The sequence below is a fragment of the Pseudoalteromonas sp. SWXJZ94C genome, from assembly GCF_015864385.1.
Lineage (GTDB): Bacteria > Pseudomonadota > Gammaproteobacteria > Enterobacterales > Alteromonadaceae > Pseudoalteromonas.
Genome location: NZ_JADYXF010000006.1, coordinates 57,672 through 115,342, shown reverse-complemented (window position 1 = coordinate 115,342; position 57,671 = coordinate 57,672). Strand labels below are relative to the sequence as shown.

The following is a 57,671-nucleotide window of genomic DNA, read 5'->3' as shown; positions in this document are numbered from 1 at the left end:
GTATTATTGCTGGCGCAGCACTGGTATTTTTAGAATCAATGCGCGAATTAGAAGCCACTTTGCTACTTGGTCCTACTGGGTTTGAAACCCTTTCGACTTATTTATGGCGTGTATACGAAGCGGGATATTTTGGTCGTGCTGCTATTCCTGGATTACTTTTAGTAGTGATTTCTGCCTGCGCGTTAGCTATTATGCTTTCTGGCGAAAAACGCAACCAGTTTGAACACTAAGGATTTAAAAATAAATGCTATCTGTAAGTAAGTTGTCTATAGATTATGGAAGTAACCGTGTAGTAAGCGATTTAAACTTATCACTGGGTGAAAACGAAATCCTTATGCTTGTAGGACCTACAGGTTGTGGTAAAAGTACTATTTTACAAGCACTCGCTGGTCTTATACCTATTAGCGAAGGTGAAATAAACGTTGATAAATGGCGTGCAACACCAAAATTAACGGTACCTCCCGAAAAGCGTAGTGTAGGCATGGTATTTCAAGATTTTGCGTTATTTCCGCACTTAACCGTACAGCAAAACATTTGCTTTAGATTAAAAGATACAGCCCCTGCCGAGTATTGGATAAACCTACTTGGACTGAGCGATTTTAGAGAAAAAAAACCAGCAACGCTTTCTGGCGGACAAAAACAACGTGTAGCACTTGCGCGCACCCTTGCCCATCAGCCAGACTTTGTATTGCTTGATGAGCCGCTTTCTAACTTAGATGCTGCCCTTAAAGACATGCTTCGTTGGGATATTAGAAACGCACTTAAAGCCGCTGGCGTACCTGCTATTTGGGTAACACACGATCAAGAAGAAGCTCTTTCGGTTGGTGATCGTGTTGGCGTTTTAAAAGGTGGTAAAATTCAGCAAATCGATACACCCGAGCGCTGCTTTAGCACGCCAAACAATCGTTTTGTGGCACGTTTTTTAGGTGAAGCAAGCTTTATTGCAGGCAGCTTTGAGAACGGACAAGTCACTACCTCGATTGGTAATGCGCCGGCTCATGGCGTTGACTGTGAAAGTGGTGATGTTGATGTACTGCTACGCCCTGACGATGTATTGCTTGTACAAAGCAGTGTTGGTAATAACGGCGAAGTCATTTGGGTACGTTTTGAAGGTGGCAGCCGCTTGTGTGCAATAAAATTAGCGTGCTCTACCGTTGTAACTAGCCGAGTAAACCATGAAGTTGTGGTAAACCCAGGCGATGAAGTACATGTTTCATTAAGCACATCACACCCACTAGCGGCTTATAAAACTATAGACTGATTAAAAGATTGATGTAGGTATTAATTTAAACATTAATACCTACATCAATACTTGCTATTTAGAGCCAAAATTCAATTTTAAATACGTTCCCCGTTAAAACCCTATTGCGCTTAAAACTAATACTTTCTACCTTTAAAAAATTCACTATAGTCAATAAAAAACAATAATATGCAGGTTAAATTATGAACCTGTTGCTATTAATCGGCTGTTACTGTTTACTGAACAAAGATTAATGTTCAAACAGTTCCCCTCAGGTATCGTTTATCAGGTTACGCCTTTTATATTAGTTAAAACCACACACATACATTAAAACACATTATTAAGCATTGCTTTTAGCTAACGTATTATAAAAATAAAATTATATTCACAGCGTTAATGAACCTAAATTATTCTTTATAAGTTTAAGATAATGTTCAGCCCTTAATGGTACAAAGGATTTAGAAAGTGGATAAAATAAGTACCAAAAAAGAACTATTAGAATACTCTGAAAGTATTGTAAATACAGTTCGAGAACCACTCATTGTTTTAGATCAGAACTTAAGAGTAGTAACAGCGAGTCGCTCATTTTATGAGTTTTTTCGCGCTAATCACAAAGACACCGTTGGAAAGTTAATATACAACCTTGGTAATAATCAATGGAACATTCCCAAGCTTCGTGAATTATTAGAAACCATATTGCCTCAAAAAACGAGCTTTGATGATTACAAAGTTGAGCATAATTTTAAAACAATTGGCTGGCGTACAATGTTGCTCAACGCAAGGCAAATTAAACGTACTCAGTCAAAAGATCGAATTATTTTATTATCTATCGAAGACATTACCGAACGTAATGCGATTCAAGAAGGGTTAGTAAAAGCAAACAAAGAATTAGAAGTGCTTACAAATGATTTAGAAAGTGCAGCTCGAGTTAAGTCAGAGTTTTTAGCAAATATGTCGCATGAACTGAGAACCCCGCTTAATTCTATTAATGGTTTTTCTGAGGTACTTTACGATGAGACATTTGGCACTTTAAACGACAAACAAAAACAGTATGTTAAAAATGTACTGGTAAGTGGCAAACACTTACTGTTACTTATTAACGAAATACTGGATATGGCAAAAATTGAAGCGGGCAAAATGACTCTGACCATTTCTCATTTGCCAATTCGCCAAGTACTGCACGAAATTACGGGGCTTACAGCAGATACAGCTAATCAAAAAAAACTGAACATGTGCCTTGAAATTGCTGATGATTTACCCTCTATTGAAGCTGATTCTCTTAAAGTTAAACAGATACTTTATAATTTGCTTTCAAATGCAGTTAAATTTACGCCTGATACTGGTCAAATTGGTGTTAAAACACGCCATACTGATACAGAAATAGAGATAACAATTTGGGATACGGGTATTGGTATTGCGGCTGAAAATATGGAAAAAATATTTGAAGGCTTTTTTCGCATAGAAACCCCCTACTCTAGATTAACAGAAGGTACAGGACTTGGACTGCCTATTGCAAAAAGTCTAGTAAAGTTGCATGGAGGCGAATTTGTTATTGAATCTGAAGGTGTTAATAAAGGCACTTCGGTTCGTATAACTTTGCCAATTAAACAAAAGCCTATGGTAAAGCATAATGAAAACCAAAATAGTAGTAGTTGACGATAACGCTAATAATCTATTGCTAGAGGAGGATCTTTTACTCATGGCAAATTTTGAAGTATTCACTGCCATGAATGCAAAAGATGCCCTTTTGGCAATAAGACGTGAACACCCAAAAATTATTATTTTAGATGTTCAACTACCAGATATGTCTGGAACAGAAGTTGCCAAAATTTTGCGTGATGAAAAAGAAACTGCAAATATCCCTATTGTATTTGTTACGGCTTCTGTTTTACCCGCTGATATAGACCAATTACTGTGTATACCTAACAGTGCGTATATTTCTAAGCCTATAGACACACGCATGTTCGCTAAACAAATAAGTTTATATATAAAGTAATAACCACCTTGGTTCAAACCTTAATACACAGGAAAAGTTGATGAAAGATAGCCCTTTAATTTTGGTTGTTGATGACAATCTTCAAAATATAGAACTCATGCAAGCTTACCTTGAACCTAAGGGATATAAAACAGTAACCGCTACTGGTGGTCAACAAGCATTAGACTTGTTAGCCGAGCAACCAATTGACATTATTTTACTTGATATAATGATGCCAGGCATGAACGGTTTTGAAGTAACACGCCGTGTTAGAGAAAATGCTGTATTAAAACTTTTACCTATCATACTTATTACTGCTTTAAGAGAGACAAAAGAACGAGTAGAAGGAATTGATGCTGGTTGTGATGACTTTATTACAAAGCCTGTAGATAAAAACGAGTTGTTATCGCGTGTTAAGTCCCTTCTTAAAATTAAAGACTATAACGATTTAAGAACTAATTATCAGAAGCAATTAGAAACTGAAGTTGCCCAAAGAACTGAGTCATTAAAACAAGCAATGCAAGCTATTAAAGATGCATCGCTTGAAACAATTAATAGATTAACTAAAGCTGCTGAATATAAAGATGAAGAAACTGGCGCGCACATACAACGAATGAGTTTATATTCTGAAGCCGTTGCACGCAGCTTTGGATTAGATGAAACGACAGTTGAAAACATTTTGTTTTCAGCGTCAATGCATGACCTAGGAAAGATTTCTACACCTGATCATATTTTGCTAAAGCCGGGTCAACTAGACGCCGCAGAATGGGAAATAATGAAACAGCATACCGTTGTAGGCGCGAGTATACTTTCAGGTTCTGATTCTGAAGTTATTAAACTAGGTGAAGTTATTGCTCGCTCACATCATGAAAAATGGGACGGCTCTGGTTATCCTGATGGCTTAAAAGGTAATGAAATTCCAATTGCAGCACGCGTAGTTGCTATTGCTGATGTATTTGATGCCCTGTCGTCAAAGCGTCCTTATAAAAAATCATTCTCACAAGAGAAAACATTTGCCATTATTAAAGACGGTAGCGGAAGTCACTTTGATCCAGAAATAGTAGATGCTTTTTTTGCAGTTCAAGAAGATATTTTAGCGATTAAACAAAAGTATGCTGAAAAGTAACACGTCCATAATTAATTAAAGAAAACGCTATAAACGACCATACCCCAATAAGCCTTCACCAATGCAAGGCTTTACTCAAATGTTTTTTTTAAATACTTTAAACCTCTGCCAATATTGAAATAAGTGACTATATTTATTAAAACAATCCAGATGGACCTGAGAATTTTGAAGCAAATGTGCTTTACCACTTTGGTTTTATTGGTGATAAAACAGGGTCTGTTTATCTTTCTAGATTAAGCCAGTAAAGTAGTAGTAGCAAACGATGTGTTTGCTTGTACGACTGCAAGCAGTAATCCGGAAATTTATAAAAAGCCGTTTTGATAGCGCAACTATTAATAAACTTTGAGATATTTCATGGCGAGATTGGAGCAGCAATAAAATTACTGCTCATTTAGATGCTATTACAAAATGAGATATTAACGCTTTAACTAAAATCTAGTTAATAGATTTAAAAACTACCACTCAAACATGTACGCCATTTTGCTTATTGTTTTAAGCGGAATATGGTGAGAGTTACGCTTAGCGTATAAATGTTGCATAGATTTGTCTTTAACTTCACCCACTATCACTTCTTTAACCTGATAACCTAAAGCGGTAGCCGCTTGTGAGTACGCTACAAATTCCCACTTTTTGATATTAGTATTATCAACAATCACCAAGGGTATTCCTTGAGCAAGTGAATTTATAAAGCGCGCTAAATTTAAATTATGAAATTGCGGTAATTTAAATTTATCAAAGTGGTATTCCCCCTGATCATCAATAAAATAATCATCAGTCGAACAAATTAGATATTGGCTTTCGTCAGCCCCGCCTAATTCATCAGCTAGGTTTTGTGCATAGTAAGACTTACCGCTTCCTGGTAGTCCTCGTAAAATAAAAACTTGTTTCATAGCATCGATTTTTTTAAGAGTGAATAAATATAAATTTGATTTGTTGTTAATAATGCCACAAAACCATTAAATTTAAGAGCACCAAATAACAATTGTGGCAATTAAACCCTAAAAACTGTTTAAAAATAAACCGTATGCATAAAAAGTTTTAAAGAGTTGCCTACAATAGTTTTTTTATTTAACTTTACTAGGTAAGATACAGGGTTCAAGTGCAGCGCCGTTTATGAGCAATTAAAGCCAGAGTGCTGCGCACAGTTAAATAAAAATAGTTAGGCAACTTATTATCATTGGAGTGAAGATGAGCCATTTAGCGATTTCAGAGCTATTAAAAGGCAATGTTGCGGTAGACAGCCAAGTAACAATTAAGGGCTGGATCCGTACTCGCCGCGATTCAAAAGCAGGAATTTCATTTTTAGCCGTTCATGACGGTTCGTGTTTTGATCCTATTCAAGCGGTAGTTCCTAATTCACTTAATAATTATGATGAAGTTACTAGCTTAACAGCCGGTTGTTCTGTGTCGGTTACAGGTGTTTTAGTTCAATCTGCTGGTCAAGGTCAATCTTTCGAAATACAAGCTAATACAGTGACTGTATTAGGTTGGGTAGAAAACCCTGATTCTTATCCAATGTCGGCAAAGCGCCACAGCATTGAGTACTTACGTGAGCACGCTCACCTTCGCCCTCGTACAAATATGATTGGCGCAGTAACTCGTGTACGTAACTGTTTAGCACAAGCTATTCACCGTTTTTACCACGAGCAAGGTTTTTACTGGATCAGCACGCCAATCATTACGGCAAGTGACTGTGAAGGTGCTGGCGAAATGTTCCGTGTATCAACGCTTGATATGCAAAACTTACCGCTTACAGACAAAGGCGAAGTTGATTACAGCGAAGATTTCTTCGGTAAAGAAGCATTCCTTACTGTATCAGGTCAGTTAAACGGTGAAACTTACGCGTCTGCAATGTCAAAAATTTACACATTTGGCCCAACATTCCGTGCAGAAAACTCAAACACATCTCGCCACCTTGCAGAATTTTGGATGGTTGAACCTGAGGTTGCGTTTGCTGATTTAGAAGACATAGCAAAACTTGCTGAAAACATGCTTAAGTATGTATTTAAAGCAGTACTTGAAGAACGCCGTGATGACATGGAATTTTTTGCACAACGTGTAGAAAAAACAGCAATTACGCGCTTAGAAGAATTTGTAGAAAAAGACTTCGCACAGGTAAATTACACTGAAGCAGTAGAGATTCTTAAAAACTGTGGTAAAAAGTTTGAGTACGCTGTTGAATGGGGTGTAGATTTACAGTCTGAGCACGAGCGTTACCTTGCTGAAGAACACTTTAAAGCACCAGTAGTTATTAAAAACTACCCACGTGACATTAAAGCATTTTACATGCGCCAAAACGAAGACGGTAAAACCGTTGCCGCGATGGACATTGTAGCGCCTGGTATTGGCGAGATCATTGGTGGTTCACAACGTGAAGAACGCCTTGATGTGCTTGATGCGCGTTTAGAAGAAATGGGCTTAAACAAAGAAGATTACAGCTGGTACCGCGATTTACGCAAATACGGTAGCGTGCCACATTCAGGCTTTGGTTTAGGCTTTGAGCGCTTAGTTGCTTATGTAACAGGTATGGGCAACGTACGTGACGTTATTGCCTTCCCTCGTACTAAAGGCAGCGCAACTTACTAAATTGGTAAGTAAACTGTTTTAAAATATTGAAAAACCAGCTTAGTAGCTGGTTTTTTTATTCAATGAAAGTATATTTGGGCTCGTCATTTAACAACAAAAAAATCTCTCATACCGGTCTAAAAATAGTAGATCGTCATAAATTTACAAATTAAAACCCACAACAATTAATACTTATCAGTCGCGTAATTAACTGTAATAAACTTGCTACAAACTACCCTCCTATTTCACCTATATGGTCTATAGTTTAATAAAAGAACTTAAGGCTATTTATATGATTAAAAACTTTATTTTAGCAGTATCGGTACTTGCTTCTACATATTCTATGGGGGTATCAAACAATAATAATCAATTTAATAAACCTCTACTCATAGGCGGCTCATCCTCGGTATCTCACTTACTTGAACTGGTTAAACCGGGCTATCAAAAGAAAACAAATACTCCAATGCAAATTAGATCAATGGGTAGTGAAAAAGGCATAAGAGCAATTGCAGAAAGCTTTATTGATTTAGGGTCAAGCTCTCGTTATTTAACAAATGAAGAACAAGAGAAATATCCACATATAACGCAAATTATAATAGCTCAAGATGCGCTTGTCTTTTTTACTAATATTGAAAATAAAATAGATAATATATCGGTTGAAGAGTTAAGAAATGTTTACTCAGGAAAATATGAAAACTGGCAGCAAATAAACCCAGACTACTTGCCTAAACGTACAAGTGATAAGAAGGTTTTACTGTTTAGTAAAGCAACTAATCATGGGACATTTGATATATTACTTGAGTTTTTAGACCTCAATTATATGCAAATACCAAACAGCAACACTATAAAATTGAAAAAATCAGGTAATCGTGGTCTTTTCTCAAAACAAGATGTGCAATTATATGATGAATTTAATCAAGCATTAGGTATCGTGCAAAGAATGCCAAATGCTATTGCATACGAGTCCTACGGTGCAATATCTCAATTACTGGGTAGCAAACAAATAAACAAGGTTAATATTTTAGGAATAGATGGCGTTAAAGTAAATCATGAGAACATTCAAAATGGTAATTACACATTTGTAAGACCATTAATATTATTAGTAAACAGCCAATCGGAGCGCTCTGTTGCGCAAGCTAAACTGGTTTTAGATATATTAAAAACTAAAAAGGTAAAAACAGCATTATTAGATCATCATTATTCAATGGCAGAATTTTAATTACTCTATAAACTACATAACTAAAAAAAGCCGTAATACCCAAAGAGTATCACAGCTTTCAACCAGAATAAGTTTGTTTATTTAAAGACTATAAAGCACTTTCGAGCTGTGGCAGTACTTCAAATAAATCTGCGACTAACCCGTAATCTGCAACTTGAAAAATAGGTGCGTCTGGGTCTTTATTAATCGCGACAATTACTTTTGAGTCTTTCATACCCGCTAAATGCTGAATAGCACCGCTAATACCTACTGCAATGTATAAATTAGGCGCTACAATTTTACCTGTTTGACCAACTTGCATGTCGTTAGGTACAAAGCCTGCATCAACCGCTGCGCGCGACGCACCAATCGCAGCACCGAGTTTATCGGCAATACCATTAAGCAAGGCAAAGTTTTCGCCGTTTTGCATACCACGACCACCCGATATAACCACCGTGGCAGCCGTAAGCTCTGGACGTTCTGACTCTGTTTGTTCAACACTTACAAAGCTACTTAATTGTGAATCTGACACAGTATCAATATTAGTAACAACCGCTGCTGATTGCTCACCTTGTAAATCAAAGCTACTTGCACGTACGGTAATTACTTTTTTACTATCGAGTGACTTAACCGTTGCGATTGCATTTCCTGCATAAATAGGACGTTTAAATGTATCGGCGTCCACTACTGCAATAATTTCAGAAATTTGCGCAACATCTAATAACGCAGCAACACGTGGCATAAAGTTTTTGCCTGTTGTCGTCGCACTTGCAACAATGTGACTGTAGGTATCGCTAAGTGATAAAACTAAATCGGTCATACTCTCAGCTAACTGATGTTCATAAACGCTATTGTCAGCAACTAAAACATTAGCTACGCCTTCAATGCTAGCAACTTGTGAGCTCATTGCGCTTAGGCTGTTACCTGCAATAAGTACATCAACAGGAAAACCCATTTTTACTGCGGCGTTAATAGTTTTTGAGGTTTCTGGTTTTAAGGCACCGTTGTCGTGCTCTGCAATTACGAGTGTTTTCATTTAAATCACCTTTGCCTCTGTTTTTAATTTTTCTACAAGCTGTGCAACGTCTTCAACAATTATTCCTGCTGTACGTTTAGCTGGTTCTTCTACACTTATTAATTGAATACGCGGTGTTAAATCGACACCTAACGAATCAGCTGCTATTACTTCAAGCGGCTTACGTTTGGCTTTCATAATATTTGGCAGTGATGCATAACGAGGCTCGTTTAAGCGTAAATCAGTTGTAACAACTGCAGGTAGATTAAGTGCCACCGTTTGCAGGCCGCCATCCACTTCGCGGGTTACGTTTACTTTGCCATCGTTAATAACCACTTTTGATGCAAATGTACCTTGCCCACGATTAGTAAGCGCAGCAAGCATCTGACCTGTTTGATTATTATCTGAGTCGATTGACTGTTTACCTAAAATTACAAGCTCAGGAGATTCTTGTTCAACAATCTTAGCCAAGAGCTTTGCAATATGAAGTGACTCGAGCTTTTCATCGGTTTCGATGTGAATGGCTTTGTCGGCGCCCAATGCTAATGCTGTTCGTAATTGCTCTTGCGACGCTTTTGGACCAATAGTTACTGCAACAACTTCACTGGCTGTACCAGCTTCTTTAAGGCGTATTGCTTCTTCTATCGCTATTTCACAAAACGGGTTCATTGCCATTTTTACGTTAGTTAAATCAACGTCGCTGTTATCACTTTTAACACGAGCTTTTACGTTGTAATCAATCACTCTTTTTATTGGTACGAGAACTTTCATAGGAACTCCATAATAATTTAAACCTACAAGCTGACGTGCACGTCAACTTATTTATTTTATGAAATTAGACTACTTCCTGTTGACGTAAACGTCAACCTAAAATAACCTTTAACTATTCACAGTCTGTAACGTTTAATTTGCAAGGTTAAAAGTAGGCTGTACACCTTATTTAAATGTGTAGTAAACATTCGAATAAGTCCGTCATAGATAAAGAGGTTATTATGGTCGAACGTGAAACCATGGAATTTGATGTAGTTATTGTTGGTGCTGGCCCTGCGGGGCTTTCAAGTGCAATTAAACTCGCGCAATTAGCACAAGAAAAACAACAAGAGTGCATGATTTGCGTAGTCGAAAAAGGGTCTGAAGTGGGTGCACATGTACTCTCTGGTGCCGTTTTTGAAACCAAAGCTTTAGACGAACTGCTACCAAATTGGCAGGAGCTTGGTGCCCCTGTTACGACCAAAGTAACCAACGATGAAATTTATTGGTTTAATAACGAGCAAAAAGCGACATCAATCCCCCACTTTGCTACGCCAAAAACATTTCATAATAATGGTAACTACATTGTGTCTATGGGTAACGTATGTCGATGGCTTGCAGAGCAAGCTGAAACGTTAGGCGTAGAGATATTCCCAGGGTTTAGTGCTCACTCTTTAATAATTGAAGATAAAGCAGTAAAAGGGATTATTACTGGCGATATGGGTGTCGACAAAGACGGTAATGAAAAAGACGGTTACATGCCTGGCATGGAACTTAGAGCAAAATACACGATTTTTGCTGAAGGTTGCCGTGGTCATTTAGGTAAGCAACTAATCAATGAGTTTGCACTTGATGCAGATTCATCACCGCAGCATTACGGTTTAGGCTTTAAAGAAATTTGGCAAATAGATGAAAGTAAGCATGAGCTTGGTAAAGTTGTTCATGGTACAGGTTGGCCACTTAGCGGCGATACTAACGGTGGTGCATTTATGTATCACAGTGAAAACAACCAAGTTGTTGTTGGATTGATTATTGATTTAAATTACTCAAACCCACATTTAAGCCCGTTCGATGAATTTCAGCGAATGAAGCACCATCCAGTATTTAAAAACATACTAGAAGGTGGCGAACGTATTGCTTACGGCGCACGTGCTATTGCTAAAGGTGGCTTGCATTCATTACCAAAAATGCATTTTGCGGGTGGCTTAATTGTTGGTTGTGATGCAGGCACACTTAACTTTGCAAAAATCAAAGGTAATCACACCGCAATGAAATCGGGAATGATTGCCGCTGAGGTTATTTTTGAAGCATTGCAAAATGAGTTGGCAAATACCGATTTAACTCATTATCAAACTGCGTTTGAGAAATCGTGGGCATATAAAGAGTTATATCAATCTCGTAACTTTGGCCCTGCTATGCACAAATTAGGTAAGTTTATAGGGGGTGCGTATAACACGCTTGATCAAAACATTTTTAATGGCGGTTTACCGTTTACATTTAAAGATAATACACCCGATCACTCTACCCTTGTTGATGCTAACGCCGCTAATAAAATTTCGTACCCAAAACCAGATGGGCAGCTTAGCTTTGATAAACTCTCAAGTGTGTTTTTATCAAATACTAATCACGAAGAGTCACAGCCGTGTCATTTAAAGCTCAAAGATGCGTTAATTCCTATTAACGTAAACTTAGTTAAATTTGATGAACCCGCACAGCGTTATTGCCCTGCGGGTGTTTACGAAGTACAAGAAATAGCAGGTAATAAAGAGTTTGTTATTAACGCTCAAAACTGTGTGCACTGTAAAACCTGCGACATTAAAGACCCGAGCCAAAATATTACATGGGTAACACCGGAAGGCGCTGGTGGACCAAACTACCCAAATATGTAACTAAATTATGCGCTATATAGATATATAATTGCGTTTTTTACATATAAATTATAAACATATCCTAAATTGCAGGGGCTTCGGCCCCTTTTTTACGTTATGCTAATAGTAGTTTTAATAAATATGAGTGTTATCTATGCCGTCGTCAAAAGTTGTTTTTCGTTTTTTAGCAGAGCCTACCGATGTAAATTTTGGTGGTAAAGTTCATGGTGGGGCCGTCATGAAATGGATTGACCAAGCAGGCTATGCATGTGCTGCTGGTTGGAGTGGTCATTACTGTGTAACAGTTTCGGTTGCGGGTGTTAAATTTAGACGCCCTATATTAGTAGGTCAAATTGTAGAAGTAGAAGCTAAAATAGCGCATACCGGTAAAACAAGTATGCAAATTTTTATTCAAGTTCGTTGTGGCGATCCAAAAACACAAAATATGGTTGAAACAAATCATTGCGTTATCAGCTTTATTGCTATGGATGAAACGGGCTACCCAATTGAAGTACCTTCATTTTCGGCTGTAACAGATGAAGATATTAAATTAGAAAACTACGCTATAAAAATGAAAGAAATAGCAATTGAAACAGAAAACTTACTTCATACCGTTTAGTTTCTGACTTTGAGTACTGCTGTGTAAAAAACTCATTATGCTTTGTAAAACATACAACTTATTTTAGAGTACTTAATTAAATAAAAGTTCACCTTGATTATAAAACACGCTAAAAGCTGTAAAAACCAATACAAAAGTAGGTTTTTAGCCGTGTTTTTAATCAACTTTGTAATTGGCATGCTCACTGCAAGTAAATAATTGAAGTTTGATTAACTAAATCAAGCATTTGATTATTTTTCTAAAGGAGCTATTCAATGATTAAAACACTTTCTCTTTCAGCTATTGCACTAGCAACACTGGGTTTTAACTCTGCAGCACACGCTGACATTTCTGATTTCGATTCTCCACGTATTTATACTGGTATCGGTTACGGTCAATATTCTTTTGAATTTGAAGACAGTGACAACGACACCGATTTTGACGACGATGCACAAATGCTAAAAGGCTACGTTGGTACTCAATTTAACGAGTACTTAAGCTTAGAGCTTGCTTATCAAAATTTTGATGAAGTTAGCGATATAGACCAAAAAGCTGAAATTGATGGCGTATCGCTTGCCGCACGCCTAGGTCTTCCAATATCTGACAGCTTTACCGTGTATGCAAAAGGCGGTTGGTTTGAATGGGATGCAGATTACACACAAGAATTACCGGTAGGTAGTGTATCAGCGTCTAAAGATGGCGGTGATGCGTTTTACGGTGCGGGTGTTGAATACGCACTTACTACAAATGTTCAATTTCGTTTAGAATATGAACGCTACAAACTTGATGACGACATTGACCCAGATATGGATGTAGCATCTGTATCAGTTCAATACATGTTTTAATTAAACCTTAAAACGCATATAAGAGGTAAGCTTAGGCTTACCTCTTTGCTTTTAGTTACTCTAAATACAAGCTTATAGACCGCACAGTCTAATAATCATCATTTAAACCAGTCAGTCTTTAAGTAATAAACTCACTTACATTAATGCCATAAACGCTAAATACAGGTAGAATAGCGCTCTATTTTATTTGTACCCGAGTACTATGAGCGATTATAACATTTCGGCTATTGGCCATATTCAATCTCCATATAAACAAAAGTTTGCAATACCTAGGCAGCCTCGTTTAGTACCACAAGCCAAAGCTAAACTTATTTTTGCTCCTGATTTTAATCGTGAAGAGTTTGTACGTGGATTAGATGAATTTACTCATATATGGCTGCTATTTCGTTTTCATGAAACAGCTGATAAAGGCTACTCCGCCATGGTACGCCCTCCTCGTTTGGGCGGAAATGAGCGAAAAGGTGTATTTGCTACTCGTGCTACATTCAGACCAAACGCGATTGGCATGAGCGCTGTAAAACTTGAAGGTATTGAGTATAAAAATGGGCAACTTAGCTTATTATTAGCTGGTATTGATTTACTTGATGGCACACCTATCATTGATATAAAACCGTATTTGCCGTATTCAGACTCAATGCCCGATGCAAGCGCAGGCTTTGCCGATACTCGCCCAGAAACAGAAATGACGGTTGAATTTAGCCCTCAAGCAATTGAGTTTATTAATGCGCAAACTCAATACCCAGAGTTACATGACTTTATATCAAATGTGTTAAAACAAGATCCACGCCCTGCTTATAAAAAACAAAAAGAAGAAATGCAAAGCTATGGAATGACCTTATATAACTTTAATATTCGTTGGCAAGTAAATGACTCCCATAACTTGGTAACAAACATAGAAAAAAACTAAATAACTCACTTAGCGCTTTAGTGTAAAAGCATCCGCTGGTAAACTTAAGCTCTATTAAAAGAACATAATTACTCTATTTCGGAAAAAACATGCGTACAAGCCAATATATACTCGCAACACTTAAAGAAACGCCATCAGATGCTGAAATCGTATCGCATCAGTTAATGCTTAGAGCCGGTATGATCCGTCGCGTCGCTTCGGGTTTATACACTTGGTTACCCTCTGGTTTACGCGTGCTACGTAAAGTAGAAAACATTGTACGTGAAGAAATGGATAAAGCTGGTGCAATTGAAATGCTAATGCCAGTTATTCAACCTGCTGATTTATGGGAAGAGTCTGGTCGTTGGAATGAATTTGGTCCTGAGCTTATGCGCTTTACAGACCGCCATAATCGTACATTTGCACTTGGTCCAACGCACGAAGAAGTAATTACTGATTTCGTACGTAAAGAAATAAACAGCTACAAGCAGTTACCTGTAACGTTATACCAAATACAAACTAAAGTACGCGACGAACGTCGTCCTCGCTTTGGTGTAATGCGTGCTCGTGAATTTACAATGAAAGATGCCTACTCTTTTCACTTAAGTGAAGAGTGTCTAGATGCAACTTATAAAGCAATGCACAAAGCTTACTGTAATATTTTTGAGCGTTTAAACCTTGATTACCGCCCTGTTATAGCCGATACAGGCTCTATTGGCGGTAGTGTATCGCACGAGTTTCATGTACTTGCTGAGTCGGGTGAAGATGCAATTGCATTTAGTGATGGCAGCGACTACGCAGCTAATATTGAAAAAGCAGAAGCGCTAGCACCAAGCGAGCCTCGCCCTGAAGCATCAAAAGAGCTAAAGGCATTTCCAACGCCTGATGCTAAAACTATTGACGAGCTTAAAAAAAGCTACGGTGTTAAGCCACATCGCTGTGTTAAAACGCTAATAGTTTACGGTACGCCTGATGAAAACGAAGTACGTGGTTTAGTTGCCTTAGTACTGCGTGGCGATCACGAATTAAACGAACTAAAAGCTGAAAAGCACCCATTAGTAGACTCTCCGCTTGAAATGGCAACAGAGGCAGATATTGTTGCTGCTATTGGTGCAAAACCTGGTTCATTAGGTCCTGTTGGCTTATCAATGCCAATTATTGTTGATCGAACAGCTAACATACTTGCTGATTTTGTTGCCGGTGCTAATAAAGACGACGAACATTACAGCGGTATTAACTGGGATCGTGACGTAACTGATTACGAAGTTGCAGATATTCGTAATATTGTTGAAGGCGATATGAGCCCATGTGGTCAAGGCGTTTTACAAATTAAACGCGGTATTGAAGTAGGTCATATTTTTCAACTTGGCACTAAGTACTCAGAAGCGATGAAGGCGGGTGTATTAAACGAAGGTGGTAAAAACCAAACAATGACTATGGGTTGTTACGGTATTGGCGTATCACGTATTGTTGCCGCTGCCATTGAGCAAAACAACGATCAATACGGGATCATTTGGCCTGCACCTATCGCACCATTTGATTTAGCAATTGTGCCTATGAATATGCACAAATCACATCGTATTCCTGATATTGCTAATAACCTTTATCAAGGTTTAAAAGATGCAGGGCTTGATGTGTTGTTTGATGACCGTAAAGAACGCCCTGGCGTTATGTTTAACGATATGGAGCTAATTGGTGTGCCATTTACCCTCGTAATTGGTGAGCGTAACCTTGACGAAAACAAAGTTGAGCTTAAAAACCGTCGTACGGGTGAAAAGCTAATGGTTGATATCGACACAGCAATCGATGTAATTAAAGCAGCCGTTAAAGGTTAAGCAAAAATAGCTTAAATATAATTTAAAAACCGCTTTTTTAAAGCGGTTTTTTTATATCTAAATTTTATATGTGCTATTTAGCCGCACAAACAGTAAAAATAACACCACCCTGCTATTTAAATATTTGATGTTCATTTAAGCTATAAAGACTGTAGAGCCGATTACTTACTCAATTTTTTAAACTCAGTAGAATCTAACACACTTTATTTAGTGGGTGTTATTATTGATTTATGGTCAATGAAACGACATTTTTATTTGCACTTTTCGCATTATCAATGCATTAAGCTCTATACAACAAAAAGCAGCTAGCGGTACACGCATCATTTATATTCCCGGTAATCATGACTAAACATTCAGAAGCTATATAAATCAAACTTTATTTGGGTTCGAAGTTTACCTGCAGTTTATTTACACCACTAAAACTAATAAATATTTTTACTCGTACACGGCGATGACTTTGATTCCGCTACTCGTCATAGCAAACTGATTAGTATTGCTGATTATGCAGGATACGATTTATTATTTCTGAATCGGTGGTCCAATCGCATACGTAAATTATATGGTGGTAATTACTACTCACTTGAACCATTAATAAAAACTCGGGTACACAAAGCACGTGATGCTATTAAACATTTGAAGATGCTGCTATTCATGAAGCTAAAAAACAAAACATAGATGGAATTATTTGTGGGCATATTCATCATCCTAAAATAAAAGTTGATAACGAAATTATGTATTTAATTAAGGTTGGATTGAGAGCTGTACGGCGCTTGTAGAGCAGCAAGATGGGGAAATTGAGTTACTACATTACCCATATACAGAGCGTGCTCGATACTGCCGATATAACAAAATTAGATATATTAAGTTAGATATATTAAGTTAGATATATTAACTAATACAAAACCTAAAAAATCAGCTGCGTAAGCAGCTGAATAATTTAATTGGAATTAACTTAGCCAGGTGATGAGTTTATCTTTTAACGTTTGTGGTTTTATCGGCTTAGTGATGTAGTCGTTCATTCCTGCGGCTAAGCAGCGCTCTCTATCACCTTCCATTGCACTTGCCGTCATCGCTATGATAGGTATGTGCGTGTAATCTACCCCAGCTCTACTATTTCTTATTTCACTTGTTGTATCGTAGCCATTTAAGTTAGGCATTTGGCAATCCATTAAAATAACATCGAAGGCTTGCTCTGTATTTTCTTTTAAAGCTTCTAATGCTTCTATACCATCTGATGCACAAGTGATTTTAACTTTAGTACGTTTTAAAATCGCTTTGGCTACTTCAATGTTTATCATATTATCGTCTACTAATAAAATATGATAAGCCGACAAATCAGGCTCTACTTGTTCTTCGGTTAAGCCTTTAGGTGGTGTAATTATAAACTCACTGCTAGCCCCAAACAAACTAGCCAGTTTATAGCTAAATTGATCTTGAGTAAGTGGTTTATTCAGAATATGGCTGCCCTCAGGTAGTACTGTTTTAATTGGCTTGTCTGTAACCATATCCCGTAAAATTAATACATATTTTTTATTTTGCTGTTTACAATGATCAATTAATGCATTTATTTGAGGATGCTCATCATCAATAATTAATAAATCAGCATCAAACTCTTTATGCTCACTAAAGTAATCAAGCCTTGTAACATTAGACGTATCTACTTTGCACGTAAGCTGCAGTAAATCACACACATTTTTATAAACATTATCACGTGCGATTAGCGCTGCCACATCAATAGCGGTTGATAGTTCAATACCAGAGTTTAGCTTTTTTTGTTGTGCTACATGTAACTCAACTGTTGCAGTAAATGTACTACCAGCACCCTTTTCACTTGTTACAGTAATATTCCCACCCATTAACTGAGCGAGTTTTTTGCATATGGATAAGCCTAAACCGGTTCCTCCAAAGTGGCGGGTTGTACTTGAGTCTTCTTGTGTAAATACTTCAAATAGTTTGTCTATGTTCTCTGGCGCAATACCAATACCCGTATCTTTTATTGTAAAGCTCATTAATAGCTTTGAGTCGGTAATGTACTTAGAGCCAACAGTTAAGCTTACTTCACCCCGGTGGGTAAATTTAAATGCATTATTAACTAAATTAATTAAAATTTGTTTAAGTCGATGGCTATCGCCTATTACCATTCGGTCTATTACATCTTTTGTATCTAAAAATACTTCAAGTCCTTTACGCTGACCGTGTAGTGCTAAAGAGCTAATCATATCGCTACACACTGTAACTACATCAAACGTATGGTTATCTATATCAAGTTTTCCTGCTTCTATTTTAGAAAAATCGAGAATATCGTTAATCAAGTTCATCAGTGAGTTAGCACTGCTATTTGCAAGTTTTAAATAATGGTATTGTTGTTCAGATAAGCCATCTTCTTTGAGCATTTCAAGCATACCCAACACACCATTCATTGGGGTGCGTATTTCATGCGATATATTGGCTACAAAGTCACTCTTCGCTTGGCTAGCTGCTAGTGCTTGATCTATAGCATGTTCTAGCTCAATTGTTCTTTGTGATACTTTAAGCTCTAAAGTGCTATTTAGACCTTCGAGTTCTGATTGAATATTTTTTAATGAACTTATATTTCTTAAAATTGCACCCACTTGGTAACGCTCGTTATACACATCAAAAATACTAGTTAAGGTAATTGAATAGTATTGTGTATTACCATCGTTATCTATGTACATGGCTTCAAATGGCATTTTTGTGCCATCTGTTATTGTGTCTTTAATACAGTTTTTATCTTCTTCACTTAAAGTAAATAATGATATGAACTGAGTATTTTCGTTTTCAAGTGAAGTACCAAACACTTCTTTTGCAGTATTATTAAAATGTATTATTTCACCTGTTTCTTCAATTGTAAAAATGGCATCAAGTGAGTTTTCTATTACCCTATTATTTTGCTCTTTTAATGAGTGTATAAGTAATTTTCTGTTTATAAATCGCTGATATAAAAATGTTATAATCAAAAACACACTAAAAAAGACTAACAACATTACTATAAAATTTTGACGTCTTTCGCTTACTTTTTCTAATAAAATATCAGTACTAATACTCACCGCAATCTCAAGAGGCAACATAGTAATATCGTCATCAAAATAAATACGCTTTTTAATAAAATAATGTTCGGGATAATTATTTAATGGGATCGTACTTTCAGATAGCATATTTTCTGTATTAGTAAATTCTTGGTTCCACGTTTTACTTTTATTAAATTCAAAACCAAACCTAAAATCAGGATTAGGGTGATACAAAAATTCACCCTCGTTATTCATTAGGTAAATTTCGGTACCATGTGGCAATTCAACCGTTAAGCTATTAATTAATTGATTAGCAAAGTAATTTGTGACTAATACAGCAAAAACCTGTTTGTCTTCATCAAAAACAGGTTTTGCAACTCTAAAAGTACTAGTGTAAGGTTTTTGAATCTCACCATTTTCTCGGTTGTAGTTAATTGGTGAAATATAAACACTATGCTCATCTAACATGCTTGTTTTAATTATGTAGTCTCTTTGCCCTTTCTTTTGTAATTGCTGACCTTCAAGCCTTACAAGTTTGCCTTGGTGATTACGGTCAACTCTAACAACTTCTTGTCCGCCATCGGCAAGCATAATATATCGTGCTTGCAGTATGCTTTCGTCAGTGCGCATAAAACCAGAAAAAATACTGCCCAATCGTTCTTGCCAAACGCCAATAGGAGTACCTAATAAGGGATCGATTAATTTGTTTTCTGTTGCTCGCGTAATACCTTGAATAGGAGGAGTCGCGTCTAAAAATCGAATAGCGGTTACGCTATCTTGAAAGTGTTTTTTTAATGAAAGGCTTTTAGTTTCAAGCTCACGCTTAAGCTCTACTTGAGAAGAGTTGTAGATATCACTTCTGACTTTTTGTTCAAATATATACAGAGATGGTAAAGCTATAAGAACAAAAATTAATGCAGCAACAAGTATTAGCTTATTACTTTTTGTTACGCTCAAAAAAGTATTTCTTTTTAACATTTACCTTCACCATAAATTCTCATTATTGTTATTATAGAGCATTAGGGAATAAAAAGGACCCTATAACTAATCGGTTATCGCTATAAATTTCATTCTAAAAAAACTAAATCATTAGTTTTTTTATAAAACTCATAATTACTATGAACAATAAGCAATCAAAAACATATCGACTTACCTATTTTATAATAAAGGTAAATACGTATTAGTAATTTATTGAGTCAGATAATTTAAGAATTCGTTATTGCTAGTTTTTATTAGCTGGTTAATTTAGTGGTAATACTTAACCTCAACGCTTACCTAAATCAATGAAGTAAACTTGTCTTAACGGTAAGATTTATCACCATACGATGTAGGAGAGATTAAGCTTTAAGCTTTAAGCTTTAAGCTTAATTTGATGCAGATGAATAATTACTAAATATTATTATAAATTATGGTTTGTCTGACTAAAGTAAGTAGAGCTCAAATGGAACCCTACTCACTTTAAGATTTAAACACTATCTAAATAATACATCTTCTCGGTTAAACCATTTAACACAAAATGCCAGTAGCCCCGCTGCAATAATTGCAGTAGCTAAAAATATCAAGCCTACAAATGTATAATCGACAGTCCCTTTTACTATTTCTTTAATTGCTAATGCTACGTTTGTTACTGGAATAAATGCTGTTTTTGCATTGAGTTCCATATTTGGCATTATTGAAATAATAATAGGGAAAAACACACCCATACTAAGCGGAGCCATATAGTTTTGTGCTTCTTTAAAGGTGCGTGCATAGATAGATATAGCCAGTGCCAAAGCCGAAAATATAGCAGCCACAGGCAGTAGCAGTACAAATATCATCAGTAAATCGGTAACCGCTAATGTACTAAATGCCGCTTTAATAAAATCAAGATCGGCAAATGCTAACGCCAGTGCTATCCAGCAACCCATACTCAGTACTGTTATGGTTGTTGAGGCAATGGATGTAGTTAACAAGGTTATAAATTTACCAAGCACCAACTCTGTACGCGTAATAGGTGTAAGTAGCAGTGTTTCAAGTGTGCCACGTTCTTTTTCGCCTGCGCCTAAATCAATAGCGGGATAAGTAGCCCCCATCAATACTAATGGTATAAGTAAGTAAGGTAAAAACCCGCCAATTTTTTCGCCAAGGTTTTCACGTTTATCGGCTGTATCCACCTTAATTACTTCAATTGGGTTAAGAATAGATTTTTGCACAGACTCTTCAATACCAAAACTGATTAGCTTTTGAGTTTGCAGCACATCACTGTATTCTTTTGCGAGCTCTTTGACGCGTTCGAATAAAAAGTTAATAGATTTTGAATCGTTAAAAACAACCTGCCACTGGCTTTGTTCACCATTATCTAGTGTTTGCTCAGCATGGCTTGGTAAATAAATACCCATATCAATATCGCCAGCTATAACGCCAGCTTTAAGCTCTTCAATGTTATTAAATGTTTTAGCCCCTTTATAAAGCTCAAAACTTTTGTGATAAAACACTTTATCAGTAAACTCTTGTGCGTATTCACCATTAATAATGGCATACGTATTTACTTTTTGTTCGGCATCCATTGCTGCTTGTGAGCTTATAAATGCCATTACGGCAAACAATAACGGAAATATAGCGACAGGGAGCGCAACAACAAATAATAGCGTTTTTTTGTCGCGTAATAACTCTCTTAATTCCTTTTTAAATACCTCAAACATCATGTTTCTCCATTAATATGTTCATAAATGCTTGATTAAGCTCATCGCTTTTACCTGTCTGCTTAAATTCTTCTACTGTTCCGTCAAAGCAGCTAATACCTTCGTTAATTACAGCGACTCGGTCACATAAAAGTGCAACTTCATCTAAATGATGGGTCGAAAAAATAACAGGAGTACCTTGCGCCTTTAAACCCTTAATAAATTGAATAACGGTTTGCGTGGTCATTATATCCAGACCCGTTGTTGGCTCATCAAGGACAACAACTGCTGGGCGATGCACAACAGCACGCGCAATATTTGCTTTTTGCTTCATACCTGTTGATAGGTTTTCTGCGCGTTTATCTACAAACTTATGCATATCAAGCAATGTAAATAGCTCATCACAACGCGATGCTATATCGTTTTTATCCATACCGTGGAGCTTTGCAAAATACTCTATGTTTTCTTTTACAGTTAAGCGGCCATACAAACCCGTAGAGCCAGATAAAAAACCGATAGACTTACGCCCTAGTAGCGGTTTTTTTACAATATCGTTTCCGGCAATTGTTATTGTGCCTTCATCGGGCTTTAACGCGGTTGAAATCATTCTAAGTGTAGTTGTTTTGCCTGCGCCATTTGGACCTAATAACCCTAGCACCTCACCTTTTGCGCAGCTAAAACTCACATCTCGTACTGAGTGAAAGTAATCTTTATCTTCACGAGGGTCGATGTCATCTATTTTATTTTTTTTGTGATCTTTAGTTAGCTTAAATTTCTTTTTAAGCCCAGCTACTTCTATCATGTTCGGTTCCTTCGTTTCGCTCTAAAATAATCTGTATTGTTGTAAAATGAGTCGTCTTTGTTTTCGTCATGCCAACCAGGTACACCAAGTAAAGGTAGAGGTGAAAGCTGTTTATTATCGGCTAAGCAGTTATCTGTTTTAATCATCTCATAAAGGGCTTGATCAAGGTACTTGTATTGAGTTACTAAATCTTTACAAAATATTTCATTAGGTACACAAACAAATAACGCTTTACCCGTTAAGCCTATATAAGGTTTAGTAAGCATTTCGTAATTTGCATGACCAAACATAAAAGGTTTTATTGTTTTACCCCACTCATGTTTGTATTCAACAAATGCTGTTTTCCATTGGTGATCGCAAAGCCACTGCTGCCATTTACTCTCACTTATAGCTAATACAACACCACATTCATCAAAGAGCGTTAGTGCATTACGATGCTTAGTGCGATGTTGTAAACCATGCTCAGCTATATCTAGCACATGCCTTTGGTTTATCAACGCTTTGGTTTTAGGAAATAAACACCAAATAAAGCCGCCAAATAAGTCATGCCAATTCTCTGTACGTGTTGGTACTTCGCCTGTTTCAAAAATAACTTGCTCATAATAACGATCGCCAAAATCTATTTTTGCGTCATCAATAAATTGAATAGGTAAGTTATTTGCATTAATTGCCTTTAGGTATGGGGTAAACCATTGTGGGCTTGGCCAACTTATTTGTTCATTAATTTTAAATAGAGTATTTAAATGGGAAAATGCACCACTTTGTAAACTACTTGGTTGCCACTGCTCAGGAGGAGTAAAACGCTTCATTATTATTAATTACTTACTAGTTTATACCTTAAAATTTGTAACAGTTTACCGCAAAAACTGGTTCTACTTAATAGAAGTTAATATACTAATCACAACTTAAAACAAGAAACGAGCTGATATGAAACATTATTTCTCTCTAACCCTACTTGCTACAGCTGTATTAGCAGGTTGCGCAACAACAAGTATAACTCCGTCTGACGTAACAAATGGTTACAACAGTATTCAAGCAGATGAACTTGCTGAGCATGTAAAAGTACTCGCATCGGATGAGTTTGGTGGTCGTGCTCCTTCATCACCTGGCGAAAAACTAACGCTTGATTATTTAACTGCGCAGTTTAAAGCTTTAGGTTTAAAACCAGGTAATGGCGACAGTTACTTACAAGAAGTGCCATTGGTTTCTTTAGAAGCTGATTCGAACATGGTGCTTAGTATTGGCGGTAAAGACTACCAATACAAAAAAGACATGGTTATGGGTAGCAGTCGCATAAGCGCTCAAGAAGGCATAGAAAACTCTGAACTTGTATTTGTAGGCTACGGCGTTAACGCACCTGAATACAATTGGAATGATTACGAAGGTTTAGACGTTAAGGGCAAAACGGTTGTAATGCTGGTTAACGATCCAGGCTTTGCAACAAAAGATCCTGCGTTATTTACTGGCGACGCAATGACCTATTATGGGCGTTGGACATACAAATATGAAGAAGCAAGTCGCCAAGGTGCAGCTGGTGCAATTATTATTCATGAAACAGCACCTGCGTCATATCCATGGTCAGTAGTTGAAAACTCTTGGAGCGGTGAGCAGTTTGGTTTTCAAAAAGAAAACAATAATATGGACCGTGTAGCCGTTGAAGGCTGGGTTACAACTGACGTAGCAAAAGAGCTATTTACTAAAGCAGGTTTAGATTTTGATACCGTTAAAAAAAATGCTGCTAAAGGTGCTTACCATGTTGATATGGGCGATTTAACTGCTTCTGTTAATATTAAAAATACGATTAAAAAATCGGTGTCGTATAACTTTATCGCCACTTTACCTGGTAGTGAAAAACCAGATGAGCATGTTATTTACTCAGCTCATTGGGATCACTTAGGTACAGATAAAACACGTAAAGGTGATCAAATTTATAACGGTGCTCACGATAATGCAACGGGTACAGCGGGTCTTATTGAAGTAGCTGAAGCTTTTACTAAATTACCTAAGCACCCTAGCCGCTCGATGACCTTTTTAGCTGTAACAGCTGAAGAGCAAGGCTTATTAGGTTCTAAATACTATGCCGCAAATCCAGTAATTGCAGCAAATAAAACCGTTGCTAACATCAATATGGATAGCTTAAATTTATTAGGCAAAGTAAAAGATATGAACGTAGTTGGTATTGGTAAATCTCAAATGGATGAGTTTTTAACTAATGCAGCTAAAGAGCAAAGCAGAACAATATCTGGCGATCCTAAACCATCATCGGGTGGTTACTACCGCTCTGATCACTTTGCATTTGCAAATATGGGTATTCCGGCAATGTATGCAGGCGGTGGTACTGTGGCTGCTGATGAAGAAACAGCTAATTATCGTAAACGCATGAGCTTAGTACTTCGCGGTTGTTACCATCAACCGTGTGACCGCTACCGTGATGAATGGGATTTATCGGGTGCTGTTCAAGACTTACAATTATTTTATAAAGTAGGTTTTGATATTTCTGAAACAGAACAGTGGCCAACGTGGAATACAAACTCTGAATTTCAGCGTAAGTAGCCTTATTTGAGTTTACTTATCGAAAAATTCAAAGTGAGTAATCGATTTAAATAGATGCAAATGATATTGATTATCATTTAATTAAAATATACAGTGTGACTTAGTTAATTAATTAGGTCGCATTGTATGATTTTACTCCCTCAAATTGGTTTTATTACTCCAGCCTCAAAACGATTCATGAGTCAAAATAAACGCTTATTGCTGCCTTTATTTATTTTAGCGTGTTTAGCATTTCCGCATTTACGAGAAATAACAATTACGGCACTTAGCGATGCTTTTTTTCAGGTAAGCGTGTTTGTTGCCGCTACCCTCTTAATTTATTACTACGCTATAGAGCACTTACCTCAGTTAGAGCTAAGTTACTTAAGCGCTAAGTCGCCTATTTTAGAAATTAGCTTTGCTGCTGTTTTAGGTGCATTACCTGGCTGTGGTGGCGCTATTATAGTTGTTACGCAGTTTACTAAAGGTCAGGCTAGCTTTGGCGCTATTGTCGCAGTTTTAGCCGCAACGATGGGCGATGCTGCATTTTTATTACTTGCTACACGTCCCAGCGAAGGCTTACTCATTATGGGTATTGGGCTGCTGGTGGGTACTTTTAGTGGCTTGCTGGTTAATGCGATACATAAAAAAGATTTTTTACGCCCTACAGCGCAAGAACAAAAACACCAAATAAAAATACTCCCTACAAATATTATTAAAATCAGTAAACCAATTTGGATGGTGGCAATTATTCCAAGCCTAATTATTGCTTTTTTGATTGCGTTTAATATCGATTTTTCAACATTTGGCGCCAGTACAAGTGCTGTAATTAATGTGTTTGGCGCAGCTATGGCATTATTTGTAGTTAGTATTTGGGCACTTTCATCAAAAGGTGAAAGTTATAAAGAAGTAACTTCAGAAGACGATACGTGTAATCCCCCCTCTAAAATAGTAAAAGTATTACAAGATACCCATTTTGTAACTGCATGGGTTGTAGCATCATTTATGTTATTTGAAATTTTAGTCAATATTGTTGGGCTTGATTTAAAAACGTGGTTTGTACACTACGCTTATTTAGCACCACTGATTGCTGTACTTATTGGGTTTTTACCCGGTTGTGGTCCACAAATCATTGTAACTACTTTGTATATTCAGGGCATTATTCCTTTTAGTGCTTTAGCTGGGAATGCAATTTCTAACGATGGCGATGCGTTATTTCCTGCAATCGCAATGGCGCCTAAAGCTGCTGTTATAGCTACGCTTTACACGTCTATCCCCGCATTAATAGTTGGTTATGGGTTGTATTTTTTAAGCTAAAATACATTCACATAAATCATATATAAAAAGCTCAGCAAATGCTGAGCTTGGTTTTAATTAATCTTCTTTATCAGCTATTTTTTGTAAATTACTATTTATTTTGAATAATACAATCACAAACTCACACCAAACTCTTGCACCAATTGCTCCGAAAACAATAATACCAATTCCAGAAATAAAGCCACCACCATAACTTGTAAACATAGCAGTAATTCCTGAAACTAATGTAGCAAGTAAAATTAGCCAGTAGATAAAAGTGATTATTTTAGGGGTTATCATTGAATCGAAAAAGAAAAGATCTTTCATTGTAATCCTTATTGTTTTTTATAAGTAGATTTAATACTCGTACCTATATTGAGACGGATTTGCAGAGTTCAAATTAAGACAGTATGAGAGGTGTGTATTGACTAAATAAAAGTCAATATTTTATCAAACATCCCTATATCAAACCACAATCCATTGAGTGTTGATTAAATATATCCAACAATTTAATCTTAATATAAAGCACTTTATTTTAAAACAAAAAACCAACTTTTAGCTGGTTTTTATTTAAAATACACCACAATAAAGCGCTTAACGCATTGCCATCATCATTGCAGATGGATTTTCTAGATACGATTTCCATAAATTATTAAAGCGGGCAATTGTGCCGCCATCAATAACGCGGTGATCGCCAGACCAACTTACTTGCATAATTGCTTTACTTACAACCTGTACATTGTCATCAAAACGCGGTAAGTGCTGTAATTTACCTAATGCAACAATGGCCACTTCAGGCTTATTAATTATAGGAGTTGCAATAGTACCGCCAATAGCACCTATATTAGAGATGCTAATTGTCCCACCTTTTAAATCATCCGGTGCAACACGGCCTTCTCGCGCTGAGAGAGTTAAACGGGTTAAATCATTTGCCACATCAACAATGCTCTTACTCTGGCACGATTTAATGTTAGGCACTAACAAGCCGATTTTAGAATCAACCGCTATGCCAATATTATGGTCGTTATAATAAGTTAGTTCAGTGCAATCATCATTCACTTTAGAGTTAAGTACCGGGTACTCTTTCATTGCTAGCGAAAGTGCTTTTATGAAAAATGGCATCATGGTGAGCTTTATACCTTGTGCTTTATATTGCTCTTTTAATGAACTACGTAGAGCGATTAGCGCTGTTAAATCTATCTCGTCACTAAATGTAAAATGCGGAATAGTTGAAACAGATGCCATCATTTGCTTGGCCATTGCAGCCTTAATACCCTTAATTGGCTCTACTCGTACGCCACCGCTTAAAATCTGCGTTTGGTTTTGTACTGCACTTTGAGAAGCATCGCTATTAAGAGGTGATGTATCAATTGTATTTGGTACTTCGCCTTTTACAAATTCTTCAATGTCTTGCTTGTAAATTCGACCATTTTTCCCACTGCCTAGTACACAGGTTAAATCTACATCAAGCTCTCGTGCCTTACGACGAACAGCAGGAGATGCAACTGCTTTTTGATTGACGACTTTTATCGCTTGCTCTACTTTCCCCGATGATGGCATTTCTGCGACGGCATTAGTCTGCGCCTTTACGACAGCGTGGTTTATATCAACATTTGGCTTTGCTGCACTGCCTGCAATTGTCATTTGAAACAATGGGCTATGAACTTTAGCTATCTCACCTTTTTGATAATATAACTTTTGAACTGTACCTGTGTATTTTGCCGGAATTTGCACTAATGCTTTGTCAGTCATTACATCACAAACTGCTTGGTCTTCTTCTATTTCGTCGCCTTCTGCAACTAACCAATCAACAATTTCACACTCAACAATACCTTCACCAATATCGGGTAATATAAAGTCCTCAACTAAATCAGCTGCACCGTTATTAGTTTGAGGTGCTGTTTGTACTATTTCTTGTGCTGATCCATTACTTGGGCTCTCACCCGCTACATCCATCGCGAATAAAGGTGCATGTACTTTGGCAATTTCACCTTTTAAATAGTATAGCTTTGTAATTACGCCATCATGTACCGCTGGTATTTGTACCAATGCTTTATCAGTCATCACATCACAAATGGGTTGATCTTCAGACACAATATCGCCCTCTTTAACTAACCAATCAACCACTTCGCATTCAACAATGCCTTCGCCAATATCGGGTAATATAAAATCTTTAGCCATGGTAACCCCTAAAAATCCATTGATTGTTTAATTGCAGCTAACACTTTCAGTGCGTCCGGTACGTATTCTTTTTCAAGTGCCAATGGGTATGGCGTATCTAAGCCACATACACGCAAAATTGGCGACTCTAAATGCAGGAAACACTCTTGTTGGATTGTCGCTGCAATCTCAGCACCAAACCCATTGGTTATAGGTGCTTCATGGCTTACTATTAAGCGGCCTGTTTTAGTAACCGACTTTGCAATTGTTTCAGCATCCCACGGCAAAATACTACGTAAATCTATTACTTCACAACTTATGCCTTGTTCGCTTGCTTGCTGTGCTGCATCTTCAATTATTTCCATTTGAGCACCCCATGCTAAAAGCGTTATATCTGCGCCTTCTTGCACTACTTCCGCTTTGCCTAATTCAATGCTGTAATCTTCTTCGGGTACTTCGCCTGTTGATGCACGATATAGTCGTTTAGGTTCAAAAAAGATAACTGGGTTATCGTCTTTAATTGCTGCGCGTAATAAACCTTTGGCTTGATAAGGGTTACGCGGTACAACCACTTTTAAGCCTGGCGTATGCGCAAAATACGCTTCAGGAGATTGAGAATGGTATAATCCACCGGCAATACCGCCACCATAAGGTGTACGAATAGTTAAATTACCTACATTAAACTCATTCCCACTGCGGTAACGAAATTTAGCCGCTTCATTAACTATTTGATCAAACGCTGGAAAAATGTAATCAGCAAATTGAATCTCTGCCAGTGCTGGTGCACCAAAAGCCGCTAAACCATTAGCAAAACCCAAAATACCTTGCTCGGTTAAGGGCGTATTAAAAACGCGGTGCTTACCATACTTTTCTTGTAAGCCCGATGTTGCTCTAAATACACCACCAAAGTAACCAACATCTTCGCCAAAAATACAAGCTTGAGGGTGTTCATTCATAGTGATGTCGAGCGCAGAGTTAATTGCGTGGAGCATATTCATTTTAGCCATTACTTAATTCTCCCTGCTGTTACTGGGTAAGCATCGGGATGCTGTTTTATATGTTCTTTTAATTGCTCGTACTGACGTTGCAATAATGGAATCGGTGTGTCGTAAACATCAGATACCAACTCTTCTAAAGCGGGTTTTGCAACAACTTCAGCACGCTTAAGCGCTGCTAAAATTTCTTCTCGAATCGACTCTTTTGCTTTTACATCGTCGTCTTCGTTTAGCCAATCTTGTTTAATAAGCCACTTTCTGAATTTATCTATTGGACATACTTGATGACTAGCTTCTTCATCTTTAGAGCGATAACCACTTGGGTCGTCTGACGTAGAGTGCGCACCTAATCGATAAGCAATCGACTCAATAAGCACAGGCTCACCTTGTGTTGAGGCTATTTCGCGTGCTTTTTTAGTCGCCGCATAAACAGCAAGTGCATCTGTGCCATCAACACGAATAGTTTTAATACCATAGCCCACACCACGCGAGGCAATACCATCGCCTTTAAACTGCTCATCAGCAGGGGTTGATATTGCATAACCGTTATTACGTGCAAAAAATATAACCGGTGCTCTATGGACAGCCGCCATATTTAAACCAGCATGAAAGTCACCTTCAGACGCCGCCCCTTCGCCAAAATAACAAATAGTAACGTTATCAATTGGGCTTGCAAGTTCACCTGTTTTAGCGTCTATATGTTTAACTTTTTGACCGTATGCGTAACCTGTAGCTTGGGGTATTTGCGTACCCAATGGCGATGAGATTGTCATGTAGTTTAATTCTTTTGAACCATAATGAATTGGCATTTGACGACCTTTGCCTAAATCAAGCTCGTTTGAAAACATTTGGTTCATAAATTGATCAAGCGTAAAGCCACGATAATGAAGTGCTGCTTGTTCTCGGTATTGCGCCATAATCATGTCGTTTTGATCAAGCGCTGCAGCAGAGGCTGTAACGGCGGCTTCTTCGCCTAAACATTGCATGTAAAAGCTAACACGGCCTTGGCGCTGTGCACCTTGCATGCGCTCATCAAGCAAGCGAATAAAACGCATTGTTTCGTATAATTTAAGTGCGGTATGTTTTGAAATGTCAGGTGCGGTTGCACTAGGATGAATGTCGCCGTCCTCAGTTAAAATACTAAGGGTTGGAATAGTTAACGCATTGCCATCAATAAATTCAAGCTTATGGTTAATATTCAGCGATACGTTATTTGGATTACTCATAACCTACCTTCTTTTGTTGTCGGTAAAAAAGTGCCCCTTTAAATTATTATTATGGGTGATTGTTGCGGAATAAACTTTGCAACATCTGCACTATCTTTAATTAAAGCTACCAACACTTTACGTTAACGTAAAGTGTTATTCAACATGTCTGAGACGAAACAAAAGTAAATATTGGTCAAATAAGTGGCAAGTTAACTATACGGTTATTTTAATGAATACTAATCATATAGTTAACTTTAAATAATGCGTGGTCTGATGAGTTTAATTAAACAAAATCGCTATTAATTTCCATTGGGATAACGGTTAATAACGCTCTTTGTCCTAAAGCTACATTTGCATTAGGGAATATTATTGCTTCACCTTCTACGTCAGCATAAATTGCTGTATCACCATCGGTTGCGAGCAATTCACCTTTAGCAAAGCCTGTAAAGTTCTCGGCATCATCAGAAAAAGGAAAACTAAAATTGTCCTGTGTCCTGTTAATTGTTCTATGCACTGAAAACAACTCAAAGTCTTCTGCATTAAATTTAAGGTATTCAACGTCAGTTTGGCTAATTAATGCAGTCAGTGTTTGCTTTGTTTTTTCAAAACGTGTCATATCGTTTTGCCCAAATGGCTTAACTTGACCCAGCTCTACTGTAAACGAGTCTGCACCATGTACAAATGACGAATAATAGCTAAAAGTTGTCGCAGGTGATTTCATCATTAATACGGTATTTACACCACAGCTTAACAAAAATTGTAGCTGTGATTTTTTCCACGGTTTTCCGTGTAAATATGGATACACGGCAAACTTTTCATTCTTTGATCCACGAATAGCAGTATGTAAATCGTAATGGCATCGGCTACTGCCTTGCTCGCCACGTGTATAAAAATCGCTTACGTATTTCTCAAGCTTTGCAGCGCGGTTTCGCTCATTATTCATTGGTACACCTTCAACAGTATGATGACCATTAAATAATCTATTTAGATTTTCTTCTACAAAACGCAGACCAATATTAATTGATTGTGGATTACCGTAAATAAACAAAGCGCGCTGCTTAAGTATCAGCTCACCTTTTATAATTTGTTTAATGAGTGCATCGCAAATTTCGATTGGGGCGGTCTCGTTACCGTGTACAGCGCTTGAATAAACTACATCCTTTGACGTTGTAACAGCAGGCTGAAACTCAATTACGCCGGTATCGTGTATATTCACACGAGTCCCATTATCTAAAACAAATTCACCTGCATCTAAATGCCATTCGTTGTTACGGCTAAGTGTTAAAAAATCGCCAGTTTGTTTTAATTCATTTAAGTAAGATGGATTGGCTGACATGTAATAAGCCCTTTTATAATATATGTGAGAGTGATTGCTTGTGCATTTATTAGTAACAGTTGCTCAAGTTATAGAAACAAAAACGGCTGATTAAATCAGCCGTTTTAAAAAGTCATTAAATTAAGTTAACTAATAACTGAATCTACAAGCTTTTTAGCTTCTTTTTCAAGTAACGCTAAATGCTCTTCACCTTTGAATGATTCTAGGTAAATTTTATAAATATCTTCGGTACCTGATGGGCGCGCTGCAAACCAACCATTTTCGGTTACTACTTTTAAACCACCAATAGCAGCGCCATTACCTGGTGCATGTGTTAGCTTTTGTAAAATAGGTTCACCTGCAAGCATATCCGCTTTTACATCATCTGCACTTAACGCTTTTAAACGTGATTTTTGACCGCTTGTAGCAGGTGCATCAAGGCGTTTATAAATTGGTGAGCCAAATTCTTGCTCTAATTCTTTATAAAGTACCGACGGTGTTTTACCTGTAACGGCTAATATTTCTGCGGCTAATAGCCCCATAATAAAGCCATCTTTGTCTGTACACCACACAGTGCCATCAAAGCGTAGGAAAGCAGCGCCAGCGCTTTCTTCGCCACCAAAAGCAAGCTTGCCTTTACTTAAGCCATCAACAAACCATTTAAAGCCAACGGGTACTTCTTTTACTTTACGTTCATTTCGGGCAGCTACTTTGTCGATCATTGAACTAGAAACCAGCGTTTTACCAATTTCTACGCTTGAATTCCAATCTCGGTGTTTTATTAGGTAATCAATTGCCACGGCTAGAAAATGATTTGGGTTCATTAATCCATCTGGCGTAACAATACCATGACGGTCATAATCTGGGTCGTTACCAATAGATATATCAAAGTCATCTTTTAGCGCTACAAGATTTGCCATAGAGTATGGTGATGAGCAATCCATACGTATTTTTCCGTCTTTATCTAGTGGCATAAAAGCAAATCGTGGATCAACGTTGTCGTTCACAACCGTTAAATTCAGATCATATTTTTTAGCAATTACAGGCCAAAAATGAATTCCTGAACCACCAAGCGGATCGATACCAACTTTAATACCCGCTTCGCTAATAGCTTTTAGATTAACTATATTTTCTAGGTCGTTAATATAAGGAGTCATTAAGTCTTCGTACTTAATAAATCCAGAACGAGACGCTTTAGCAAATGGAAATAATTCAACTTCAACCAAATCTTCTAATAAAAGTTGGTTTGCTCTGTCTTCAATCCATTTAGTTACATCAGTATCAGCTGGTCCGCCATTAGGTGGGTTATATTTAAAACCACCGTCTTCAGGGGGATTATGCGAAGGCGTTACTACAATACCGTCTGCAAGCTCATTTGGATGAAGTTTATTATGGCTAACGATTGCATGGCTAATCACTGGTGTTGGCGTAAAATCACCATCTTCTTGTGTGATCACTTGCACTTCATTCGCAACAAGCACTTCTATTGCAGAGTTAAATGCGGCTTCACTCAATGCATGTGTGTCTTTACCTAAAAATAAAGGACCAAATATATCGTTTTGCTTTCTGTAATCACATATAGCCTGTGTGATTGCTAAAATATGAGATTCATTAAACTTTACATCGTAAGAACAACCACGATGACCAGAGGTACCAAAAGCAACACAATGCTCTGGATTTTGTTCAAGATCAGGTTCATTTAAATAATAAGCAGATACTAATTTTGGTACATTAACCAATGCTGATTGTGGAGCAGTTTTGCCTGCGCCTGAGTGAATAGCCATTATATTTCCTTACAGGTAATCGCGAATTTTTTCAGCTTGCTCTGCGCTATAACCAAGACAAAGAGCAACTTCGTGAAGCATCATTTTTTTGCGTGTAGTATTAGAATTCGTCATAACCCAATATTCACTATCCGTTATGTTTTTAGGATTCATACTACTACCGCTATTAACTAAATCTTCTTTACTTGTAGCAAAGTAGACTCTATCTCGACCTTTTATATCTAATACTGCAGAAAAGTCGGTTTTATGAGTTCGATAAAATGCACTTAAAATAAATAAAAATCGACCAACAACGCCCTTTTGCATTCCCAGTTCTTCTTTATTCAATATATTAAAAACATTAGCGTTTTTTTGCTTCACTGGTGTGACAACAGCTGGAGTTTGTTTATCTGCAATCGATTCAGTTGGCTTTACGCTTGTTAAAGAAGTGGTAGACGTAGTTACGGTTTGATTATTTTGATTAATTTGATTAATTTCTACGTTAGCGGATTGAATTTTCTCACCGCTCAGGTTTAATAAACGACGTAAAATAGTGGATGCACTTTCGCCAATACTTTGTGTATTGCTGGCAATATACTGATATAACTCGTCGTCTATGTCGATTTGTTTCATGTTTTTCCTGTTATTACGGGTCACATTTTTTTCTCTCGACTGATTATACCCAAACCAATAAGAAATGCGAGTTACAACAAGCACTCCCGACAACATATACTTTAAACATACAAATAGACTATTATTTAGTTCTTTGTTGTTGAATTAACATTCAAAAGCCCAATTTAATAAATAGTCGCTGTATTTTTTGCTTTTTAAAGCAATGCTCGGCAAACTATGGCGAAATTTTCAGGAGGCTGGTATGCAATTAAACTATAAGCAACAAGGGCAAGGTCCTAATGTTATTTTGATCCACGGGCTTTTTGGATCATTAGAAAACTTAAACGTAATCGCAAAACCATTAAGTGAAAACTTTAATGTTATTAATGTAGATTTACGTAACCATGGCCTGTCACCTCATAGCAATGAAATGAACTATCCGGCAATGGCACAAGATATTATTGAACTCTTAGCTGATTTAAGTATAGATAAAGTACACTTAGTTGGACACTCTATGGGAGGAAAAGTAGCAATGGAATTGGCACTTACTCACCCAGAGCTTGTAAATAAACTCGTTGTACTTGATATAGCACCTGTTAGTTACCCGGCACGCCATACAAAAATATTACAAGCATTAAAAGCCGTTTCAGCGCAATCAATAGACGATAGAAAGCAAGCTGATGCTATAATGCAGCCGTTTATTGAAGAACTTGGAGTTAGACAATTTTTGCTTAAAAGCTTGGCTAAAAATGATGATGGTCAATTTGCATGGCGATTTAACTTAGATGTGCTTGATAATAAATATTCGACAATCACATCCAATGTTAATGAAAACAATTCTTGTTTATGCGATACTCTTTTCATTAAAGGTAATGATTCTGACTATATTTTGCCTGAGCATCGTAATGCAATTACAACACGCTTTAAAAACACCAAGGCTAAAATTATTCATGGGGCTGGTCATTGGCTTCATGCCCAAAAGCCACTTGCTGTAAATAAAGCAATAAACGACTTTTTAACTGCGGTTTAAAGTAATTTTAATCGTGTGTTTTTGATTCTGCGCACTAAATATATGTATATTTATATGCTATAGTACGCGCCGTTTAATTTAAAGGTTATACGTTGATGGTCAGTCAGTTAATTAACGAATTTGATACCCTAGGGTTGTATTTTGGCTTAGCCGGTATTTTCATATTCATCGGCATGGCAATTAAAGACGTACTAAAAAGTGGCAATGTACCTAAGTTCGGACAATACATTGTTTGGGGTGTGCTCTTTTTAGGTTGTTCAGGCTTTATTGCTAAAGGGCTGATTCAAGTATTTTGGCAAGGCGCAGGTGTAGGTTAGGCATGGCGAAGTCAGAAACAGATAGAACTACGCTCGATTTATTTGAATACGAAAAACGCCCAGGCAGACCTAAAACCAATCCCCTTTCACGGGATATGCAGTTAAAGGTAAATAAACGTAATCAAATAAAAAGAGATAAAGCACGTGGTTTAAAACGTGTTGAATTTAAAGTTTCATCGCAGTTATATCAAGCATTAAGTGATATGGCAGATGCACAAAATATTAGCCGCAGTGCGCTGATTGAAACGATTTTACAAGAAAGATTGGCTATTGATACATAAAAGGTTTTAAATCCATGGCAAGTGTAGGCATTTTTTTCGGAAGTGACACAGGTAACACAGAACACGTAGCAAAAATGATCCAAAAAGAATTGGGTAAAAAGCTAGTGGCTGTTCATGACATTGCAAAAAGCTCTAAAGAAGAGATTGCTGAATTTGATTTGATCTTATTCGGTATCCCTACTTGGTATTACGGTGAAGCACAATGTGATTGGGATGACTTTTTCCCTGAACTTGAAGAAGTAGACTTTGAAGGCAAACTTGTCGCTATTTTCGGTTGCGGAGACCAAGAAGATTACGCTGAGTACTTTTTAGATGCTATGGGTATGATCAACGATATCGTAACTGAACGTGGCGCTATTGTTGTTGGTCATTGGCCAAGTGAAAGTTATGACTTTGAAGCATCTAAAGGTATGGCTGATGATAAGCACTTTGTAGGCTTAGGTATTGACGAAGACCGTCAACCTGAACTAACAGAACAACGTGTTAAAGCATGGTCTGCTCAAGTATATGAAGAAATGTGTTTAAGTGAATTAGCTGACTAATTTACTGCATATACCGCTAGCTGTTTAAATAATTATCAAACAGTTAGCGTTTTAAGCTTTAGTGGCAATATAAATCAATTGTTCTTTGCACTTAACGCTTAGGCACGTTATCCTGTTTGTTGCTAATGTGTCGTGTACATCTTTGCAAGATGTCTAGTATAACCAAATAAAATTGAGACAGATTTAATGACTGATCATAACTTGGAACTTAAAAAAGCCGGTTTAAAAGTAACTTTACCGCGTATTAAAATATTAGAGATTTTACAATCTCCAGATAACCAACACATCAGCGCTGAAGATGTTTACAAAATTCTTTTGGATCTAGGTGAAGAAATTGGTCTTGCGACTGTATACCGCGTACTTAACCAGTTTGATGATGCAGGTATTGTAAGCCGTCATCATTTTGAAGGTGGTAAGTCTGTATTTGAACTTTCTGGCAGCACCCATCACGACCATTTAGTATGTTTGAAGTGTGGTAAAGTTGTAGAGTTTGAAGATGACATGATTGAACGTCGTCAACTTGAAATTTCTGAAGAAAATGGCATAACGCTTACAAATCATTCTTTATATTTATACGGTGAGTGTAATGATAAAGCAGCGTGTAAAGAATTTAGCGACGCTAATAGCTAATACCGCTTTTTAAAGCAATAAAAAACCTGCTAAGTGCAGGTTTTTTTGTGTCTAAAATACGCTTGTAATAAATATCCCCAGTAAATACTGGGGATATTAAACCTGAACTCTGGTTAAGAGATTTACCAACGTATTGAATCATGGTGATATTTAAATTTATTTTCTCTAGCCAGAGATTTTAAGTGAAAACAAGGCGAATTCACGCGTCAATAGCTGGCCTATTGCAAGTAAATTCAACGCAGTTAGCGCTGAAAATAGCTGCTCGAGAAAGATTTATTATCCAGAGTTCAGGTTTTTTAGATATTACTTATTGAGTTTTAGACCAAGAATCACGAAGACCCACTGTTTGGTTAAATACAACGTGCTCTGATTTAGAATCACGAGAGAAATAACCCGTACGCTCAAACTGAAAGCCCTGCTCTGCTTGTGAATTAGCAAGCGATGGCTCTAATTTAGCGTTTGATAAAACAACCAGTGACTCTGGGTTTAGCGTTGTTTCAAACTCATCAGCTGCTGCTGGGTTTGGCACACTAAATAAACGGTCGTATAAACGAACTTCTGCCGTAATAGACTCTGGTACTGAAACCCAGTGAATAACACCTTTTACTTTACGTCCATCACTTGGGTTTTTACCTAGTGTTTCAGTATCGTAAGTACAGAAAATAGTTGTAATTTCGCCGTTTTCGTCTTTTTCAACACGCTGGGCTTTAATAACGTAAGCGCCACGTAACCGAACTTCTTTATCGAGTACTAAACGTTTGAACTTGTTATTTGCTTCTTCTTTAAAGTCTTCTCGTTCAATGTAAATCTCACGAGTAAACGGTACATCACGACGACCCATTTCTTCTTTATTTGGGTGGTTAGCCACAGATAAAATCTCAACCTTGTCTGCATCGTAGTTTTCGATAACAACTTTAACAGGATCGAGTACGGCCATTGCACGTGGTGCATTTTCGTTTAGATCTTCACGGATACACGCTTCAAGCATGCCCATTTCAACCATATTCTCTTGTTTTGTTACACCTATACGCAAACAAAACTCACGAATTGAACCTGGTGTATAACCACGGCGACGTAAACCTGCAATTGTAGGCATGCGTGGGTCATCCCAGCCTTCTACATGGTTATTTACCACTAAATCGCTTAGCTTACGCTTTGACATAATTGTGTATTCAAGATTTAAGCGTGAAAACTCAATTTGCTGTGGGTGACACTCTAAACTAATGTTATCAAGTACCCAGTCGTATAAACGGCGGTTATCTTGAAACTCAAGAGTACATAATGAATGTGTAATGCCCTCAAGTGCATCAGAAATACAATGCGTGAAGTCATACATTGGGTAAATGCACCACTTGTCTGCTGTTTGATGATGATGAGCAAAACGTACGCGATAAATAATTGGATCGCGAAGCACCATAAATGAGCTAGCCATATCAATTTTAGCACGCAGGACACATTCGCCTTCTTTGAATTCGCCAGCACGCATTTTTTCAAATAACGCTAGGTTTTCTTCAACTGATGTATCTCTGTATGGACTATTTTTACCTGGCTCTTTTAATGTGCCACGGTACTGGCGTGCTTCGTCTGCTGTTAAAAAACAAACGTATGCTAAGCCTTTATTTATTAACTCAACAGCATAACCAAATAAAGTATCAAAATAGTTAGAAGAATACTTTATATCGCCATCCCAATTGAAGCCTAACCACTGTACGTCTTCTTTTATAGAATTAACGTAGTTAATGTCTTCTTTTTCTGGGTTTGTATCGTCAAAACGCAGGTTACATAAACCATTGTAATCTTTTGCGATGCCAAAGTTTAAACAAATTGATTTGGCATGACCAATATGCAAAAAGCCATTTGGTTCTGGTGGAAAACGTGTATGCGTTGTTGCATGCTTTTTACTTGCTAAGTCTTCATCAATTTTGGTTCTAATAAAGTTACTTGGGCGATTCTCAATTTCCGCCATAGGAGTGTGATCCTCTAAATATTACGTAATAACAAAACTAATGCATTATTACAAAAACATACACTAACATACAGCACTAGATTAAGGTTTATTTTTGATATTGCTTAACTTTAATTCAGCTGAACCATTGTTTATGAATAAAATTTGTTTTAACGCAATATTTAAGTAATCAAAGCCACTTATAGTAGACTAATAACCTACTTTATAAGGACTCGAAGATGGCTACACTTAATCAACATCGCGTTTATATTCCTACTAACGCACGCGCAAATCACTATTTACTAGCCGAAATAACGCCAAATAAAGCGTTCTATAATAGTTTTAGTAATATCAATTGTTGTTATGAACGTATAGCACGTCAGCTATTTGCATGCTGTGATGAATATGAGCTTCATAATGTTCATTTACTCGCAAACGATAAACTACCCGTTGTACGCTTTCATGATGAGTCTTATCAATTAGAAACCGATAAGCAAATGTTGTTTTTTTATAATCCTCGTTATCACGAGGCCCATAAAATTTATTACACTGAAGATATACCAAGTAAAAAAATACGCATTCTATTTTTAGCAACAGGCGACGATTTACGAGCTAACTCTGCAGAGTTTCATAACAAAGTTCAAAAAGTATTAAACACCCTACAAGGACAACTGTTAATAAATCAACCTCAGTTTAAACTACGCGATCATCAGCACTTAACGTATGACTTATTTGCTAAAGAAAAAGGCAATAAGGAGAGCTATGGTTACAAATTAAGAAGTCTCTACCCTCGCTATCAGTCAAGACAATGCAGCATACCCGATGATTATGCAGAGATGACTTACGCCACTTTTACTATACCGGTTTCGCGCGCTATTAAAACGCAGTTTCAAACACTAATGAACACAAACGACTATGCTAGATTTTATGACTACTTTGCTTACTCATTTATACGTGCGTGTCAAAATAACAATCTAAATCATGGCGCTATGGTTGCTAACGGCGCAACGCCTATTATACGAAACAGTAAAATAGATAAAAGTGAAGGTAATAATGAACTTCAAAAGTTAAGTTTTGATATTGAATCTAATGAAAATCAAATTAAGTACTTTTATGAAGCAAGTAAATTAGTAGAAACGTTGCATTTTGTAGTGGTAGCAACGCAGCAGGATAAACATGAAATGGGTTACGGTCGATTTATGAACCAAGTAGAAAAAACAATCCATACTCTGTGTAATGAGCTAGCTATAAATAAACAACGCCAAGACTTATCGGTACGTTTTTTTCAGCATATTAGTTATCCGTTCTAAATTTTCAGCTAATAACAAAAAGGCCCGCATAAGCGGGCCTTTTTAAAGAAAAACAAGCGATTACCAGCCTGTTTTCTCTTTAAGTGCTTTACCGATATCAGCAAGTGAACGTACAGTTTTTACGCCCGCAGCTTCTAATGCAGCAAATTTCTCATCAGCAGTACCTTTACCGCCGGCAATGATTGCGCCAGCGTGACCCATACGCTTACCTTCTGGTGCAGTAACACCAGCAATGTAAGATACTACAGGTTTAGTTACGTGAGCTTTGATGTACTCTGCAGCTTCTTCTTCTGCAGTACCACCAATTTCACCAATCATTACGATTGCTTCAGTTTGTGGATCTTTTTCGAACATTTCTAAAACGTCGATAAAGTTAGTACCTGGAATTGGATCACCACCAATACCAACACACGTAGACTGACCAAAACCAGCATCAGTAGTTTGCTTAACTGCTTCGTACGTTAAAGTACCAGAGCGAGAAACAATACCTACTTTACCAGGTTTGTGGATGTGACCAGGCATGATACCAATCTTAGTTTGACCAGGAGTAATAACACCTGGGCAGTTAGGACCGATCATACGAGTACCTGTTTGATCTAGTTTAACTTTAACGTCAACCATATCAAGAGTAGGAATGCCTTCAGTAATACAAACAATAAGCTCGATGCCAGCATCAATAGCTTCTAAGATTGCATCTTTACAGAAAGGAGCTGGTACGTAGATAACTGAAGCAGTTGCGCCAGTTTTTTCTACAGCTTCACGAACTGTGTTGAATACAGGAAGACCAAGGTGCGTTTGACCGCCTTTACCTGGGCTTACGCCACCAACCATTTGTGTACCGTATTCAAGTGCTTGCTCTGAGTGGAAAGTACCTTGACCACCAGTGAAACCTTGACAGATAACTTTTGTATCTTTATTAATTAATACAGACATTATTTGCCCTCCGCAGCAGCAACAACTTTCTCAGCAGCGTCTGTTAGTGATTCAGCAGCAATGATATCTAGACCTGAGCTCTTAAGAACTTCACGACCTAACTCAGCATTAGTACCTTCTAAACGTACAACTACTGGTACGGTTACGCCAACTTCTTTAACTGCGCCAATGATACCTTCAGCAATCATGTCACAACGAACGATACCGCCAAAGATGTTCACAAGAACAGCTTTAACATTGTCGTCAGAAAGAATGATTTTGAATGCTTCAGAAACACGTTCTTTAGTAGCACCGCCACCAACATCCAAGAAGTTAGCCGGCTTGCCGCCATGTAGGTTTACGATGTCCATAGTACCCATTGCTAGGCCTGCACCGTTAACCATACAACCAACATTGCCATCTAGGGCTACGTAGTTAAGCTCAAAGCTTGCTGCATGCGCTTCACGTGCATCTTCTTGAGATGGATCGTGGAACTCACGGATTTTAGGTTGACGGTAAAGTGCATTACCATCAATACCGATTTTGCCGTCAAGACAATGAAGATTACCTTCATCTGTAATTACTAACGGGTTGATTTCAAGTAATGCGAAATCAAAATCAGTGAACATTTTACCAAGACCCATGAAGATCTTAACGAACTGTTTCATTTGTACTGGGTTAAGACCCAGTTTGAAACCTAGTTCACGTGCTTGGTAAGCTTGAGGACCTACTAACGGGTCGATCTCAGCTTTGTGGATAAGTTCAGGTGTTTCTTCAGCAACAGTTTCAATTTCAACACCGCCTTCAGTAGACGCCATGAAAACAACTTTGCGAGATGCACGGTCAACAACTGCACCAAGGTACAATTCGTTCGCGATATCAGTACAGCTTTCTACTAAAATTTTAGCAACTGGCTGACCTTTTTCGTCTGTTTGGTAAGTAACTAGGTTTTTACCTAACCAGTTAGCTGCAAACGCTTTTACTTCGTCGATAGTTTTAACTAGCTTTACACCGCCAGCTTTACCACGTCCACCTGCGTGAACTTGAGTTTTAACAACCCACATATCACCGCCGATCTTTTCAGCAGCTGCTGCAGCTTCTTCAGGTGTATCGCAAGCGAAACCTTGAGAAACTGGTAAACCATATTCGGCAAAAAGTTGTTTTGCCTGATACTCATGCAAATTCATGATGCTTTATCCAATTTTTTATACTAAAAGAGCTGAATATTTTTTCAAATATACAACTATCCCAAATTGCGCACCTAGTATAGATCCCAAGGCTTAACATGAAAACCCCAGTATGACCAAAGGCGCAAAAAAAAAGCTGTGAATGTTCATTCACAGCTTACATTTCATACTACTGGATTAAACATCCAGCAATAAGCGTGTTGGATCTTCAAGTAACTCTTTAATAGTTACTAAGAAACCAACCGATTCTTTACCATCAATTATACGATGGTCGTAAGAAAGAGCTAAATACATCATAGGAAGTATTTCTACTTTACCATTCACTGCCATAGGACGGTCTTGGATTTTATGCATACCCAAAATTGAAGACTGTGGCAAGTTGATGATAGGTGTAGATAGTAATGAACCAAATACGCCACCATTAGTAATAGTGAAGTTACCACCAGTCATATCTGCAAGCGTTAACTTACCGTCACGACCTTTAAGTGCTAATTCACGGATACCTTTTTCAATTTCAGCAACAGATAGTTTGTCACAATCTTTAAGTACTGGAGTAACTAAACCACGTGGTGTAGATACTGCAATGCTGATATCAAAGTAATTATGGTAAACAATATCATCACCATCAATCGATGCATTTACATCTGGGAAACGCTTAAGAGCTTCAGTTACAGCTTTCACATAGAAAGACATGAAACCTAAACGAATGCCGTGACGCTTTTCAAACGTTTCTTGATACTGCTTACGAAGGCTCATGATTGGTCCCATGTTCACTTCGTTGAATGTAGTTAACATTGCAGTTGAGTTTTTAGCTTCAAGAAGGCGTGTCGCAATCGTTTTACGTAAACGAGTCATAGGTACGCGTTTTTGAGTACGATCGCCCATCGGTGCAGCTGGAGCAGAGGCTTCTGCTTTTTTAGCTGCTGGTGCTGGTGCTTTTAAGAAAGTATCAACGTCTTCTTTAGTCACACGACCATTTTTACCCGTGCCTTTGATTTTAGAAGCGTCTAGGCCTTTCTCAGCAATTAAACGACGAACTGATGGTGTTAACACATCTGAACTTTCGCTTGAATCTGCTGCTGGCGCTGCGTCTGCTTTTGCAGCTGGAGCCGCTGGTGCACCGCCTGCTTTAACCGAACCAATTACTTGTTCGCCTAATACAGTGTCGCCTTCGCCATGAATGATATCACCCATAATACCGTCTTCTTGAGCTACTACTTCAAGAACAACTTTATCTGTTTCAATATCTACCAAGTTTTGGTCACGAGTTACCGCGTCACCTGGTTGTACATGCCATGTAGCAATTGTTGCGTCTGCAACTGATTCTGGAAGTACAGGTACTTTAATATCCACTTCTTTACCTTCTGATGCTGGTGCTGATGGCGCCGCTGGCGCGTCTTCTGATTTAGCTGGTGCTGATTCTTTTGTAGATGAACCTTCACTTGCTGGCGCTGCATCAGCATCACCAAGTAAACCCATAACTTGATCGCCAAGTACGGTTGCACCTTCCTCTTGTGATATTTCTGTGATTACACCGTCATGCTGTGCAACAACTTCTAAAACCACTTTATCTGTTTCAATGTCTACTAAGTTTTGATCGCGAGTTACTTTGTCGCCAACACTTACATGCCATGTAGCAACGGTAGCATCTGCAACCGACTCAGGAAGAACAGGAACTTTAATTTCTGTGCTCATTGCTTATCCTTTATTTTCTATAGTAAGCGCGTCGGCAACGAGCGCTTGTTGTTCTTTAGTATGTACTGACATGTAACCACACGCTGGTGATGCAGACGCTTTACGACCTGCATATTTTAACTTAGCACCTTGTGGAATTGCATCAATAAAGTGATGTTGTGAACAGTACCATGCACCTTGGTTTTGTGGTTCTTCTTGACACCATACAAAATCAGTTACGTGTTGATATTGTTTCATAATCGTTTGCATTTCATCGTGTGGGAACGGATATAATTGTTCTACACGTACAATCGCAACATTATCTAGCTCAAGTTTACGACGCTCTTGTAGTAGTTCGTAATAAACTTTACCGCTACAAAATACAACGCGCTCTACTTTTTCAGGGTTAATATCATCGATTTCGTCGATCATATTATGAAAAACACCTTCAGAAAGTTCTTCAAGTGACGAAGTTGCAAGCGGATGACGAAGTAACGACTTAGGTGTCATAACAATCAGTGGACGACGAAGCGGTCTAACTGATTGACGACGAAGCATTGCATATACTTGAGCTGGTGTTGAAGGTACACATACTTGCATATTGTGATCAGCACATAGTTGTAAAAAACGCTCTAAACGAGCTGAACTATGTTCAGGACCTTGACCTTCATAGCCATGTGGTAGCAATATTGTAAGACCGCATAAACGACCCCACTTTTGCTCACCTGAGCTTAAGAATTGGTCAAAAACAACTTGTGCACCATTGGCGAAGTCACCAAATTGCGCTTCCCATATTACGAGAGACTTAGGTTCAGCGGTAGCATAACCATATTCGAACGCAACTACAGCTTCCTCTGATAGAACAGAATCAAAGACTTCAAATGTGCCTTGATCTTCACTTAAATGCTGTAAAGGAGTGTAAGTCATACCATTTGATTGACCATGGACAACAGCATGACGATGAAAGAATGTTCCTCGACCTGTGTCTTGTCCTGTTAAACGAATGTCAGTACCTTCAGACGCAATTGTTGCATAGGCTAAAGTTTCAGCCATACCCCAATCAAGTGGTTTTTCACCTGCAGCCATTAGCTTACGATCGTCATAAATCTTTTTAACGCGAGATTGAGCTTTATGCTGTTCTGGGTAAGAAGCTACTTTTTCGCCAAGGGCTTTAAGCTCCTCTACAGACACGCTAGCATCGTAATCAACATCCCATTCATGACCAATATATTTTGCCCATTCAGAAGAATGTGAAGTCACTGGCTGTATTTCTGAAACAACACAATTACCTTCATCTAATGCATCACGGTACTCATCAGCAAGCGCTTTAACGTCTTGTTCAGAAAAAGAGCCTTCAGCAATAAGTTGATCTGCATAAATTAAACGCGGCACTGGGTGCTTTTTAATTTTTTGGTACATAATCGGCTGTGTTGCATTTGGCTCATCAGCTTCATTATGACCATGGCGACGGTAACACACTAAATCGATAACTACGTCGCGTTTAAACTGGTTTCTGAAATCAAGGGCAAGTTGAGTAACAAATGCAACTGCTTCAGGATCGTCAGAATTAACATGGAATATTGGGGCCTGCACCATTTTTGCGATGTCAGTACAATATGGCGTTGAACGAACGTCATCTTGCTTAGAGGTTGTAAAGCCTACTTGGTTATTGACAACAATACGAATACTACCACCACAACTAAACGCGTTAGTTTGTGACATGTTAAACGTTTCTTGTACAACACCTTGACCAGCAATTGCAGAATCACCATGAATGGTGATAGGTAGCGCTTTAATGCCTGATTTATCACCTAAACGGTCGAGACGACCACGCACTGACCCCATTACAACAGGGTTTACGATTTCTAGATGAGATGGGTTAAAGGCAAGCGCCATATGTACATTGCCACCTTTAGTAGCAAAGTCAGACGAATAACCCATGTGATATTTAACATCACCAGAACTTAGCGTTTCTTTGTGTATACCAGCAAACTCATCAAACAGCTCTGATGGGTTTTTACCAAGTACATTTACAAGAACGTTTAGACGACCACGGTGAGCCATACCAATAACAGCTTCTTGTTGGCCGCTTTCACCTGCTCGGTGAATAAGCTCTTTAAGCATAGGAACTAACGCATCGCCACCTTCAAGTGAAAAGCGCTTAGCACCAGGGAACTTAGACCCTAAATATTTTTCTAGACCATCCGCTGCAGTAAGACCTTTTAAGATACGAAGCTTTTCATCTTTTGAGAATTTAGGCCTAGACTGCACAGATTCTAAACGCTGTTGTAACCAACGCTTTTCTTCTGTCGATGTGATGTGCATATACTCAGCGCCAATAGAACCACAATATGTAGTTTTTAGTGCTTGGTATAATTCACCTAAAGGCATAGTATCGCGCCCTACGGCAAACGATCCTACGTTAAATTCGCGGTCAAAATCACTTGCTGATAAGTCGTGGTACTCTAGCTCTAAATCTCGTACACGCTCTCGTTGCCAAATACCTAATGGATCTAGGTTTGCATTTTGGTGTCCTCGAAAGCGGAAAGCATTAATAAGTTGTAGTACTTTAACCTGTTTAAGGTCACCGCCACTACCCTCTGCTACCACTACTTCTCTATGCTTGTTTTTAGCAAGCTGTGCAAACTGCGCTCGAACTTCTGAATGTTTTACTTCAACATCCACACCATCAACTTTAGGTAATTGTTCGAACACTTCTCGCCATTCATCTGGCACAGAAGTCGCATCGTCTAAATACGCTTCATAAAGCTCTTCTACATAAGCAACGTTGCCGCCGTTTAAATGTGAAGATTCTAGCCATGCCTTCATCACACCTTCGTGCATTTATAAGCCCTTTTTTTTAGCGCAGAAATTAATAGTTATCATAACAAGATGGCTAATAAATAATAAGTATTAGCCATCTTACGTTTACTAAGTAATTAAACAGCTCGGTTTAATAACATAGATTTGATTTGCCCAATTGCTTTGGTCGGATTAAGACCCTTAGGACAAACGCTAACACAGTTCATTATACTGTGGCAACGGAACACACTGAACGCATCGTCTAAATCCGCTAAACGTTCTTCAGTTGCTGTATCTCGGCTATCAGCCAAGAAACGGTAAGCATGAAGAAGGCCTGCTGGACCAATGAACTTGTCTGGATTCCACCAGAACGAAGGACACGATGTTGAACAACATGCACACAAAATACACTCATATAACCCATCTAATTTATTACGTTCTTCGATAGTTTGAAGACGTTCGCCTGCTGCTGGCTGATCATTAATTAAATAAGGTTTAACTTTTTCGTACTGAGTGTAGAACTGACTCATGTCTATAACAAGGTCACGAACCACTGGTAAGCCTGGTAATGGACGAACTACAATTTTACCTTTGCCATTTTTTTGTAGCGTAGATAAAGGAGTAATACATGCCAGACCATTTTTACCATTCATGTTAACACCATCAGATCCACACACACCTTCACGGCATGAACGACGGAAAGATAATGTTGGATCTTGTTCTTTTAAAAGAATAAGTGCATCCAATACCATCATGTCGTGACCTTCCTCTGTTTGCAAGGTGTATTCTTGCATACGAGGTGCGTTGTCAACATCTGGATTATAACGATAAACTGAAAATTGTACTTGTGCCATCGTCTATCTCCTAGTAAACACGTGCTTTAGGTGGGAAAGCTTCACGCGTTTTAGGCGCATAGTTTACATCACGCTTACTCATTTCATCCGTTAAAGGATTAAATACTGAGTGACATAACCAGTTTTCGTCATCACGATCTGGGTAATCAAAGCGAGAATGTGCACCACGGCTTTCTGTACGGAAGTTTGCAGCGACTGCAGTTGAGTAAGCTGTTTCCATTAAGTTATCTAGTTCAAGACATTCGATTCGCTGCGTATTAAAGTCTGATGATTTATCATCAAGACGTGCATGCTGCAGACGTTCACGAATTTCTTTAAGCTCTTGAAGACCTGATGCCATTGAATCACCTTCACGGAATACCGAGAAGTTAAGTTGCATACACTGTTGTAGGTCTTTTTTGATTTGAACTGGATCTTCACCTTGGCCAGCCGTTGAATTTTCCCAACGATTGTAACGTGCTAGAGAGGCTTCTAAGTCTGACTCTGAAGCAGCCTTAGATATTTCAACATCTTTAAGATATTTACCTAAGAAGTTACCAGCAGCACGACCAAATACCACTAAATCTAGTAATGAGTTACCACCTAAGCGGTTTGCACCATGTACGGATACACATGCAATCTCACCTACAGCAAATAAGCCTTGAACTACTGTTTCTTTGCCTTGAGCATCGATTTGTAGAGCTTGACCATTTACGTTAGTAGGAACACCACCCATCATATAATGACAAGTTGGAATTACTGGAATTGGTTCTTTAGCAGGATCAACGTGAGCAAACGTTTTAGCTAGATCACATACACCTGGAAGACGTAAGTTAAGCGTTTCTTCACCTAAATGGTCAAGTTTCAGCTTAAGGTGAGGACCCCAAGGACCATCACAACCACGACCTTCACGGATTTCAGTCATCATTGAACGTGCTACAACATCGCGAGACGCTAAGTCTTTTGCATTTGGAGCATAACGTTCCATGAAGCGCTCGCCATCTTTATTTAAAAGATAACCGCCTTCACCACGACAACCTTCAGTTACTAGCGTACCAGCACCTGCGATACCCGTAGGATGAAACTGCCACATTTCCATGTCTTGCATAGAAATACCAGCACGTGTTGCCATACCAACACCGTCACCAGTATTAATGTGAGCATTCGTTGTTGATGCAAATATACGACCAGCACCACCAGTAGCAAGCACTACAGCTTTAGATTTGAAGTAAGTAATTTCACCTGTTTCAATCTCAATTGCAGTACACCCTACTACATCACCATTATCGTTTTTAACTAAATCAAGTGCATACCATTCAGAGAATACATTTGTTTTATTTTTTACGTTTTGTTGATAAAGAAGGTGTAATAACGCATGACCAGTACGGTCAGCTGCGGCTGCTGTACGAGCGGCTTGTTCACCACCAAAGTTCTTCGATTGACCACCGAAAGGACGTTGGTAAACACGACCATTTTCAAAACGAGAAAATGGTAAACCCATGTTTTCTAATTCAGTAATAGCTTCTGGGCCTGTTTGACACATGTATTCAATAGCGTCTTGGTCACCGATAAAATCGGAGCCCTTAACGGTATCGTACATATGCCATTCCCAGTTGTCTTCGTGTGAATTACCAAGCGCTACTGTAATACCACCCTGTGCAGATACAGTGTGTGAGCGTGTTGGGAATACTTTAGATATTAATGCACACGTTTTGCCAGATTCAGTAATTGCTAGAGCGGCGCGCATACCAGCACCACCTGCGCCAATTACTACGGCGTCAAATTCACGAACAGAATATTTCACTTAAACACCCCATAATACAATTAGACCAATAGCTACGTAAGTAACGACCATTAGGTTTAATACAAAACCTAAAACGGCACGTAACTTCGAACACTTAACATAGTCTGTAAGAACTTGCCAAAGGCCAATGCGGGTATGAACCATAATGCAAACCAGGGTAATTAATGTAAACCCTTTCATTGCTAGGTTAGAGAAGAGGCCTGTCCAGGCTTCGAAAGTGACTTCTGGCGTCGCTAAAAAATAGCCGATAATAAAAATCGCATATGCGCTAATTATTAATGCCGTGGTACGTAAAGATACGAAATCTTGTACACCATCACGTTTAAGAGTTGCTTGATTTAAAACCATATCCACACCCCTGCCAATACGGCAAACACAACACCAAGAGCCATTGAAACTTTAGCGCTGAGGTTACCTGATTCAAGTTCTTCCCAATGTCCCATATCCATAATCATATGACGGATGCCACCAATAAGGTGATAACCTAATACAGAAACAGTGCCCCAAGCTATAAATTTGGCAATGAATCCGTTAAACAGACCCTTGACGAATTCAAAACTTTCAGCTGAAGAGAGAGACTCAGACCAAGCCCAAATGACAAACGTTAAAGCAAAAAATAATGCAACACCGGTGACGCGGTGAAATATTGACGCTTTAGCCGTTGCCGGCATAGATATAGTTGTTAGATCTAGATTTACAGGTCTTTGCTTTTTCACAGTTACTTGCCCATCTTGCTCACAGTGGAGCTCATCTACTTGCTTTTCTAAAAACCCACCAAATATTACTGATGGAACTATCAAAGTAAACGAATAGAAACAGTTAAAGTTCACAATAAATGTAAAATTAAACTGTAAAACTATGTTTACCCAAATACAATACGGTTTAAAACCAACGTTAGTATATATACCCACAAGGCTTTTTACAATTCTTGTTTATTTAGAGACGTTTGCGAATTAGCCAATGGTATAATATTTAATTCACACAGAATATTTATTATACATATGTGCATAATGTTTATAAAAATTGACTTTACACCCCTCTTTCACGTTAAAATGCGAAGATGTGCTTAAAACAGATTTCAGAACTTTAAAAATCTAAAAATCAGAATAGATATCTTAATAGGAGATACATAACGATGGCAGATAAAAAAGCCACAGTCCAAATTGATGGACTAGATCCAATCGAACTTCCAATTTATCAAGGCACAGCTGGCCAAGATGTAATCGACGTACGTACGTTAGGTTCACATGGTCACTTTACTTATGACCCAGGTTTCATGTCGACTGGTTCTTGTGAATCTGCAATCACCTACATTGATGGTGGTAAAGGTATCCTACTTCACCGTGGTTACCCAATTGAACAATTAGCTGATGGCTCAGATTACATTGAGTTGTGTTACTTACTATTAAATGGTGAGTTACCAACTAAAGAGCAATACACTGATTTTTCATTACAAATTACTCATAGCACAATGCTTGATGAGAAAATTGCAAACTTTTTCCAAGGCTTCCGCTTTGACGCTCACCCAATGGCAATGCTATGTGGTGTAGTTGGTGCTTTATCATCTTTTTATCATGAAGATCTTGATATTACTGATGCAAATCAACGTAAAACAAGTGCAGTTAAGTTAGTAGCTAAATTACCTACTATTGCAGCAATGGCGTATAAAACGAACGTTGGTCAACCATTTGTTTACCCACGTAACGATTTAGGTTATGCAGAAAACTTCTTACATATGATGTTCTCTGTACCAGCTGAAGAATATAAAGTTAATCCAGTAACAGCTAAAGCAATGGATAAAATATTCATGCTTCATGCTGATCACGAACAAAATGCATCTACGTCTACAGTACGTCTTGCTGGTTCATCTGGTGCTAATCCTTATGCATGTATTGCCGCTGGTATTGCATCTCTTTGGGGCCCGGCACATGGCGGCGCTAACGAAGCATGTTTGAACATGTTAGAAGAAATTGGTTCTGTTGATCGCATTGATGAATACGTTGCAAAAGCAAAAGATAAAGCGGACCCTTTCCGTCTTATGGGCTTTGGTCATCGTGTTTACAAAAACTTCGACCCTCGTGCAACAGTAATGCGTCAAACGTGTCACGAAGTACTTGCTGAACTTAATATTCAAGATCCATTGCTTGATATTGCAATGAAACTTGAAAAAATCGCACTTGAAGACCCGTACTTTGTAGAGAAGAAACTTTACCCTAACGTAGATTTCTACTCAGGTATTATCTTAAAAGCGATTGGTATTCCAACTAGCATGTTCACTGTAATTTTTGCAATGGCGCGCACTGTTGGTTGGATCACTCACTGGGATGAGATGCTTTCTCAACCTGGTCATAAGATCAGCCGCCCTCGTCAGCTTTATACTGGTTACACTGCACGTGACTACGTATCAACTGATAAGCGTTAATAATACGCTTTAGTATTATTTGAATACTTTAAAAGGTCGCATTTGCGGCCTTTTTTATTATTAGATACTTGAGAATAATCTTAAAGTGGCTACAATTCTTTCCCTAAAATGACAACGTTGATTAACTAATGCCTGCTCTAGAGTTTGATATAAATAAAATCCGAAGTGACTTCCCTACCTTAAATCAAACTGTAAACAATCAACCACTTGTTTATTTAGATTCGGGTGCTACAACGCAAAAACCTCAATGCGTTATCGATACTACCGTTGATTTTTACACGACTAAAAATGCAAATGTACATCGCGGCCGTCATTTCTTGAGTGAAAATGCAACCCTATTATATGAGGACGTTCGAACCCAGACAGCTGACTATTTTGGGGTGCAAAGTAAGGAAATTGTTTGGACAAAAGGCGCAACAGAATCAATTAACCTTATAGCTAACGGTATAAAAAATCAGATTATAACTGGCGATACAATAATAATTACGCCTGTAGAGCACCACGCTAACATTGTTCCATGGCAAGTATTGGCACAACAAGCTGGAGCTAAGCTCGCCATAATGCCTTTAAATGAGGACGGTACTTTTAATATTACTCGGTGCTGTGAGTTTATTGAAAAAAATAAACCTAAGCTAATCGCTATTACTCATGCATCTAATGCGCTTGGGAATATTACTGATTTAAGCCCTTTAATTACATGTGCCAAAGCAATCGGGTCATTGGTTTTAATTGATGGAGCCCAAAGTGCTATGCATTTAAGACCAAATTTAAAAGCGCTTAATTGTGACTTTTATGTTTTCTCTGCTCACAAAATGTTAGGTCCAACAGGATTAGGCGGCTTGTATGGTCGTTATGAGCTTTTAAATAGCTTAACTCCCTATCAGACTGGTGGAGAGATGATTCAAACCGTTACAATGACACACAGCACTTATCGTGATGCCCCAGCTAAATTCGAATCTGGTACTCCAAATATAGCCGGCGTATTAGGCTTTGGTGCTGCACTTAATTATTTAACACAGTTAAATTACGATGAAATCATCAAGCATGAACAAAATATATTTAAATATGCAGCTGAAAAACTTAAAAAAATTGATGGAATAACAGTATATAGTGACTTAAATAACAACATCGGCACCCTATGTTTTAATTATAAAGATGAACATCCCTACGATTTGGCAACTTTGCTTGACGGTTACGGGGTGGCAATAAGAGCTGGTCATCATTGTACGCAGCCTTTAATGGCTCATTTAGGGTTAAATGGTACCCTTAGGGCTAGCTTTGCATTCTATAATAATTGTGATGATGTCGATAAATTCATCAATGCATTGCGTGAATGTATCGCGCTTTTAGACTAAATTTGGATAACTAATGACAAATACGTTTAACCAGGTAACTGATTCAATAAAAAATGCTTCTACATGGCAGCAAAAATATCGTGAAATAATGCTATTAGGTAAAACGTTACCCTTACTACCTGATGAATTAAAAATAGATGACGCTCTTGTGCCTGGGTGTGAAAGTAAAGTGTGGATGTTTGTGGAATTTGACTTAACTGAAAATGCGCTAGTCGTTATAGGTGATTCAGATACACGTATTGTAAAAGGTTTATTAGCGTTAATATTAGCCCTTTATAACGGTTTAACTCCTGAGCAAGTAATAAAAGTTGACGCTTATGAAGAATTTGAAAAGTTGGGGCTAATTAGCCACCTAAGCCCTTCTAGAGGGAATGGTGTAAAAGCCATAGTCGAAAAAATTAAAATCATGGCTCAACAAAAAACACTTTAATATAATCAATTAATAAAAAATCCACATCAATTCACTATTTTTTAGCACTAGCCCTAGAAAAATAGTGAATTAAAAAATAATTATTATTTAAGCTTGGTTATTTAAAGCTATACGTTGTTTTTTATCTAAATATTTACGCACTGCTTTAGCCGCTACAAAAAAACCAAAGCTACCAGTGATCATTGTTACCGATCCAAAGCCATTATTACAGTCCATGTTCATAGTACCGTCTGCACTTTGCTTGGCATGACACACACTGCCATCACTTCCTGGGTAAACCAGTTGCTCGGTTGAGTATACGCAATCGATGTTAAATTTACGCTTTGGGTTACTGCTAAAATTATATTGTTTACGAAGAATATAACGTACTTTAGCTAATAACGGGTCTTGAGTGGTTTTGGCTACATCTCCAAACGTTATTTGGCTAGGATCTGTTTGTCCGCCAGCACCGCCTGTTGTAATTATTGGTAGTTTGTTACGTTTACAGTGAGCAATTAATGCTGCTTTTTCTTTAACTGCATCAATACAATCTATTACATAATCAAAGCCTTGAATATGCTCTTGGATATTTTCAAGTGTAATAAAATCATCTATTACACTAATTTGGCAATCTGGATTTATAAGCTCACACCGTGCTTTCATTGCATCCACTTTCGCTTGACCAATAGTGCCAGTTAGCGCATGAATTTGCCTGTTTACGTTAGTGGCGCAAATATCATCCAAATCAATAAGTGTCATTTTGCCTACACCAGTACGGGCAAGTGCCTCAGCAGTCCAGCTTCCTACACCACCAATACCTACAACACAAAAATGTGCATTTTGAAGCCATTCAAACTGTTGATGACCATATAAACGTTTAATACCACCAAAACGTATATCTGTAACTTTTTCGCTCATTTACCAGTCCAGTTGCCATGGCGATAGCCATGCTTGAAAATCTTGATGTTTAATTAATGCCAAATATTCATCGCCGCTATCGGGCAATAAAGTAAATTGCAGTTGTTCACCCTGCCATAAAAAGCGCAATGCATATGCATGTAAATAGGTACGATTTGATGGCGTACCTGCATACATTGCATCACCTAAAATAGCTGAGCCAATACTTTTTAATGCCACTCTTAGTTGATGTGTTTTACCAGAGTAAGGTTTTAAAATATAACCTCTAAATCCTGGTTTATAGCTCAAAGAGTAAAATCGAGTAATTGCAGGGTTAAGCTTAGTTGTTAGTAACTTAAATGAACCGCGACGAGATTTAGCCATATCGCCTTTTATCCAGCCTTGCTTTTTTTTCGGCTTTGCATCGCTAATCGCTAAATAAAATTTATTAATTGCATGCTCAGTAAAAAGCGTTGTAAAAGTAGCGGCTGCTACTTTATTTCGGGCTAAGATAATAAGACCAGATGTTACTTTATCTAGACGATGAACCGCATAAAGCTTTTGTGATAATTGCTGCTCAGCTAAAACAACAAAACCAGGACCATCTTCAGAATGAAAATTAAGACCTGCAGGCTTTTCTAAAATATAAAAATCATTATGCGTATAAACGATTTTTAAGTGCTTGGTTTGTGTATTAATCACTTATTTTTACTTTGAATATGCGCAATAACCTTTGCTAAATCTTCAAGTGTATCTACACCAGCATGCGGACTTATTTTTGCTTGCTCTATTTTAATACTATAACCATGATAAATTACCCGTAGTTGCTCTAATGACTCAAGTAACTCAAGTGGCGATACACTCAATTCAATATACTGTTTAATAAAGCCTGCCCTGTATGCATAAATACCTACATGACGTTGAAATGAAGCTAAATCAAGTTCACTGTTCTCATTCATCATTGCATTTCTATTGAAAGGAATACTAGCGCGTGAGAAGTAAAGTGCATTTTTATTTATATCACTAACAACTTTAACCGCGTTTGGATTAAAGACTTCATCTTGCTCTTCAATAGCAACACTTAAAGTTGCCATTGGAGCTGTTGAATCATTTAAAAGATTTGCAACTTGCGATACGTTTTCTGGCGCAAGCAATGGCTCATCACCCTGAACATTAACAACAATTGTACTGCTATCAAGATTTAATAAGTCAACAACTTCAGCCAAACGTTCAGTACCAGATTGATGATCATCACGTGTCATTAAAACATCATTCGTAAATAAGCTCACAGCATCAAAAACATTTTGATGATCAGTTGCAATAACAACTTTACTGGCTCCTGATAAACATGCTTTTTCATAAACGTGCTGAATCATCGGTTTACCACAAATATCAGCAAGTGGCTTACCTGGCAAACGAGTTGATGCAAAACGTGCAGGAATTATAACTACGAATTCCACTTTTCAACCTCTTCTAAGGATAGCTCGCGTGCTTCATTTTCAAGTAAGACAGGAATATCATCTTGTACAGGGTAGGCCAGTTTAGCAGCAGTGCTAATTAGCTCGTTATTTTCTTTATCAAAACGTAATTTACCCTTGCCTACTGGGCAAGCTATTATTTCGAGTAACTTTGTATCAAAGGCCATTTAGGATCCCTTTTTCTTTTAATAATGAATTTAATTTGTTAATTACAGCATCAGTAGGTTGAGCATCAACAGGTAAATAATACCAATTAGATTTTGCGAAACCTTTACATTTTACTGCATCTTTTTCAGTCATTAGCACATTATCATCACCAAATTGAATAAAGTCGTCTGCTGTATATGCATAATGATCTCTAAAATGATGAGTCGATAATAGCGTAATCCCTTGTGCTTCTAATGAGTTTTCAAAACGCTTAGGATTACCAATCGCACTTACAGAGTGAGCCCTAGTAATTGAATTTACTAATGGTAATGAATCACTCACGGCTTTTAATGGGCTTACTTGTAATGTGTAGTGGCTAGTGTTTTTTCCGCCATTTTCAATAATTAAATCAACACTTTTCAAGCGTTTTACGGTCTCACGTAGTGGTCCTGCAGGTATTAAAAACCCGTTACCAAATCGACGTTCACTATCAACAATACAACACTCAATACTACGTGCCATTTTATAATGCTGCATACCATCGTCTGAAATAATAACGTCTAGTTTGTATTCACGCTCTAACAATTCAATATTGTGTTGTCTATTTGGACCAACAGCAATTGGGCATTTTAAACGATGATATAAAAGAACAGGTTCATCTCCGGCTTCAATAGCATCAACTTGCTCTGTTACTAATAAAGGGTAATGGTTAGCTCGCCCCCCATAACCTCTACTAATAATACCGACTGATAAACCTTGCTGAGTTAAATATTTATAAAGCCATAGTACAAATGGCGTTTTCCCATTGCCACCAACACTAATGTTACCAACAACTATAATGGGGGTTTTACTTATAAATTGTTTTAGTATTCCAACGGCGTAAAAATATTTACGCAGTACAGATATAAGCCAAAATAAAGCTGATAAAGGCAAAAGTAGTAAAGTAATAATACTAAATGGCTTATACCAACTTTGCTCTATTCTACTCACGCCTGGTCGCCAAATTGCATTTTACATAAAGCAGAATAAGTACCTTCTTTTGCAAGTAGAGCATTATGGTCGCCACTCTCTATAACACGCCCGTTATCTATAACATAAATTCGGTCACTGTTTTCAATAGTAGATAAACGATGCGCTATAACAATTGACGTTTTATTTTTCATCAAAGTTTCAAGTGCTTGCTGGATAAGCTTTTCAGATTCTGTATCGAGTGCTGATGTTGCTTCATCTAAAATTAAAATGGGTGCATCTTTGAGTATTGCACGTGCAATAGCAATACGCTGGCGTTGTCCACCCGAAAGCATCACCCCATTTTCGCCTACCATGGTATTTAATTTATCAGGAAGGTCTTTAACAAACTCCCAAACATGGGCTTGCTTAGCAACTTGTTCTAGCTTTTGAGGGCTTACATCACCTTTTATAC

Annotated in this window: 52 protein-coding genes and 1 pseudogene (2 of these 53 cut by a window edge); 24 read left to right on the top strand and 29 right to left on the bottom strand. The window is 37.8% G+C overall.

Going from position 1 to position 57,671, the window contains the following annotated elements:
* The 5 genes from I6F65_RS04085 to I6F65_RS04065 form a co-directional block, all read left to right on the top strand.
* On the top strand, positions 1–230 hold the final stretch of the coding sequence (locus I6F65_RS04085; RefSeq protein ID WP_024612105.1) for an iron ABC transporter permease. Its footprint begins 1,270 nt before the window's first position; only the last 230 of its 1,500 coding nucleotides appear in the window; the start codon falls outside the window, past its left edge; it ends in the stop codon at positions 228–230.
* Between the two features lie 14 nt (positions 231–244).
* Entirely contained in the window at positions 245–1,261 is a 1,017-nt protein-coding gene (locus tag I6F65_RS04080) for an ABC transporter ATP-binding protein (protein WP_197111659.1), read from the top strand.
* A 444-nt stretch (positions 1,262–1,705) separates the two neighbouring features.
* On the top strand, positions 1,706–2,896 hold the full coding sequence (locus I6F65_RS22040; protein ID WP_166109106.1) for a HAMP domain-containing sensor histidine kinase: 1,191 nt from the start codon (positions 1,706–1,708) through the stop codon (positions 2,894–2,896).
* The gene (locus tag I6F65_RS04070; RefSeq protein WP_166109107.1) at positions 2,871–3,236 is read left to right on the top strand and encodes a response regulator; all 366 of its coding nucleotides are present in this window, start codon (positions 2,871–2,873) and stop codon (positions 3,234–3,236) included. Before I6F65_RS22040 ends, I6F65_RS04070 begins: the two co-directional genes overlap by 26 nt.
* A 40-nt stretch (positions 3,237–3,276) precedes the next feature.
* Positions 3,277–4,341, top strand: a complete 1,065-nt coding sequence (locus tag I6F65_RS04065; RefSeq protein ID WP_166109108.1) for a two-component system response regulator — start codon at positions 3,277–3,279, stop codon at positions 4,339–4,341.
* Between the two features lie 455 nt (positions 4,342–4,796).
* On the opposite strand, the gene I6F65_RS04060 is transcribed toward I6F65_RS04065, so the two are convergent.
* Entirely contained in the window at positions 4,797–5,231 is a 435-nt protein-coding gene (locus I6F65_RS04060) for an AAA family ATPase (protein WP_024612615.1), read from the bottom strand.
* 298 nt (positions 5,232–5,529) lie between these two features.
* Between I6F65_RS04060 and asnS the strand changes: the two genes are divergently transcribed.
* Entirely contained in the window at positions 5,530–6,927 is a 1,398-nt protein-coding gene (asnS, locus tag I6F65_RS04055; RefSeq protein WP_024612616.1) for an asparagine--tRNA ligase, read from the top strand.
* Positions 6,928–7,198: 271 nt separating this feature from the next.
* Positions 7,199–8,125: a PstS family phosphate ABC transporter substrate-binding protein gene (locus tag I6F65_RS04050; RefSeq protein ID WP_166109109.1), complete on the top strand. Its 927-nt coding sequence runs from the start codon at positions 7,199–7,201 to the stop codon at positions 8,123–8,125.
* Between the two features lie 88 nt (positions 8,126–8,213).
* On the opposite strand, the gene I6F65_RS04045 is transcribed toward I6F65_RS04050, so the two are convergent.
* Both I6F65_RS04045 and I6F65_RS04040 read right to left on the bottom strand, forming a co-directional pair.
* Positions 8,214–9,140 carry an electron transfer flavoprotein subunit alpha/FixB family protein gene (locus tag I6F65_RS04045; RefSeq protein ID WP_197111657.1) on the bottom strand — a complete coding sequence of 309 codons (927 nt, stop codon included), beginning with the start codon at positions 9,138–9,140 and terminating at the stop codon, positions 8,214–8,216.
* Positions 9,141–9,890, bottom strand: a complete 750-nt coding sequence (locus I6F65_RS04040; RefSeq protein WP_197111655.1) for an electron transfer flavoprotein subunit beta/FixA family protein — start codon at positions 9,888–9,890, stop codon at positions 9,141–9,143.
* Positions 9,891–10,111: 221 nt separating this feature from the next.
* Between I6F65_RS04040 and I6F65_RS04035 the strand changes: the two genes are divergently transcribed.
* The 6 genes and pseudogenes from I6F65_RS04035 (at position 10,112) to I6F65_RS21695 (ending at position 16,770) form a co-directional block, all read left to right on the top strand.
* Positions 10,112–11,758 (top strand): electron transfer flavoprotein-ubiquinone oxidoreductase, encoded by a 1,647-nt coding sequence (locus I6F65_RS04035; RefSeq protein ID WP_197111653.1) that lies wholly within the window; start codon positions 10,112–10,114, stop codon positions 11,756–11,758.
* Between the two features lie 133 nt (positions 11,759–11,891).
* A complete protein-coding gene (locus I6F65_RS04030; protein ID WP_024612986.1) occupies positions 11,892–12,356 on the top strand; it encodes an acyl-CoA thioesterase in 465 nt (154 codons plus the stop codon).
* Positions 12,357–12,610: 254 nt separating this feature from the next.
* A complete protein-coding gene (locus tag I6F65_RS04025; protein ID WP_166109113.1) occupies positions 12,611–13,180 on the top strand; it encodes an outer membrane beta-barrel protein in 570 nt (189 codons plus the stop codon).
* A 202-nt stretch (positions 13,181–13,382) separates the two neighbouring features.
* Positions 13,383–14,087 carry a tRNA (N6-threonylcarbamoyladenosine(37)-N6)-methyltransferase TrmO gene (gene tsaA, locus I6F65_RS04020; protein ID WP_166109114.1) on the top strand — a complete coding sequence of 235 codons (705 nt, stop codon included), beginning with the start codon at positions 13,383–13,385 and terminating at the stop codon, positions 14,085–14,087.
* 89 nt (positions 14,088–14,176) lie between these two features.
* Positions 14,177–15,901, top strand: a complete 1,725-nt coding sequence (locus I6F65_RS04015; RefSeq protein ID WP_166109115.1) for a proline--tRNA ligase — start codon at positions 14,177–14,179, stop codon at positions 15,899–15,901.
* A 114-nt stretch (positions 15,902–16,015) separates the two neighbouring features.
* Positions 16,016–16,770 (top strand): annotated as a pseudogene (locus I6F65_RS21695) (UDP-2,3-diacylglucosamine diphosphatase).
* Positions 16,771–16,848: 78 nt separating this feature from the next.
* Here the strand turns inward: I6F65_RS21695 and I6F65_RS04010 are convergent.
* The 4 genes from I6F65_RS04010 to I6F65_RS03995 all read right to left on the bottom strand — a co-directional run bounded on the left by I6F65_RS04010 (position 16,849) and on the right by I6F65_RS03995 (position 23,201).
* Positions 16,849–19,908: an ATP-binding protein gene (locus I6F65_RS04010; RefSeq protein ID WP_197111651.1), complete on the bottom strand. Its 3,060-nt coding sequence runs from the start codon at positions 19,906–19,908 to the stop codon at positions 16,849–16,851.
* A 494-nt stretch (positions 19,909–20,402) separates the two neighbouring features.
* Complete coding sequence (locus I6F65_RS04005; protein ID WP_197111695.1) at positions 20,403–21,611, bottom strand: ABC transporter permease; 1,209 nt, start codon at positions 21,609–21,611, stop codon at positions 20,403–20,405.
* The gene (locus I6F65_RS04000) at positions 21,604–22,392 is read right to left on the bottom strand and encodes an ABC transporter ATP-binding protein (protein WP_197111649.1); all 789 of its coding nucleotides are present in this window, start codon (positions 22,390–22,392) and stop codon (positions 21,604–21,606) included. The genes I6F65_RS04005 and I6F65_RS04000 overlap by 8 nt, the downstream gene beginning before the upstream one ends.
* On the bottom strand, positions 22,389–23,201 hold the full coding sequence (locus I6F65_RS03995; protein ID WP_197111647.1) for a DUF3025 domain-containing protein: 813 nt from the start codon (positions 23,199–23,201) through the stop codon (positions 22,389–22,391). Before I6F65_RS03995 ends, I6F65_RS04000 begins: the two co-directional genes overlap by 4 nt.
* Before the next feature lie 118 nt (positions 23,202–23,319).
* On the opposite strand from I6F65_RS03995, the gene I6F65_RS03990 reads away from it, so the two are divergent.
* Both I6F65_RS03990 and I6F65_RS03985 read left to right on the top strand, forming a co-directional pair.
* Complete coding sequence (locus I6F65_RS03990) at positions 23,320–24,945, top strand: M28 family metallopeptidase (RefSeq protein WP_197111645.1); 1,626 nt, start codon at positions 23,320–23,322, stop codon at positions 24,943–24,945.
* Positions 24,946–25,071: 126 nt separating this feature from the next.
* Positions 25,072–26,241 carry a putative manganese transporter gene (locus I6F65_RS03985; RefSeq protein WP_197111643.1) on the top strand — a complete coding sequence of 390 codons (1,170 nt, stop codon included), beginning with the start codon at positions 25,072–25,074 and terminating at the stop codon, positions 26,239–26,241.
* A gap of 57 nt (positions 26,242–26,298) precedes the next feature.
* On the opposite strand, the gene I6F65_RS03980 is transcribed toward I6F65_RS03985, so the two are convergent.
* The 7 genes from I6F65_RS03980 to seqA all read right to left on the bottom strand — a co-directional run bounded on the left by I6F65_RS03980 (position 26,299) and on the right by seqA (position 34,294).
* The gene (locus tag I6F65_RS03980) at positions 26,299–26,547 is read right to left on the bottom strand and encodes a DUF4282 domain-containing protein (protein ID WP_197111641.1); all 249 of its coding nucleotides are present in this window, start codon (positions 26,545–26,547) and stop codon (positions 26,299–26,301) included.
* 267 nt (positions 26,548–26,814) lie between these two features.
* Complete coding sequence (locus tag I6F65_RS03975; protein WP_197111640.1) at positions 26,815–28,401, bottom strand: dihydrolipoyllysine-residue acetyltransferase; 1,587 nt, start codon at positions 28,399–28,401, stop codon at positions 26,815–26,817.
* Between the two features lie 8 nt (positions 28,402–28,409).
* Complete coding sequence (locus I6F65_RS03970; protein ID WP_024612489.1) at positions 28,410–29,387, bottom strand: alpha-ketoacid dehydrogenase subunit beta; 978 nt, start codon at positions 29,385–29,387, stop codon at positions 28,410–28,412.
* On the bottom strand, positions 29,387–30,601 hold the full coding sequence (locus I6F65_RS03965; RefSeq protein ID WP_024612488.1) for a thiamine pyrophosphate-dependent dehydrogenase E1 component subunit alpha: 1,215 nt from the start codon (positions 30,599–30,601) through the stop codon (positions 29,387–29,389). Before I6F65_RS03965 ends, I6F65_RS03970 begins: the two co-directional genes overlap by 1 nt.
* A 265-nt stretch (positions 30,602–30,866) precedes the next feature.
* Complete coding sequence (gene astE, locus I6F65_RS03960; protein ID WP_166109124.1) at positions 30,867–31,919, bottom strand: succinylglutamate desuccinylase; 1,053 nt, start codon at positions 31,917–31,919, stop codon at positions 30,867–30,869.
* A gap of 125 nt (positions 31,920–32,044) precedes the next feature.
* Positions 32,045–33,682: a phosphoglucomutase (alpha-D-glucose-1,6-bisphosphate-dependent) gene (gene pgm, locus I6F65_RS03955; protein ID WP_024612486.1), complete on the bottom strand. Its 1,638-nt coding sequence runs from the start codon at positions 33,680–33,682 to the stop codon at positions 32,045–32,047.
* Positions 33,683–33,691: 9 nt separating this feature from the next.
* On the bottom strand, positions 33,692–34,294 hold the full coding sequence (gene seqA / locus I6F65_RS03950; RefSeq protein WP_197111638.1) for a replication initiation negative regulator SeqA: 603 nt from the start codon (positions 34,292–34,294) through the stop codon (positions 33,692–33,694).
* 241 nt (positions 34,295–34,535) lie between these two features.
* Between seqA and I6F65_RS03945 the strand changes: the two genes are divergently transcribed.
* From I6F65_RS03945 to fur, 5 genes are all read left to right on the top strand, one after another.
* Positions 34,536–35,303 (top strand): alpha/beta fold hydrolase, encoded by a 768-nt coding sequence (locus tag I6F65_RS03945; RefSeq protein ID WP_197111636.1) that lies wholly within the window; start codon positions 34,536–34,538, stop codon positions 35,301–35,303.
* A 95-nt stretch (positions 35,304–35,398) separates the two neighbouring features.
* The gene (locus I6F65_RS03940) at positions 35,399–35,620 is read left to right on the top strand and encodes a DUF2788 domain-containing protein (RefSeq protein ID WP_002962930.1); all 222 of its coding nucleotides are present in this window, start codon (positions 35,399–35,401) and stop codon (positions 35,618–35,620) included.
* 2 nt (positions 35,621–35,622) lie between these two features.
* Positions 35,623–35,901, top strand: coding sequence for a LexA regulated protein (gene ybfE, locus I6F65_RS03935; RefSeq protein ID WP_002962928.1), 279 nt, complete (start codon positions 35,623–35,625; stop codon positions 35,899–35,901).
* A gap of 14 nt (positions 35,902–35,915) precedes the next feature.
* Complete coding sequence (gene fldA / locus I6F65_RS03930) at positions 35,916–36,443, top strand: flavodoxin FldA (RefSeq protein WP_007586856.1); 528 nt, start codon at positions 35,916–35,918, stop codon at positions 36,441–36,443.
* 186 nt (positions 36,444–36,629) lie between these two features.
* Positions 36,630–37,073, top strand: coding sequence for a ferric iron uptake transcriptional regulator (fur, locus tag I6F65_RS03925; protein ID WP_024612483.1), 444 nt, complete (start codon positions 36,630–36,632; stop codon positions 37,071–37,073).
* 307 nt (positions 37,074–37,380) lie between these two features.
* Here the strand turns inward: fur and glnS are convergent, their stop codons facing one another.
* Positions 37,381–39,039 (bottom strand): glutamine--tRNA ligase, encoded by a 1,659-nt coding sequence (glnS, locus tag I6F65_RS03920; RefSeq protein WP_197111634.1) that lies wholly within the window; start codon positions 39,037–39,039, stop codon positions 37,381–37,383.
* A 218-nt stretch (positions 39,040–39,257) separates the two neighbouring features.
* Here glnS and I6F65_RS03915 point away from each other — a divergent pair, with 218 nt between their 5' ends.
* Entirely contained in the window at positions 39,258–40,328 is a 1,071-nt protein-coding gene (locus I6F65_RS03915; protein ID WP_197111632.1) for a DUF3083 family protein, read from the top strand.
* Positions 40,329–40,388: 60 nt separating this feature from the next.
* Here I6F65_RS03915 and sucD read toward each other — a convergent pair whose 3' ends face one another.
* From sucD to sdhC, 8 genes are all read right to left on the bottom strand, one after another.
* Positions 40,389–41,261, bottom strand: coding sequence for a succinate--CoA ligase subunit alpha (gene sucD / locus I6F65_RS03910; protein WP_024612480.1), 873 nt, complete (start codon positions 41,259–41,261; stop codon positions 40,389–40,391).
* Positions 41,261–42,427 carry an ADP-forming succinate--CoA ligase subunit beta gene (gene sucC / locus I6F65_RS03905; protein WP_166109127.1) on the bottom strand — a complete coding sequence of 389 codons (1,167 nt, stop codon included), beginning with the start codon at positions 42,425–42,427 and terminating at the stop codon, positions 41,261–41,263. The genes sucD and sucC overlap by 1 nt, the downstream gene beginning before the upstream one ends.
* 177 nt (positions 42,428–42,604) lie before the next feature.
* Complete coding sequence (odhB, locus tag I6F65_RS03900; protein ID WP_166109128.1) at positions 42,605–44,122, bottom strand: 2-oxoglutarate dehydrogenase complex dihydrolipoyllysine-residue succinyltransferase; 1,518 nt, start codon at positions 44,120–44,122, stop codon at positions 42,605–42,607.
* Positions 44,123–44,125: 3 nt separating this feature from the next.
* A complete protein-coding gene (gene sucA, locus I6F65_RS03895) occupies positions 44,126–46,945 on the bottom strand; it encodes a 2-oxoglutarate dehydrogenase E1 component (protein ID WP_166109129.1) in 2,820 nt (939 codons plus the stop codon).
* Between the two features lie 95 nt (positions 46,946–47,040).
* Complete coding sequence (locus I6F65_RS03890; protein ID WP_024612634.1) at positions 47,041–47,757, bottom strand: succinate dehydrogenase iron-sulfur subunit; 717 nt, start codon at positions 47,755–47,757, stop codon at positions 47,041–47,043.
* Positions 47,758–47,767: 10 nt separating this feature from the next.
* A complete protein-coding gene (sdhA, locus tag I6F65_RS03885) occupies positions 47,768–49,540 on the bottom strand; it encodes a succinate dehydrogenase flavoprotein subunit (RefSeq protein ID WP_166109130.1) in 1,773 nt (590 codons plus the stop codon).
* Positions 49,541–49,888: a succinate dehydrogenase, hydrophobic membrane anchor protein gene (sdhD, locus tag I6F65_RS03880; protein ID WP_197111630.1), complete on the bottom strand. Its 348-nt coding sequence runs from the start codon at positions 49,886–49,888 to the stop codon at positions 49,541–49,543.
* On the bottom strand, positions 49,879–50,256 hold the full coding sequence (sdhC, locus tag I6F65_RS03875; RefSeq protein ID WP_076914908.1) for a succinate dehydrogenase, cytochrome b556 subunit: 378 nt from the start codon (positions 50,254–50,256) through the stop codon (positions 49,879–49,881). The genes sdhD and sdhC overlap by 10 nt, the downstream gene beginning before the upstream one ends.
* A 419-nt stretch (positions 50,257–50,675) precedes the next feature.
* Between sdhC and I6F65_RS03870 the strand changes: the two genes are divergently transcribed.
* The 3 genes from I6F65_RS03870 (at position 50,676) to I6F65_RS03860 (ending at position 53,747) form a co-directional block, all read left to right on the top strand.
* Complete coding sequence (locus I6F65_RS03870) at positions 50,676–51,962, top strand: citrate synthase (RefSeq protein WP_024612632.1); 1,287 nt, start codon at positions 50,676–50,678, stop codon at positions 51,960–51,962.
* 128 nt (positions 51,963–52,090) lie between these two features.
* Positions 52,091–53,317, top strand: a complete 1,227-nt coding sequence (locus I6F65_RS03865) for an aminotransferase class V-fold PLP-dependent enzyme (RefSeq protein ID WP_166109131.1) — start codon at positions 52,091–52,093, stop codon at positions 53,315–53,317.
* Between the two features lie 13 nt (positions 53,318–53,330).
* A complete protein-coding gene (locus I6F65_RS03860) occupies positions 53,331–53,747 on the top strand; it encodes a SufE family protein (protein ID WP_024612630.1) in 417 nt (138 codons plus the stop codon).
* Between the two features lie 87 nt (positions 53,748–53,834).
* On the opposite strand, the gene tcdA is transcribed toward I6F65_RS03860, so the two are convergent.
* The 6 genes in view from tcdA to msbA are tightly spaced (each overlapping or abutting the next) and all read right to left on the bottom strand, a layout consistent with a single transcriptional unit that may run on beyond the window.
* On the bottom strand, positions 53,835–54,644 hold the full coding sequence (gene tcdA / locus I6F65_RS03855) for a tRNA cyclic N6-threonylcarbamoyladenosine(37) synthase TcdA (RefSeq protein ID WP_024612629.1): 810 nt from the start codon (positions 54,642–54,644) through the stop codon (positions 53,835–53,837).
* Positions 54,645–55,325 carry a TIGR01621 family pseudouridine synthase gene (locus I6F65_RS03850; RefSeq protein ID WP_024612628.1) on the bottom strand — a complete coding sequence of 227 codons (681 nt, stop codon included), beginning with the start codon at positions 55,323–55,325 and terminating at the stop codon, positions 54,645–54,647. It lies immediately after the preceding gene.
* Positions 55,322–56,083 (bottom strand): 3-deoxy-manno-octulosonate cytidylyltransferase, encoded by a 762-nt coding sequence (kdsB, locus tag I6F65_RS03845; RefSeq protein ID WP_166109132.1) that lies wholly within the window; start codon positions 56,081–56,083, stop codon positions 55,322–55,324. The genes I6F65_RS03850 and kdsB overlap by 4 nt, the downstream gene beginning before the upstream one ends.
* Positions 56,071–56,268, bottom strand: a complete 198-nt coding sequence (locus I6F65_RS03840) for a Trm112 family protein (RefSeq protein WP_024612626.1) — start codon at positions 56,266–56,268, stop codon at positions 56,071–56,073. The genes kdsB and I6F65_RS03840 overlap by 13 nt, the downstream gene beginning before the upstream one ends.
* A complete protein-coding gene (lpxK, locus tag I6F65_RS03835) occupies positions 56,258–57,238 on the bottom strand; it encodes a tetraacyldisaccharide 4'-kinase (RefSeq protein WP_197111628.1) in 981 nt (326 codons plus the stop codon). Before lpxK ends, I6F65_RS03840 begins: the two co-directional genes overlap by 11 nt.
* Positions 57,235–57,671: the end of a lipid A export permease/ATP-binding protein MsbA gene (gene msbA / locus I6F65_RS03830; RefSeq protein WP_166109134.1), read on the bottom strand. 1,309 nt of this gene lie beyond the right edge of the window; only the last 437 of its 1,746 coding nucleotides appear in the window; the start codon falls outside the window, past its right edge; the stop codon is at positions 57,235–57,237. Before msbA ends, lpxK begins: the two co-directional genes overlap by 4 nt.

Excerpts from the sequence above, each read along its gene's own strand:
- I6F65_RS04080 (WP_197111659.1), top strand. The coding sequence starts at position 245 with ATGCTATCTGTAAGTAAGTTGTCTATAGATTATGGAAGTAACCGTGTA.
- I6F65_RS04070 (WP_166109107.1), top strand. The coding sequence starts at position 2,871 with ATGAAAACCAAAATAGTAGTAGTTGACGATAACGCTAATAATCTATTG.
- I6F65_RS04065 (WP_166109108.1), top strand. The coding sequence starts at position 3,277 with ATGAAAGATAGCCCTTTAATTTTGGTTGTTGATGACAATCTTCAAAAT.
- I6F65_RS04060 (WP_024612615.1), bottom strand. The coding sequence starts at position 5,231 with ATGAAACAAGTTTTTATTTTACGAGGACTACCAGGAAGCGGTAAGTCT.
- asnS (WP_024612616.1), top strand. The coding sequence starts at position 5,530 with ATGAGCCATTTAGCGATTTCAGAGCTATTAAAAGGCAATGTTGCGGTA.
- I6F65_RS04050 (WP_166109109.1), top strand. The coding sequence starts at position 7,199 with ATGATTAAAAACTTTATTTTAGCAGTATCGGTACTTGCTTCTACATAT.
- I6F65_RS04045 (WP_197111657.1), bottom strand. The coding sequence starts at position 9,140 with ATGAAAACACTCGTAATTGCAGAGCACGACAACGGTGCCTTAAAACCA.
- I6F65_RS04040 (WP_197111655.1), bottom strand. The coding sequence starts at position 9,890 with ATGAAAGTTCTCGTACCAATAAAAAGAGTGATTGATTACAACGTAAAA.
- I6F65_RS04035 (WP_197111653.1), top strand. The coding sequence starts at position 10,112 with ATGGTCGAACGTGAAACCATGGAATTTGATGTAGTTATTGTTGGTGCT.
- I6F65_RS04030 (WP_024612986.1), top strand. The coding sequence starts at position 11,892 with ATGCCGTCGTCAAAAGTTGTTTTTCGTTTTTTAGCAGAGCCTACCGAT.
- I6F65_RS04025 (WP_166109113.1), top strand. The coding sequence starts at position 12,611 with ATGATTAAAACACTTTCTCTTTCAGCTATTGCACTAGCAACACTGGGT.
- tsaA (WP_166109114.1), top strand. The coding sequence starts at position 13,383 with ATGAGCGATTATAACATTTCGGCTATTGGCCATATTCAATCTCCATAT.
- I6F65_RS04015 (WP_166109115.1), top strand. The coding sequence starts at position 14,177 with ATGCGTACAAGCCAATATATACTCGCAACACTTAAAGAAACGCCATCA.
- I6F65_RS04010 (WP_197111651.1), bottom strand. The coding sequence starts at position 19,908 with ATGTTAAAAAGAAATACTTTTTTGAGCGTAACAAAAAGTAATAAGCTA.
- I6F65_RS04005 (WP_197111695.1), bottom strand. The coding sequence starts at position 21,611 with ATGTTTGAGGTATTTAAAAAGGAATTAAGAGAGTTATTACGCGACAAA.
- I6F65_RS04000 (WP_197111649.1), bottom strand. The coding sequence starts at position 22,392 with ATGATAGAAGTAGCTGGGCTTAAAAAGAAATTTAAGCTAACTAAAGAT.
- I6F65_RS03995 (WP_197111647.1), bottom strand. The coding sequence starts at position 23,201 with ATGAAGCGTTTTACTCCTCCTGAGCAGTGGCAACCAAGTAGTTTACAA.
- I6F65_RS03990 (WP_197111645.1), top strand. The coding sequence starts at position 23,320 with ATGAAACATTATTTCTCTCTAACCCTACTTGCTACAGCTGTATTAGCA.
- I6F65_RS03985 (WP_197111643.1), top strand. The coding sequence starts at position 25,072 with ATGATTTTACTCCCTCAAATTGGTTTTATTACTCCAGCCTCAAAACGA.
- I6F65_RS03980 (WP_197111641.1), bottom strand. The coding sequence starts at position 26,547 with ATGAAAGATCTTTTCTTTTTCGATTCAATGATAACCCCTAAAATAATC.
- I6F65_RS03975 (WP_197111640.1), bottom strand. The coding sequence starts at position 28,401 with ATGGCTAAAGATTTTATATTACCCGATATTGGCGAAGGCATTGTTGAA.
- I6F65_RS03970 (WP_024612489.1), bottom strand. The coding sequence starts at position 29,387 with ATGGCTAAAATGAATATGCTCCACGCAATTAACTCTGCGCTCGACATC.
- I6F65_RS03965 (WP_024612488.1), bottom strand. The coding sequence starts at position 30,601 with ATGAGTAATCCAAATAACGTATCGCTGAATATTAACCATAAGCTTGAA.
- astE (WP_166109124.1), bottom strand. The coding sequence starts at position 31,919 with ATGTCAGCCAATCCATCTTACTTAAATGAATTAAAACAAACTGGCGAT.
- pgm (WP_024612486.1), bottom strand. The coding sequence starts at position 33,682 with ATGGCTATTCACTCAGGCGCAGGCAAAACTGCTCCACAATCAGCATTG.
- seqA (WP_197111638.1), bottom strand. The coding sequence starts at position 34,294 with ATGAAACAAATCGACATAGACGACGAGTTATATCAGTATATTGCCAGC.
- I6F65_RS03945 (WP_197111636.1), top strand. The coding sequence starts at position 34,536 with ATGCAATTAAACTATAAGCAACAAGGGCAAGGTCCTAATGTTATTTTG.
- I6F65_RS03940 (WP_002962930.1), top strand. The coding sequence starts at position 35,399 with ATGGTCAGTCAGTTAATTAACGAATTTGATACCCTAGGGTTGTATTTT.
- ybfE (WP_002962928.1), top strand. The coding sequence starts at position 35,623 with ATGGCGAAGTCAGAAACAGATAGAACTACGCTCGATTTATTTGAATAC.
- fldA (WP_007586856.1), top strand. The coding sequence starts at position 35,916 with ATGGCAAGTGTAGGCATTTTTTTCGGAAGTGACACAGGTAACACAGAA.
- fur (WP_024612483.1), top strand. The coding sequence starts at position 36,630 with ATGACTGATCATAACTTGGAACTTAAAAAAGCCGGTTTAAAAGTAACT.
- glnS (WP_197111634.1), bottom strand. The coding sequence starts at position 39,039 with ATGGCGGAAATTGAGAATCGCCCAAGTAACTTTATTAGAACCAAAATT.
- I6F65_RS03915 (WP_197111632.1), top strand. The coding sequence starts at position 39,258 with ATGGCTACACTTAATCAACATCGCGTTTATATTCCTACTAACGCACGC.
- sucD (WP_024612480.1), bottom strand. The coding sequence starts at position 41,261 with ATGTCTGTATTAATTAATAAAGATACAAAAGTTATCTGTCAAGGTTTC.
- sucC (WP_166109127.1), bottom strand. The coding sequence starts at position 42,427 with ATGAATTTGCATGAGTATCAGGCAAAACAACTTTTTGCCGAATATGGT.
- odhB (WP_166109128.1), bottom strand. The coding sequence starts at position 44,122 with ATGAGCACAGAAATTAAAGTTCCTGTTCTTCCTGAGTCGGTTGCAGAT.
- sucA (WP_166109129.1), bottom strand. The coding sequence starts at position 46,945 with ATGCACGAAGGTGTGATGAAGGCATGGCTAGAATCTTCACATTTAAAC.
- I6F65_RS03890 (WP_024612634.1), bottom strand. The coding sequence starts at position 47,757 with ATGGCACAAGTACAATTTTCAGTTTATCGTTATAATCCAGATGTTGAC.
- sdhD (WP_197111630.1), bottom strand. The coding sequence starts at position 49,888 with ATGGTTTTAAATCAAGCAACTCTTAAACGTGATGGTGTACAAGATTTC.
- I6F65_RS03870 (WP_024612632.1), top strand. The coding sequence starts at position 50,676 with ATGGCAGATAAAAAAGCCACAGTCCAAATTGATGGACTAGATCCAATC.
- I6F65_RS03865 (WP_166109131.1), top strand. The coding sequence starts at position 52,091 with ATGCCTGCTCTAGAGTTTGATATAAATAAAATCCGAAGTGACTTCCCT.
- I6F65_RS03860 (WP_024612630.1), top strand. The coding sequence starts at position 53,331 with ATGACAAATACGTTTAACCAGGTAACTGATTCAATAAAAAATGCTTCT.
- tcdA (WP_024612629.1), bottom strand. The coding sequence starts at position 54,644 with ATGAGCGAAAAAGTTACAGATATACGTTTTGGTGGTATTAAACGTTTA.
- I6F65_RS03840 (WP_024612626.1), bottom strand. The coding sequence starts at position 56,268 with ATGGCCTTTGATACAAAGTTACTCGAAATAATAGCTTGCCCAGTAGGC.